Genomic DNA, 57,671 nt, shown 5'->3' on the forward strand with positions numbered 1-57,671 from the left:
CTCATCCACCACCAAAAGGACTTGCCTTCTGCTTTGCAGAATCAAGTGGCTTTTGGTCCCCCGCCTTGGCAAGGCGGAACGGCTTTCGCCGTCTCCAAGGCGAAAACACGAAGAGGAAAACATAGAGGCAAACGATTGGAACGCAAAAGATTGGAAGACAAAAAAACATAAGAGAAGCCCAAAACCGGACGTAGACGTAGGTTCGGTTTTGGGCTCTTATCTTATATTCGGTTTTTGTAAGAGGCTGATCCTTTGAAATAGAAAGCACAATGGCGCTTAGAACGATCCACTTCCGGTCTTTTCCCTTAAAACTCGATGCGCAGCATCAATCCGCCTTGGTAAGGCGGATCGGCTTTTGCCGTCTCCATGGCGAAAGCACGGTGGCAAAAGACCGTAAGAAAAATCGGCAAGGTAAGCCCTAACCCGGACGCAGTCGTAGGCTCGGTTTTGGGCTATTAGCTTTTTATAGCCATTGTAAGAGGCGGGTCTTTTTGAAACGTAGAAATCACGATAACAGCTGGAACATCCTGTGTACAGCCATTTGCCTTAGGACTCGATGCGCGGCATCGATCCGCCTTACCATGGCGAAAGCACGGTGGCAAAAGACCGTAAGAAAAATCGGCAAGGTAAGCCCTAACCCGGACGCAGTCGTAGGCTCGGTTTTGGGCTATTAGCTTTTTATAGCCATTGTAAGAGGCGGGTCTTTTTGAAACGTAGAAATCACGATAGCGGCTGGAACATCCTGTGTACAGCCATTTGCCTTAGGACTCGATGCGCGGCATCAATCCGCCTTGGTAAGGCGGGGGACCGAAAGCCGCATGTTGCCTCATTCTAATGAGGCAAGCATGCCCTTTCGGTGGTGGATGAGGAAGGCCAGTGACGTTTCCTTGCGAGCGGTTAGCGAGGCAGATTCGCCCGGAGTTCTGAGGCTGCTTTGGAGCGCAGCGGAAAGCCAAAGAACATGTTTGAGGGCGAATTAAGTTCGGACCCGTTCCCCCGTCAGGGGGCGGTTTGGGTCCGAGCGTCATCCCCTATTGACTCCGGATAAAAAAGACGGCAGAAAGCACCCATGCGTTACCTATCGTAAATCGTGAAACAATCCTTCAGACGACAGGTCATGCCCCATTGTTTCCATAGATTTTTCTATCGAACAGCCAGTGGAGGCCCCTCGTGCAGAAAATCGACGCAATCTGGGCCCCGATTGTCCTCTGTGCAATGAACCCAGATTCGTCCTCATCGTTAATATCGATAAAGAATTAGCAGCCATAGTCTTGGGTCATCTTGTATGCATCGCATTCAGCGGTAACTGCGCCAGTAGGATGCCCAATCTTTCTATATTCCCTTAAGTATGGAGAATGAAATTTTTTTGTGCAATAGCTGATTTACTCAAAATAGGTTACACTCCTCGAAATTGATTTATATCCACGTGACAAAGGCTATTGCAACGGAAACGGCAGTCCGTTTTGACGCACTCCTGAATAAGGTCCTTCAAACAAAAAATACCCCGTGATTGACTCACGGGGATATTTTGTGCACTTTTCAACAGGGTTTTCAGCAAACGCCGCATAAACTGTTGCTACTTTTTCCAAAATCATTTCACGTCATACATCCCACTCACCCCTTCACGCAGGTTGATGAGAATGTTCTTCAACTGACTGTAATGTTCCAAGAGGACTTTGTGGGTTTCCCGGCCAATCCCGGATTTTTTGTAGCCGCCAAAAGGTGCGCCGGCGGGCAGGTCGTTATAGGTGTTGACCCACATCCGTCCCGTGCGGACGGAACGGGCCACTTTGAGGGCCGTATCGATGTTCTTTGTGAAGACGGCACCGCCTAGACCGTATTCACTGGCGTTTGCAAGGTCAATCACTTCGTCAAGGGTCTTGAATTTCTGGATGACCACAACGGGGCCAAAGATTTCTTCCTGGCAGACGCGGCAGTCATTGGTATGGCTGATGAGGATGGTTGGTTTCATGAAAAAGCCTTTATCACAGCCATTTTCGGTGTAGCGTTCGCCGCCTGTCACAAGTTCTGCCCCTTCTTCCACGCCGATTTTGACATAGTTCAGGACTTTTTCCTGCTGGGAACGATAAATCTGGGCGCCCAGCTGGGTATTCGGGTCTGTCGGATCCCCGATCCGGACATGTTCAAAGGTGTCTTTCAGGTGGCTGACAAATTCATCAAAGATGCCTTCCTGGACAAAGAGACGGGAACCGGCACAGCAGACCTGGCCCTGATTGAAGAGGATGCCCTTGCAGGTACCGTCAATGGCTTGCTTAAGGTCAGCGTCATCAAAAACGATATTCGCCGATTTACCGCCAAGTTCCAAGGTCACAGGAATCAGTTTGTCACAAGCGGCCTGATAGACGCCGTGACCGACTTCTGTGGAACCGGTAAAGGCCAGCTTATCAAGGTCCGGATGATCCAGGAGCCACTGACCGCTGCGGGAACCTTTGCCGGTAATGAGGTTCACGACCCCTTTGGGCAGGACGCCGTCAATGAGGCGAAGCAGTTCCAGCAGGGACAAAGAGGTATGGGAAGACGGCTTAATGACAACCGTATTGCCTGCAGCAAGAGCCGGTGCAAGCTTCCAGCAGGCCATGGTAAAGGGGAAGTTCCAAGGGATGACCTGACCGACGACACCTACAGGTTCATGGAGAACAAGGGACATGGTGTTGTCGTCAAGCATGGTGGCAGAGCCTTCCCATGCGCGCAGGCAGCCCGCAAAATAACGGAAGTGATCCGAGCCTAAAGGAATATCAGCGGCCATGGTCTCACGGATGGGTTTGCCGTTGTCGAGGGTCTCCACAAGGGCCAGCCGTTCCTTATTCTCATCGATGATGTCCGCAATCTTAAGGAGCAGGTTCTGACGCTCAATGGGAGAGGTTTTGGACCAGCTGGGGAGTGCCTCACGGGCCGCCTTGACGGCGCGGTCCACGTCTTGTTTGGTGGCTTCGGCGCACAGAGCCAAAGCTTCCCCATTGGCTGGATTATGGGCGGCAAACGTAGTTCCGTCTGAGGCGGGTACAAATTCACCGTTGATGTACAGACCATATTCTTTTAAAAGATCGACTTTTTGCATCGTTCATGCTCCTTTCAAGTTTGCATCACTATCATAAAAACTACTTTTGATCATTGGATTTGTTAGGTTATCCATCCACCGTTTAACTTGTGTGGATGGATGAACATATTATACTATACCTTTTTGAGTTACAGTTCATTTTTCACAGAAAACCCAACATTTTGTTTTTTAATGCTTTTATAATTTTAAGAATCATTATTATCTATGTTTCCCCAGTTCCTTCCCTTATCAAAAAAACACTGCCTCCGAAGAAGCAGTGTTCGTTCAGTCATGTTCAGTTACTTGCTTTCAAAAAAGACTTTGTAGCCCAGGTAGGTTTCGTACGCATCAGCTTTTGACAGGAGATCGTAGGGAGAATGCATGCTCAGCATGGCGGTTCCGCAGTCAACGACTTCGCAGCCCCAATCAGCCATCATGAAGGCAATGGTTCCGCCGCCGCCCTGGTCCACCTTGCCTAGTTCGCCAATCTGCCAAGCTACACCGCCATCATTAAAGATTTGACGGACTTTTTGGATGAATTCGCTGTTGGCGTCATTGCTGCCGGCTTTACCGCGAGCCCCCGTGTATTTGGTCAAGGCAAGGCCATAGCCGCAGAGAGAAGAATTATCTTTCTCCGTTACTTCAGGGAACATGGGATCAAGGCAGCTATTGACGTCGCCAGAGAGCATTTCGCTCTTTTCCATGGTTTCGTAAAAGTCCAGCAGGGCCCCGCTGCCCTGGAGGGCCAGCATCTTCATGACAAACTTCACAAAATAGGAGCTCATCATACCTGTGTTCCCGTAGGACCCGATCTCTTCTTTATCCGTAAAGAGGGCCACTTGGGTCTTGGTCCCCGGTTTGGCGGCAAGCAGGGCTTCCAGGTTGGCGTAGGAGCAGACACGGTCGTCCTGGCCATAGGCCGCTATGAGGGAACGATCAAAGCCGACATCACGGCTTTTCATGGCCGGTACCAATTCGAGTTCAGCCGTCGTGAAATCTTCTTCCGTTATGCCATAGGTCTTTTTGAGGAGATTCAAGATGGCGTCCTTGACTTTCTCCTCTTTTCCAGCATGGGAGCCGATGATGGCCTGAAGCTGTTCCCCAGTCACGCCTTCGGCCATGGTCTTTTTCATCTGGTCCTGGGCCATGTGGATCAACAGGTCCGTAATGTAAAAGACGGGATCATTTTCGTCCATGCCGATATTGACCTCGATCTTCTTGCCTTTTTGCGTATAGATGACGCCGCACAGGGCCAGGGGAATGCAGGGCCACTGATACTTCTTGATGCCGCCGTAGTAATGGGTACGGAAGTAGACAAGGCCATCCTGCTCATGGACGGGGTTACCTTTAAGGTCAAGGCGCGGTGCGTCAATATGGGAGCCCACAATCTTCAGCCCTTCCTTGACGGGTTCTTTGCCGATCACGGCAAGGATGACTGATTTGCCTTTTTGGTTCCAATAGACCTTATCTCCCTCATGAAGGGCCTTCAGGTCGTAGAGGGGCTTGAATCCCTTTTTTTCGGCCGCTTCTATGATGAAATTGACGGACTGCCGTTCCGTGCGGGCTTTGTCAAGAAAAGCTTTATATTTCTCGCCATAGGCCATTACGGCTTTTTTCTCGCTGTTATTCATGCGCTGCCATACGGATTCGGTTCTGCTGTATGTTGTTTTCATGATGTTCCTCCTCACAATATGATGAGAAAAGTATAACACAGGTTAAGGATGAAGGGAAAGGGATTTGATCTTTGATGGCGCGCTGCTTTCTCAGCCAGGTTGATGCCTGACGCGCAGCTAGTGGCTGATTCCCACCGAAAAGCCTGTTCAATCGGCCTTACCGAAAAGTAGGATTCCTTTTCCTCGCTACGCAAAACGGGTTGCCCTCTCATACAAAAAGACCATGAAGCACCACGCTTCACGGTCTTTTTATCATCGCTTGCGCGATGTTTGTTACCGGTTGGTAAAGACAGGTTTTCTCTTTTCGAGGAAGGCTGCCATGCCTTCTTTTTGGTCGCGCGTAGCAAAGCAGGATCCGAAGACCTGTGCTTCGTAAGCAAGACCGCTGCGCAGGTCCATGTTCATGCCCGTATTGATGGCATTTTTTGCAGATGCAATGGCCATCGGAGCTTTGCTCATGATCTTGCGGAGAATGGCTTCGCATTCTGGGATGAGGTTTTCCTGAGTCGTAATGCGGTTGATGAGACCAATCCGCAGGGCTTCTTCAGCGTCAATCATGGACCCGGTATAAATCATCTCTTTTGCTTCGCCCGTCCCGATAAGGCGGGCCAGACGCTGGGAGCCACCGAATCCCGGAATGATGCCGTAGTTGACTTCCGGCTGACCAAATTTGGCGTTGTCGGAAGCAAAACGGAAATCACAGGCAAGGGCCAGTTCGCAGCCGCCGCCCAGGGCAAATCCGTTGATGGCTGCTACGACAGCAACAGGGATGCGTTCAATGGCGTTAAAGACAGCATGACCAAGGACGGAGAAGCAGCGGGCTTCCGTTACGGTCATTTTGCTCATGGCGCCAAGGTCAGCACCAGCAACAAAGGATTTGGGGCCGGCACCGGTAATGAGGACGGATTTTGTCGCAACGTCAGAAGCCAGGCGATTGAAACAGTCCTTCATTTCTTCCAGGGTCAGCGTGTCCAGGGCATTCAAGGCTTTCGGACGGTTGATGGTTACCGTCGTGATGCCGTCTTCTGCTGTATTAACAAGCAGGTTCTTGTATTCATACATCCTGTTCACCGCCCATCATTTCTTGTAATCGTAGAATCCTTTGCCGGTCTTGCGTCCCAGATAACCAGCTTCGACCATCTTGCGGAGCAGCGGGCACGGACGGTATTTCGGATCACCAAATTCCTTGTAGAGGACTTCCATGATGGCAAGGACCGTATCGTTGCCGATAAGGTCAGCAAGGGCGAGAGGTCCCATCGGATGGTTGAAGCCGAGTTTGGCAACGGCATCGATGTCTTCCGCGCTGGCAACGCCTTCCATCAGGGTAAAGATGGCTTCGTTCAGCATAGGGATCATGATCCGGTTGCCGACAAATCCAGCAGAATCCTTGACGGCTACAGGGGTCTTATCAAGGGCTGCAGCCAGGTCATACACTTTTTTGAAGGTATCGTCGCTCGTAGCAAGGCCGCGGGTGACTTCTACCAATTTCATGACAGGAGCCGGGTTAAAGAAGTGCATGCCGATGAATTTATCAGCTCTCTTCGTGAACCCGCCAAGCATGGTGATGGAAACGGAAGACGTGTTGCTGGCAATGATGGCATCTTCCGGGCAGAGTTCATCAAGGGTCTGGAAAATGTCTTTTTTGATCTTGACGTTTTCCGTAGCTGCTTCAATAGCCAGATGAACGTTGCAGGTTTCCTTCGTCATCTCAACAACACCGGTGATACGGCCCAGGGTCGCTTTTTTCTCATCTTCGGTGATGCGGCCTTTTTCTACGCTGCGCGTAAGGTTCTTTTCAATATTTTTGATCCCGCGGTCAACAAATTCTTGTTTGATATCGCGGAGTACAACCTCTACACCATGAGCAGCCATGACTTGTGCAATGCCGCTGCCCATTTGACCAGCGCCGATAACCATAACTTTCTTTAATTCCATAACTGAATATCTCCTTTTAAGGTAAATTCATGCAGTGGATAGCTGCATGGGAAACAGTGCCGCGAAAGGTTTTGGAAGCAAGCGCAGCTTCCGGGTCCTGTCAGTATACCCGCAGCGATCCCTCTGCACCCTCTAATGTGCAGAAAGATATTTACAACTTTTCAGAGAACGATTGATACTTTATATCCCCCGTCCCCATAGGGGGCGAGGGATCAAAGTGTCATCAATCAGCAGGAATGCCGAGCGAGATTATTTCTTCTTTTTGTCGCTCAAGAGATCACGGGAGATGACCATACGCTGAACTTCGTTGGTGCCTTCGTAGATCTGGGTGATCTTAGCGTTACGCATATAGCGTTCAGCCGGATAGTCAACGGTGTAGCCGTAACCACCAAAGATCTGGACAGCATCAGTCGTAACTTCCATGGCAACGTCGGAAGCAAAGCACTTAGCCATAGCAGCGGCTGCAGAGTACGGTTTGCCTTCGTTCTTCAGGTTAGCTGCACGATAAACGAGCAGACGGGCAGCTTCGATCTTCATGGCCATATCAGCCATCTTGAAGCTCAGGGCCTGGAATTTGCAAATGCTGCGGCCGAACTGTTCACGTTCCTTGGAGTATTTCACAGCAGCGTCGAGGGCGCCCTGTGCGATACCCAGAGCCTGCGCGGCAACGCCGATACGGCCGCCGTCCAGGGTCTGCATAGCAATCTTGAAGCCTTCGCCTTCTTTGCCGAGCAGATTTTCTTTAGGAACTTCGCAGTCTTCAAAAATCAATTCAGCTGTCAGGGAGGTGTGACCGCCCATCTTGTCTTCGATCTTGCCGAAGCGGAAGCCAGGCATGCCTTTTTCTACGATGAAAGCGGAAATGCCGTGTACGCCAGCGCTCTTATCGGTCATAGCAAAGATGACATAGGTTTCAGCTTCGCTGCCGTTGGTGATGAAGATCTTGGAGCCGTTCAGGATGTATTTGTCACCCTTCAGAACAGCCGTGGTCTGCTGAGCGGAAGCATCCGTACCAGCGGACGGTTCGGTCAGGCCGAAAGCACCAATGGTGCGGCCTTCGCAGATCGGGGTCAGGTATTTTTGTTTCTGTTCTTCCGTACCGAACATGTAGATCGGCGTTGCGCACAGGGAAACGGAAGCGGAAAGGGTGATACCCGTACCATCATCGACTTTGGACATTTCTTCAACAGCCAGGATGTAGCTGAGAACGTCCATGCCAGCTCCGCCGTATTCTTCAGGGAAGCAGATGCCTTGGAAGCCATTTTCGATCATTTCGTTGATGATCTTGCGGTCCCAAACGTGGTTCTTGTCTCTTTCTTCAATGGTCGGAGCCAGGAATCTTTCTGCAAAGTCAGCAGCCTGCTCCTTAATCATTTGTTGGTCTTCAGTCAGATTAAAATCCATGAATCATTCCCTCTTTCTCCACTTTTTTTAAGTGATTGATGATTATAACATTTCCACAACAGCAGACGTACCCATACCGCCGCCGATGCAGAGCGTTGCCAGGCCAAGCTTCTTGTCGCGGTTTTTCAGTGCGTACAGAAGCGTTACAAGAATGCGGGCGCCGGAAGCCCCAATCGGGTGACCGAGGGCAATGGCACCGCCATTGACGTTGACTTTATCAGGATCGAAGTTCAGCTCACGGCCGACTTCTACGAACTGAGCAGCAAACGCTTCGTTGGCTTCGATGAGGTCAAGGTCCTTGACTTCCAGACCTGCCTTGGAGAGGGCTTTGCGGCTTGCAGGGATAGGCCCAATGCCCATGATGGCAGGATCGACACCGGCAGAAGCATAGGACAGGATCTTCGCCATCGGTTTGATGCCGAGTTCCTGTGCTTTTTCCGCGCTCATGATGACAAGGGCGGCAGCCCCGTCGTTCAGACCGGAAGCGTTGCCAGCCGTGACCGTGCCGCCTTGTTTAAAGGCAGGACGCAGTTTGGCCAGGATTTCCGTCGTGGTTCCTTCACGCGGGAATTCATCCGTATCAAATACGGTTTCGCCCTTTTTGGTTTTGATGGTAACAGGAACGATTTCGTCCTTGAAAGCACCGCTCTTGATGGCCGCAATGGCTCTTTGCTGGGAACGGGCAGAAACTTCGTCCTGGTCTTCACGGGTTACGCCGAATTTTTCAGCGACGTTTTCGGAAGTGATGCCCATGTGATAGTTATTGAACGCATCCCACAGACCATCCTTGATCATGACATCGACGAGTTTGCTGTCGCCCATACGCAGACCCCAACGAGCTTTGCCGCTGGTAACAAAAGGAGCGTTGGACATGCTTTCCATACCGCCGGCAACGACGATGTCGTTATCGCCAGCCAGGATGGACTGAGCAGCCAGTTCCACACATTTCAGGCCGGAACCGCAGACTTTATTGACAGTAAAAGCAGGAACTTCAATAGGCAGGCCAGCTTTGATGGATGCCTGACGAGCAGGGTTTTGGCCCAGTCCAGCTTGGAGGACGTTACCAAAAATGACTTCGTCAACTTTTTCACCAGGGACATTAGCTCTTTTCAGGGCTTCCTTGATGACAATTGCACCGAGTTCAGGGGCAGACAGGGGAAGCAGGCTGCCACCAAATTTGCCGATAGCCGTTCTTACAGCACTTGCAATTACAACTTCGCGCATAACTAAATCATCCCTTCTTCAACAAGTTGTCGGTGACCTTTTCACCGATAAGTGAAGGCCGCCTTAACAGGTAAGGACATATATGAACCAAGGCTCATATTTTCAGGTTTCACTTATGTATTTAATTATACACTAATTATGATTTGAATGGAACGGGAAAACCAAAAATTGTGAAAATTACGAGGAAATCGAAGAAAAAACCTTGAATAGGGCGAAAAAAACAGGCCCCCTCCCCTTCCTTTCCCTGTCTTTTTCCTGCAGGGACTTCTCTTTTTGTCCTTAGTGCAACGTCGTTCCAAGGTGTCTAAAAGGGGCTGTGACGAAATGAGAAGTGCTCATTTTTCACAGTCCCTTTTGGGGATAGGTGTTCAATTGCAATGAGGGGGGGATTCTAGCCATTGCTCCTTCATAAAGGACCTACTTATTTTTCGGCAATGGCCTCAATTTCACAGGCCGCGCCCTTTGGCAGATCCTTCACGGCCACACAGCTTCTCGCTGGATAGGACGTGAAATACGCGGCGTACACTTCATTAAAGGCGGCAAAATCCTTCATATCCGCCAAAAAGCAGGTGATCTTGACGACTTTTTCCAGGCTCGTGCCAGCCGCTTCCAAAATGGCTGCCACGTTTTTGCAGCTCTGATGGGCCTGTTTTTCGATGCCATCAGGAACCAGTCCCGTTTGAGGGTCGACGGGAATCTGCCCGCTTGTAATGACAAATCCATTGGTTTCAAAGGCCTGTGAATAAGGGCCAATGGCACCGGGAGCTTTTTTCGTTTCAATTTTACGCATTGGGGTTCTCCTCTCAAATTACTTATTATACAGCGAGACGATCTTCCACAAGGGTTTTGAAGAACTTGACCCCCGTGAGGATGACATCATCGTTGTAATCGAATTGAGCATTGTGAAGCATGTAGTTTTGTCTGTCTTTCTTGCCGCTGCCAAGGAAGACAAAACAGCCCGGTACTTTGGTGAGGAATTTACCAAAGTCCTCGGAAATCATGACAGGCTGGCAGTTTTCCTTGACCTTGTCGGCACCTACCGCCTTACGGGCTGCTGCAGCTGCATGGGCGGCGCATTCAGGCCAGTTGACCGTCGGTGCAAATTCATGGGTATAGCTGAATTCACTGGCTGCCCCGGCCATAGCGCAGGCATGCTCCACAATGGTCCGCATGCGGATTTCAATGAGGGCCTGCATCTCAGGCGACGTGCTGCGCGTATCACCGGTCATGACGATGTTCGACGGAATGGCATTATGAGCGCCATCCGTATGAAGTTCTGTCACGGACACGACGGCCGGTTCCAAGGGATTGGCATTTCTTGAGACAATGGTCTGGAGGCCCAAGATGATCTGGGCCGCCGGAATGAGGGGATCGATGCCCACATGGGGGCTTGAGGCATGACCGCCGCGGCCATGGATCTTGATGGTAAAGTTATCCTCGCTTGCCATGATCCCGCCGGGACGGGTATGGATCTCGCCTTCGGGTAGGAAAGGAATATTATGAAGGCCATAGATTTCATCGACGGGATACTTTTCAAAAAGGCCATCATCAATCATGGCCTTGGCCCCTTTTCCAGGTTCTTCGGCAGGCTGGAAGATGGCCCGGACCGTGCCATTAAAATTCTTTGACTCGGCAAGTAGGGTCATAGCACCCAAAAGGATCGTCATGTGGCCGTCGTGGCCGCAGGCATGCATTTTTCCAGGATTCTGGGATTGATAAGTGGGGGTTCCCACTTCTTTGACGTTAATGGCATCCATGTCAGCTCGCAAGCCAATCACTTTTTTCCCGTCGCCCACGGTAAGATCTGCAACAACGCCCGTACCGCCAATACCTTCATGGACAGTGCAGCCCATAGCGCGCAACTTATCGGCAACAAAACGAGCCGTTTCGACTTCTTCAAAGGCCGTTTCTGGGTGGGCATGAAGAGTATGCCGCCACGAAATAAGAGTTTCCTTTACTTTTTGTTCATCCATTAGACTTCCTCCTTACCTAGGTTGACTGCCTTCTGCTTCCCAGCTTGGGATCTTTCCTTCCTTTAATTTTTCCAAATAATCCTTAAGAACATGGACCACGTCCCCCTTCATCTTGAGCAAGGCGTAAACATTAAATAAAACAAGGAAGGCCACACCAAAGTCCACAAAGTCCCACAAATCATCAAGCTGCATCATGGAACCCACGATGATGAGGAGTAAAACCAAGATTTTAAACATCTTGACATACCTTTCCACTTTTTCCGGAGTCTCCTTAAATAGATAGCGAACACTCACCTCTCCATAGAAGACATCGGCAATGATGGTTGTAAAGCAGAAAAGAAAGGTCATGAGCATGACAAAGTAATTGCCAAAACTGCCAAGGTTTGCAGAAAAGGCCGCTTGAACAAGATTGACCCCGATGGCTCCAGAGTGAAGGACACCAGATAACAGAATGGCAAAGCCTGTGCAGCTGCAGATGACGATGGTCGTCATAAAGGTCCCGAACATGGCGGCAAAGCCCTGCATGGCAGGATGTTCGACTTTCGCAGACGCATGCATGGCAGCGGCGCAGCCATTTCCCGCATCGTTGGAAAAAAGGCCGCGGGCTACGCCGTTACGAACAGCTTCTTTGATGGTATAGCCTACAGCACCGCCAGCGGCAGCTTCTGTTGTAAAGGCCGACGACATGATTTGCGCAAAAAGCGCAGGAATCTGGGCGAAATGAGTGATGACGATATAGATGACGCCCAGTAAATAGATGACAGCCATGAATGGAACTACAAGAGAAGCCGTCTCTGTAATCCGTTTAACTCCGCCCAGCACAACGAGGGCGGTCAACAGGGCGACGCCAATACCAAGGACCCAGATAGGAAGAGGATAAATGACGGTCACAGCCGAAGCAATAGAATGGGTCTGGAGCATAACAATGGCAATCCCCATGGTAAAGACCGTAAAGGCTGCATAGAGGCAAGCCAATGTTTTGTTGTGAAGTCCCTTCGTCATGTAGTAAGGTGCACCGCCGTAAAAGTTCCCATCGGGACTTTTTTCATGGTAAAGCTGCCCCAGAACGGCTTCAGCAAAGGAGATGACCATACCAAAAAGGGCTGTGATCCACATCCAAAAGAGAGCTCCAGGGCCGCCCGCTAAAAGGGCACTTGCCACCCCCACAAGGGACCCGGTCCCAACCTGACCGCCAACGGTAGCACAAAGGGCACTGAAGCCGGAAATCCCACCTTCGCCGTTCATATTGGCCTTGAGGGAGTCCCAGATCTTGCCAAATTGGGTGAGCTGGGGAAATCCTGTAGCTATGCTGTAGACAAGCCCCGTTCCTAAAAGGATGATGGAAAGGACATATCCCCACATAAGAGAGTTGAATTCACTGATGAAGGCCATTTTTATTCACCACTTTCCTAAGTCTATAAGGGGAATTCTTCTTACTAGGTAAAGCAAAGGGTGCAGTCAGCCTGTCATGCTATGCTGCACCGCATTGTGCGTCATCAGGAATGGTTCATGCCATCCCAGACGACCTTCCGATAATTCTCTTGGTCCGTATCTCCTTCCGTACTGATGCACAGGACAATGGACTGAGCCGTGAGCCCCAATGCATGCTTCATACCCGTAAGCTCGGGATCGACCATGAGGCGGTACACAAGCCCCATTGTCACGGCGCCGCTTTCACCTGAAATAATGGCAGGATCTCCTTTTGCGGGGTTTCCCAAAAGCCGCATGCCGAAAGCCGCTACACTGTCGTCAACAGAAAAGAAGTGGGAAGCATGATGCTTGATAACATCCCAGCCCAAGGTACAGACTTCGCCGCAGCAGAGCCCCGCCATCATGGACGCAAGATTACCGGTTACAGCGTGGAGCTTGCCATCATTGGCCGCAGCCGTTTTATACAGGCAGCTCGCCGCTTTGGGCTCGACAATAGAAAGCCGGGGCATGTTCTTTCCATAATAGCGGGCCAAAAAGCCCGTAATGGACCCTGCCATAGCTCCGACGCCGGCTTGCAGAAAGACGTGGGTAGGAACGACGTCCTTTAGGTCCTCCACAGCTTCATGGGCCATGGTCATATAGCCCTGCATGATCCAACGGGGAATCGTTTCATACCCTTCCCATGCCGTATCCTGGACCAGGATCCAGCCTTTTTCTTCTGCCATACGACTTGCCAGGCGGACCGTGTCGTCATAGTTGACACTCGTGATTTCCGCTTCGGCACCTAGTTTCCGAATGTTTTCCAGGCGTTCCCTGCGGGAGCCCTTCGGCATGTAGATGACGGCCTTTTGTCCCAAGTGCTGGGCGGCCCAGGCAACGCCCCGTCCATGATTGCCGTCTGTCGCGGTTACAAAGGTAAAGGTGCCGCGGGCAATGGAAGTCAGATCATCCATGGCTTTTCCCGTCTTTTCCGCAAGGACTTTAGCAAGGGCATAGCTTCCGCCAAGTCCCTTGAAGGCATTGAGGCCGAAACGGTAACTTTCATCCTTGACGTAAAGCCCTTTAAGTCCCAAGATTTTTGCCGTTTTTGCGAGGTTTCTCAGCGGGGTCTTCGCATACCCGTCCAAAGTCTTATGGAAGGTACGGACCTTTTCTGCCTCTTCCGTGGAAAAAGGCGCATCCCAGGTCCCGCATTTTCCATCGCTGGAATAAGAAGTCATGGTAATTGTCATAATCTTCATCCTCTCTTTCATACTTTCTTTTCTTGCAAAGTAAGGGTGATATCGCTGTTTTTCCTTACGATTCCTAAAAATTTTCGTTTTTGTTAAATTCAGTATATTTCCAATTCTTCCTTAATTCTATGTAAATCATCCTCATTTATATCTAAATCTTCCCAAATTTCTTTTTTCCCTTGGAATTTTTGTAGTATACTGTCAGTAAAGAAGCCAAGCAAAAAGAAAAGGAGGTGCCCTCTTATGGGAAAACCATCCATCCCGCAGATTCGCTTGGGCGGCTCCCAATACACCATTGAGCCAACGGCTGACGCCGAGGAGCGGATTCCTTATCCTTATAAGGAACTGCCTATTGCCATGTTCAAGCAGATGTATCGGCCCCTTTTGGGCGATCAGATTCCTATCCACTGGCATGAGGGAATGCAGCTTTTATGGGTCTATGAAGGCACCCTCTCCTATCGCGCCAACGGAACGGAATTTCCTTTGGACCGCAACAAACTCCTTTTCATCAACCATGGCATCCTGCATAGTTCCCGTCCTGTCGGCACAAAGGTCAGGACCCTGTGCATTGACTTTGGAAAAGAACTTTTTCCTCCCGCCCTTTGGCAGCGCTTCCTGGAGCCCTTTGTGGAAAATCCGCATTGTACTTATGAACTGCTCCCCCTTGATGCGGCAGAAGTGGAAAACCTAATCGGCTACATCAATCAGACGGATGACGAGTTGATTCTTTTTTCCGTCACGGCCTTCATCCTCACCATCATGGAGCGGGTCATGAAGACCTTTACAGGTACGGGAGAATCGAGAAATACGGAAGAAACCATGCTATTTGACGGGCTTCTTTCCTATATCAAGGAGCATTTTACCGAATCCATCAGTCTCGCTCAGCTCTCCGGTGTCTCCCACCTCAATAAGAACAAACTGACCGAACTCTTTCAAAAGTACACGGGCATGCCGCCCATCCTCTTTCTCAATACGTATCGCCTTGATGAAGCGCGGACCCGGCTCCTGCAATCAGACCGCAGCGTATCGGAAATCAGTGAAGATATCGGCTATGACCAGGTCAGCCATTTCATCCAACAGTTCAAGAAACGCTATGGCCTGACGCCGCTCCAGTATCGGAGGGCCTATGGCGAAAAGAAAGAGAAGAAAGCAAGGAACAATTTACTATAGAAAAATACTCCCCGTTTCCCCAATAGGAAACGGGGAGTATTTCTTATGGATTCACTAGTGTGTTAGATAAGCATGCAAAACAATTTCGCTTCTCTGCTCTATTTTTCCCTTAAGCAAGAAGCAGTTCAGCAACAATATCAAGGAACACATTGGCGCCACCGACGAGGTCCTCATCACGGGTATATTCCTTCGGATTATGGCTGATTCCCTTCACGCTCGGCACAAAAATCATGGCAGTCGGGCAGATGCGGGCCATCATTTGGGCATCCTGACCGGCGCCGCTTGTCATCCGGCAATGGCTGAGGCCTCTTTTTTCTGCCATTTTCTCCGTAATCTTGCAGATGCCGTTATCAAATTCAACCGGTTCGAACCGAACCAAGCGTTCCGTATGGATTTTCACGTGGTCCGTTTCTTCCAGTTTCTTTAGATAAGCAGCAAGTGCCATTTCTTCTTCCTTTAGTTTTTCTTCATTCGGGTTCCGCACATCCACCGTAAAAACAGCCTTGGAAGGAATGACGTTAACCGCGTTCGGTTCAAGGGCCATGGTCCCCACGGTGCAGACGGTCTTACCGCTGGAAGCAAGGCAGCGTTCCCGCATAAAGACATTGACTTTGGAAGCGGCAAGGCCTGCGTCAATGCGCATATCCGTTGGCGTCGTTCCTGCATGGTTGGCCGCTCCCTCGATGCTAATGCGCTGCCAGGAAATGCCTTGGAGGTTTTCAACGGCGCCAATAGAAATGCCTTTGGCATCCATGATGGGACCCTGCTCAATGTGCAGTTCGATGAATGCATAGGGTTTGATGAAACCGGGATCAACCGTTCCGCCGTACCCAATACGAGTCAATTCATCCCGCAGGATGGTTCCATCGGTTCCTACGCTGTCAAGGGCTTCGTCAAGGGATAGGTCGCCGGCATAGACCAAGGAACCCATCATGTCCGGCTGGTAACGAACGCCCTCTTCATTTGTAAACGCACCGACAACAAGCGGCCGTTTGAGCGCAGCCTTTTGTTCCTTCAAGGTGCGGACGATTTCGATGCCAGTCAAAACACCGTAGCAGCCATCATATTGTCCGGCATTGATGACCGTATCAATATGGGAGCCAATCATGAGAGGCGCTTCCTTCCTATTTTCTTCCGTTTGCCAAATGCCAAAGATATTCCCGATACGATCCACAACAACATCAAGACCGGCTTCCCTCATTTGCTTTACAACAAAATCACGGCCTTCTTTTTCCGCGTCCGATGCTGCAAGCCTCGTCCGTTCTCCAGATGCATCAATGCCAATTTTTCCCAGCATAAAGATTGAATCCAGCAGTCTTTCCTTATTGATGTCCATAATTGCCACTCCTTTTCTTTTCTAGGGCATTCGAATTTTTACTAAATTCAGTATATTTCCATTTAACCATAGTTTCTATGTCAATCATCCCCATTTTTATCAAATTCTTCCCAAATTACAGGGACACCTCGCGAGATTATGCTATACTGGTAAAAAGCAGTAAAGGAGAGTGAATCCCATGGCTCAATCGTCATTTCCCCAATGCCGACGTGAAGGCGTCCAGTATCGGATTTCGACAACCGAAAATGCACAGGAAGAAATTTGGTATTCCCAGAATGAAATTCCCATTGCCATGTTCACACAGCGTTACCAGCCCCATCTAGGGGACCATATTCCGATTCACTGGCACCAGGAAATGCAGTTGCTTTGGGTCTATGACGGCACACTTTCCTACCGCGTCAACGGCATGGAGTTTCCCCTTGACCGCAGCCAGCTTCTTTTCATCAATGATTCCATCCTGCATAGCTCCCATCCGATTACGACGGAAGTCAAGACATTATGCATCAATTTTAGAAAGGACATCTTTCCCTCTGCCCTTTGGAACCAGTTCTTGCGCCCCCTTACGGAAAATCCTTACTGCACGTATGAACTCATCAATCTAAATGCCCAATCCCTTGAGAAACTCGGCCGCTTTATCCACCATGTCGATGATTCTACAGGTCTTTTTTCCGTCACAACCTTTATTATGGAAGTCATGGAAGAAATCATGGAGACTTTTGAAGAAAGCGGTGAAGCAAAAAATACGGAAGAACGCGTGCTTTTTGATGGGATTCTCTCCTTCATCAAGGACCATTTCAGCGAATCCCTCACCATTTCACAACTGTCAACAGCCGCCCATCTCAATAAAAACAAACTGACGGCACTCTTCCAGAAATATACAGGCATGCCGCCCATCCATTTTCTTAACACCTATCGTCTTGATGAAGCACGGACCCAGCTCCTTAAGTCAGCTCGGAGCGTATCCGAGATCAGCGAGGATGTTGGCTATGGGCAGATCAGTCATTTTATCCAGCAGTTCAGGAAACGGTATGGCATGACGCCTCTGCAGTATCGGCGAACCTACAGTGGCAGAGATGAGCGCTATGAAATCACGTCACTGCTGTAGTGTGAGGTGTAGAGTTTACTTTTTCCCGCGTATGGATTGCGCTGGTTTGTGGCTGCGGCGATTCCTTACAGCTAAAGATTAATCTGTTGGTAACGGAAACAGGTTACTGGCAGGTCTTTTCGCCAGCCAAAAAGGCGCGGATCCATCCTAACAGATGTCGCTTATGCCGCACTTCCTATTTTTCAGCATAGACGCAAAAAGAGCCCTGAAGAAATGACACGTTCATTTCTTCAGGGCTCCTTTTTATAAGGGCTGCTTTACCGCAGTCCAATCAGCCGCAAGACAAAAAAAATGGCGGCAATGATGATGAAGTACCCCACAAAAGGAAGCATAAGGGAAAGAAAGACGGGGATAAGAAGGACCAAAAAGACGATGATGCCCACGGCAACAAGTCCCAGATGGCCCAAAAGGAAGTTCAGGACCCGCAAGCGGAAAGGTTTTGCTTCTTCCTGGGCCTGTTTCAGGTCATCCTGGTCCATCACGCGATATGTATCCGAATCGGGAACCTGATCGATGGTCACGCCTTCAAAAGCGTCCCGTTCATCTTCCGTCAGGACTTCAGCGGCAATATCGTCATTGGGCGTATGGCAATTGGGACATTCCGCCAAATGATCGGGATATTCCAAACCGCAATGAGAACAGATCATGGTTTCCTCCTACGATAAATTGCTGAACATCATCATATATCCCACTTCCGTCAGATAGCGGGGATCGGATGGTTCCAGGGAAAGGGCGCTGCGGATGGTCTGGTAGGCTTCGGCAATATGATGCTGCGGAAGGCCCAGGGATTCAGAGAAGAAAGGTTTCTTCTGGGCAGCCCGTTTTTCATTGATTTCAAGGAAGTTTTCAAAAATACCGGCGGCCCAGCGTTCCGGCCCAAGGGCAGAAAGGTTGGGATCCGTCTTCAAAAAATCATGCCACAGCCGGCGAGCAAAATAAAACTCCGTAATGCCAAAACCCGCAGCGGCCATGATTTCCTTGACGGCCTGTTCCGACCGGTCCAGCGCGGGGGTCATGCGGGGCGGTTTATAGTCCTTGATGGCCGTCTTATAGGGAAACGCCACAGCGGCAGGATTATTTGACACAAGGGAAACAATCCTGCGGACAAAAAGAGGATTGGCCGCCATGAAGTCACTCCACGTAAGATCAGGGCCCTGAATCAGGAACCAATCCAGACATTGCTGCAGGATGGTATGAAGCTTATTTCTTGAAAGGGGGGACAGGCGGAAACTCTTTTCATAGTTCATGCACAAACTTTGGTTCTGGAAGATATTGCCCAAAATGACGTCCCCCAAGTCATGATGACTTGCCATTTCCGGGGTCATATTGACATAAAAGTGATCCCCCGTCATCAGGTCTTCTGCCAGGCAGCGCGTTTCATCAAGGACCTCACCGAGGACAAATAGACGCAGGCGGGCACGGCTCAGTTCATAGGCAAGGGTTTCGTAATGTGTGCCGCTGTGTTCGGCAAAAAATGAAATGGGGGTATCGGCCGTATCCATGGTCCGATAATTAAAAAGAAAGTAATCCCAGAAGCCTTTCCAGAAGTCCGTTTCTTCCGGTCCTTCAAGGTCCAGGCGGCCTTCGGCATGCCGGTAGAGCCGCATGGCGCGGTCAAGGTCCGGCGTAAAGCGGCTTGTCTGGAAGAACATGTTGATTTCTCCCATGATTTCCTCAAGTCCCACACCGGCATGCAGGAAGATGTTGCCTTCCGGGGGTGGGCCAACCCACGTTTCCCATTCCTCCTCCCCTTTTTGCAGCTGTCCGTGGCATGTCACAATGGCCACGGTCCCATCTTCATTTAAAAGGGTTTTCGCTGCAAGGTGCGGCGCCAGGACGCTCATGAGAACGCCGCGTTCCTTCATAAGGACAAAGAAACGCTCCAGTGTGTCAAGGAACGCCTTGATTGCGTCGTACGTCCCCATGAATTCAACAATATAGCGGCAGGCCCAAATCACGCAGCCTACAAGGATTTCCTCCGTTACATCCTGCATCTCCAACATATCATTTTCCAGATAGATGCAGAAGATGCTGAGATTGTCCCACTCTTTTTGAAGGGCCTTGTCATCCATGCCCTGCCAAGCACATTTGCGGATATAGGTTTCAACGTCATCCCGGGGTATGACCATGTTCCAGCCGTCGTCGTTCGTATAAAAATCGTTGATGTAATCGTAGACGTTATCCATTTGGGATTTCCTAACTGAAATTGATTATTCCATCACCCGTGAAGGACAAAGATCCAAAACGGGGCACTCGCTGCAGCGGGGGTTAGGGGCCTTGCAGACCTTACGGCCATGCCAGATGAGCCAGTGATGGGCCTCGCCCCACTTTTCCTTGGGAATCTGCTTTTGCAGGTCATGCTCAGTCTCCAGGGGATCTTTTCCAGCGGAAAGACCCAACCGATGGGAGACACGGAAAACATGAGTATCAACGGCAATGGCCGGTTTTCCAAAGGCCACACTCAGCATGACATCGGCAGTCTTGCGTCCTACACCGGGAAGACTCAAGAGGGCCTTCATCTCCTGAGGAATCTCGGAATGGAAGTCATCAATAAGTTTTCGGCACGTAGCAAGGATATTGCGTGCTTTGGAATGATAAAGGCCGCAGTCATGGATGAGGGCTTCCATTTGTTCAAGGGTCAGGGCGCCCAGCTTCTCCGGCGTATTGTACTTTGGAAAAAGGCGCTTTGTAACAATATTGACCCGTTCATCCGTGCACTGAGCAGAAAGGATGACCGCCACCAAGAGTTCAAAAGGGGTGGTATAATGCAGGGCCGTTCCCTGTCCTTTATAGGTTTCTTCAAGACGTTCCAAGATGAGCTTATTGCGTTCTTTCTTGCGCATCAGTTTGTCAGGCTCCTAACTGGGGCTGGAATGCGCCCACCGCGATGGATAAAGGTATCGGGCTTAAAGGTATTGACGGCAATGATAGGCGCATATCCTAACAGGCCGCCAAATTCAACTTTATCGCCCACGCTCTTGCCCGGTACGGGAATGACGCGAACAGCCGTGGTTTTATTATTGATCATGCCAATGGCCGATTCATCTGCAATGATGGCGGAAATGGTTTCTGCCGTCGTATCGCCAGGAATGGCAATCATGTCAAGACCGACGGAGCAGACACAGGTCATAGCTTCAAGTTTTTCAATAGTGAGGCACCCTTGTTCCACAGCATGGATCATGCCAGCATCTTCACTTACAGGAATGAAGGCACCGGACAGGCCGCCGACATAACTGGAAGCCATGAGACCGCCTTTTTTGACCGCATCGTTCAGCATGGCAAGGGCCGCTGTCGTACCGGGCGCGCCGCAGCATTCCAGACCAATTTCCTCAAGGATGTGGGCCACGCTGTCACCTACAGCCGGCGTTGGGGCAAGGGACAGGTCAATGATCCCGAATTGGGTTCCCAGCCGTTTGGCCGCTTCTTGGGCCACGAGCTGTCCGACGCGGGTAATCTTGAAAGCTGTTTTCTTGATGGTCTCGGCCACGACACCAATATCGGCCCCACGGCAGCCTTCGAGAGCGTGCTTGACAACACCAGGGCCGGAGACACCGACATTGATGACTGTCTCCGGTTCCGTAACGCCGTGGAAAGCGCCTGCCATAAAGGGATTGTCTTGGACAGGGTTGCAGAAAACAACGAGTTTGGCGCAGCCTAAAGCATCCTGATCACGGGTCAAATCGGCCGTTTTTTTGACAACTTCCCCCATGCGGCGCACGGCATTCATGTTGATGCCGGCCTTGGTGGAGCCAACAGCCACGGAAGAACAGACAATATCCGTTGTGGCCAAGGCTTCTGGAATGGAATCGATCAGGATGGAGTCACCATGGGTGCAGCCTTTTTCCACAAGGGCGCTGAAGCCGCCAATGAAGTTGACGCCAACGGCTTTGGCCGCGTCGTCAAGGGCTTTGGCCAGCGGCACGTAGGTATCGGTCTGGCAGGCTTCACCTACAAGGGAAATAGGCGTTACAGAAATGCGTTTATGGATGATGGGCACACCGAGCTCCGCTTCAAGGTTGGTCCCCACCTTGACCAGGTCCTTGGCGCAGCGTGTAATCTTATCATAGATCTTACGGGCGCAGACAGTTACATCAGGGTCGGCGCAGTCGCGCAGGCTGATGCCCATCGTAATGGTTCGGACGTCCAGGTTATTTTCCGTGATCATCCGGGTTGTTTCAAGGATATCGTTTGTGTTGTACAGCATGGAAACCTCCTCAGCAATCAGATCCGGTGCATAGCCGTAAAGATTTCTTCACTCTGGACGCGGATCTCAAGGCCCAGTTCTTTTCCTAAGGCAGCCGCTTTATCCTTTAGGTCTTCAACACAGATGGTGGCTTTGCTCATGTCACCGATCAGCACCATGTTGAAAAAATCATCCGTAATATTTTGATTGATATTGAGGATATTCACTTGATGTTTAGCCAACAGGTCACTGGCCCGAGCAATGATTCCCACTTTATCAATTCCCACAATCGTCATGACAATGCGCATGGTCTCCCATCCTTCCTTAACTAGAACTAAAATAGAGTTGTTCTTTTATTATACGATAGGAATGAAAACTCTTCAACGGATTCAGAACAATGTTTGAAATTCCTTCATACTTTTTCCCCCATCCCAGAAATCATCCAAAAGGGAAAAAGACAAGAAAATGTGTAAGGTCATACAAGCACTTACCTGTTTCATTCTTTACAAACATTTTATAAGAAAATAGAGATATCATTCGACAAATAAAGTTCCTTGTGCTATGATAAGGATACCAAAATACAAGGAGGATGTATCATGCAGGAATATAAACCCTTTAAGTCTGGTAAAGTCCGCGAAATCTACGACATTGGTGACAGCCTTATCATGGTGGCTTCCGATCGCATTTCCGCTTTCGACCACATCCTGAAAAACACCATCACCGATAAAGGGGCCGTCCTGACCCGCCTTTCCAAATTCTGGTTTGAATTCACCAAAGATGTCATTCCGAACCATATGCTTTCCGTAGATCCTGCTGATATGCCGGAATTCTTCCGCACACCGGAATTTGCCGGCAAGAGCATGAAATGCCAGAAGCTCGACATGATTCCTGTAGAATGCATCGTCCGTGGGTATATTACCGGCTCCGGCTGGGAATCCTATCAAAAAAATGGAACCGTCTGCGGCATCACCCTGCCGGCAGGTCTGAAAGAATCCCAGAAACTGGCTGAACCCATCTTCACGCCGAGCACCAAGGCAGAACTGGGTGATCATGATGAAAACATCTCCGAAGCCCAGTGTGTGGAATACCTTGAAAAACGCTTCCCCGGCAAAGGGGCTGAATACACAAAAGCCATCAAAGAGGCGACCATTGCCCTTTATAAAAAATGTGCTGATTATGCCTACACGAAGGGCATCATCATTGCCGATACCAAATTTGAATTTGGTCTTGATGAAAATGGTCAGATCGTCCTTGGCGATGAGATGCTGACGCCGGACAGTTCCCGCTTCTGGCCGCTTGCTGGCTACGAAGTTGGAAAGAGCCAGCCCAGCTACGACAAACAGTATGTCCGTGACTGGCTGAAAGCCAATCCTGACAGCAACTATCTCCTGCCCCAGGATGTCATTGATAAGACCATTGAAAAGTATAAAGAAGCCTACGAAAAGATTACGGGTGAAACATTCTAATAAGAAAACTAACGGCACCGCTTGGCGGTGCCGTTTTTTTTAGGAAAAAGCAGCGAAAGCTGTTCCTGAATAAGCTGAATGGATCCTGATTATGGCAAAAAGGATGAGGGGCCTGGAAGAACCCTAAAAACGGTCCCTTTCCCACCTGTATGGCGCTTCGGCAGTCCTTTTTTTCATCTTGACAAGGCGGATTCTTTCGTTTATCCTATATTTAGTTGAAAGTTCAACTATTAAGGAGGAACCATGAACCTGACCAATGAACTGCTTCGCCATTTGGGCACCATCAGCCGCGTCATCCATTCCCTGATGGATATGAAGTTCCAATCCTATGGACTCAAACGCGGCCAATTTATCTTTTTGACCCGCATCTGTGAAACGCCTGGCCTCTGTCAGACAGACCTGACTGAGCTCGTCAGCGTAGACAAGGGGACAACGGCCAAGGCGGTAAAAAAGCTTGAGGACGCACATCTCATCAGCCGCCGAAAGATAAAGACGGACAAACGGATGTGGCATCTTTATCCAACGGATATCGGAAAGAAACTTTATGAAAAATTGATTGAAGAGGAAAATCGCCAGATTGCAGTGGGTCTTGCGGGGTTTTCCCAGGAAGAGGTCCGGACCCTGCTGGATCTCATGCAGAAACTGAGGACCAATATCCAGATTGATTGGAAAAATCATGAATAAGGAGGCTGGCAGCATGAAACTGGTAAAAGCAGAAAGAACAGATGCCATTCGCATCATGGAAATCATCAACGAGGCCAAGGCTTTTCTAAGGAGTCAGGGCGTCAATCAATGGCAGACGGGATATCCGGCCATGGCGGATATCAACAAGGATTTATCAGACGGCATCGGCTATGTGCTCAAGGATCAGGGACGGATTGTCGGCTATGCCGGCATCGATGCCCGCGGCGAGGCTGCCTATGACACGCTTCAGGGTCACTGGCTCAATGACGAGCCTTATCTTGTCATCCATCGGATGGCTGTCGACTGCACCATCCGCGGCAAGGGCCTTTCCCAGGAAATGTTCAAGGCCTGTGAAAACTTAGCCAGGCGTGAAGGGATTCAAAACATCCGTGTCGATACGGATGAGGACAACAAAATCATGCGCCACATCCTCGAAAAGATGGGGTTCGTCTATACGGGAACAATTTGGTTTGATAATAGCACAAAGATTGCCTTCCAAAAGGTTCTCTGATCATTTAGAGGAATCTTTTCATCCAAGTTTTCCCCTTTATCCTATCTGACTGCGTCTAAACGGAGGTTTTCTATGCAGGCACCCAGTCACCCCGCTTCGGGGCCCTCTCTATTTTTCTGCGGGTTATCCGCCGTCCTCCTTTATGGCATCAGCGGCGGCATCCGCAGCGATATTGGAATCCTTCTGGAGCCACTCAGGGAAGCTACAGGCCTTTCTTATGGGGGCCTGAGTTTTGCCATTGCGGTCCTGCAGCTTTCCTTTGGTCTTTCGCAGCCTTTTTGGGGGCTCCTTGCAGCTAGGCGTTCCCACCGTTTCGTCCTTCTTAGCGGCGTGGGGCTTTTCCTTCTAGGGTTACTGGGGCTGTCCCTCTTCCGCTCCCTTTAGGGCCTTGTGCTCACCCTTGGTCTATGTCTAGGCTGCGGCGCTGGAGCAATCTCATTTGGTCTGCTTCTTGAAACCGTCATTTTCGCCGTAGGACCTCAAAAAGGGGCCCTCATTTCGGGCTTTATCAATGCTGCAGCCGGCCTGGGCTCAACCTTTTTTTCCCCGCTTCTTTCCAGGCTTTCCCTTGTAGGCGGAATCCCGACGGTCTCTGTTGTGCTCAGTCTGATCATGATTGGAACCCTTCCCTTTCTTTTTTATTTGACGCAGCCCCTAAAAAGAATGGTTCTTCAGGAAAAAGGTCCTGTTCCCGAAGCTTCTTTTGGCCTCCTCCTTCAAGGAGCCCTAAAGCGGCCGGAATTTCGATATCTATTGGGAGCATTTACTACTTGCGGCTTTCATATGGCGCTGATTGAAGCCCATCTTTTCTCACAGCTGCTCTCCTATGGTCTTCAAAGGCCACGCGCCGCCCACGCCTTTGCAGCCTATGGTCTGTCAACAGTCATTGGTGCGCTGATTTCCGGATATTTGTCCGGCCATGTTTCCAAAAACCGTCTTCTGACCATTTACTATGGCTTCCGTGCGGGTTTGACAGCCATATATCTCTTTTTCCTGCCAAAAACTTTCCTGTCGGCCCTTTTCTTTTGCATAGGTCTCGGCATGTCCGGCGGGGCCACAGTTACGCCGACGTCAGGAATCGTCACGGAGCGTTTTCCTCTTGCCCAATCGGCAGCACTTGTGGGACTCCTTTTTTTAGGGCATCAGCTAGGCGCCTTTCTCAGTGCATTTTTGGGCGGCATGACCGTGGCTGCAACAGGAAGCTATCAAGGCATCTGGGGAATCGATATCGTGTTTTGTCTTCTGGCGTCCTATCTAAGTGCCAAGATTTTGCCTCATCAACAAGGGAAATAGATTGGATCCAATTGTAAATCATAAATCAAAAAGGTCCCATATGGGGCCTCTTTTTTATGCACTCCCAAATAGAGCATTTCTCATAGAATAAAATAGAAGTTTTCCCGTCCCCTACGCGCCCAAAATCTTGACAAGCTCTTTCCATGCAGTACAATAAGACAGGATTACAACGTATTTTCTGATTCATAAGGAGGATTTCATTTGTCAAAAGATCGTTTATGGACACCTCAATTCATGACTATGGGGGGAGGGAATTTCTTTTATTTTCTATCCCAATATCTGCTGGTTGCGGCCATGCCGTTATACATCCTGGAAGAACTTCATGGAAACGAAAGGGACGCGGGCCTTGCCATGACGTATTTTCAGCTGGGGACCGTTTTATGCCGTCCGTTTGCAGGAAAGATCATTGATTCCTTGAACAAACACAGGCTGCTCGTGGCGGGATCATGTGCGTTCCTTCTCATCATGACGGCCTTTTTCTTTTTACGAACCTTGCCGGCCGTCTTTGGACTGCGCTTCCTACACGGTGCTATTTTTGGCGTCACATCGACGGCGGCTGCTGCCGTAGCAGCTCTTGTCCTGCCGCTTTCACGCAAAGGGGAAGGCATCGGTTACTTTGCCCTTTCAACCAATCTTGCCATGGTTGTAGGCCCCCTCGTTGGACTTCTTCTCATGCAGTATTGGGGACCATCCGCGGTCTTTTTCTTTTTGATCCTCGGGGCTCTCTTTACGCTGATTGCTATGATCTGCAACGCGCTGCCGTCCTCTGTGACCCGTCCCAGTGCCTCCTTCCGCTCTTTTTCAGTAACAGATCTCATTGAACCCCGCTCCGTCATCCCTTCTTTATTTGGGGGCTTGGTCTTTTTTTCCTATGGCGGTATGCTCACCTTTATCCCGCTTTATGCCAGAAGCCTTGGACTGGCTTCTGTAACAAGTCTCTTTTTTGTTGTCTTTGCCCTCATCATCATCGTCACACGGCCGGTCATTGGACATCTTTTTGATACAAAGGGCCCGGATTATATCGTTTATCCGGGGTTCATCGTCTTTCTTCTGGGATTCATCCTTTTTGCATCCATTTCAAGTCTCACGGGGCTGCTGCTTTCAGGAGCCGTGCTGGGACTTGGTTTTGGGGCCCTCTCACCGGCTTTTCAGACCCTTGCCGTGACCATGGCACCGCCCTCCCGGGCCGGGGTCGCCACAGCCACTTATTTTTGGGCTCTTGACATCAGTGTCGGCCTAGCGGCCTATTTACTGGGACTTGCGGCGGCTGAATGGGGCTATGCCATGATGTATGGTGTCATTTGTCCTGCCGTACTTGTCGGGGCTGCTGTCTTGTATCTTGTCTGGAGACGCAGGGAAAACTGATGAAAGAACCCGAAATAAGCTCATTTTTCCACCTTTATGCATCGCTTTCTACCCTATCATGAATCTATGACAAAGGCCCAACAGCCAATATTGGCTGTTGGGCCTTTGCTCAAAAGAAAGAAAAACCATGACGAAACTTTTCCAAATTGCCTTGCCAAGGCGGGATGGCTTCTGCCGTCTGGAAGCAGAAAATCTTAACTGGCAGACAGGGATTCACGGGCCTGACGCAGACCCGCTTCCCCATAGCAGATAAAGATGGCGTCAAGCTGGGCAATCATCTTATCCTTTTATTCAGGAATCCTCCCATAGATAGGGGTGATGATGGAGGCATTTGTTGCGTCAATCAGCGTCGGATTCTTAAGACGTGTCAGGAATTCCTTCAGTTCCAAAACGCGTTCTTCTTCTGTTGCCTCCTTGAATACACCGCTTCTCACGTCCTTCATGAGCGGCGTATCGGGGAATAGGGTGAGTCCTGCAATAAGGATCCTGTCAGGGTGCAGCTGATTGAGGATGTCAGCACTCTTTTGGGCGTGTCCGAGACCGTAGCCGCGCCCCCCAATCCGCTGAAGAAAATCACTTCATATGGAAGGCCCGCTTCGATGATTTCTTCCGATGTGCAGCCCTTATTGACAAAGGAAAGGACTTCATCGTCCCCGCTCTCGATACCGATCATGATTTCATCAAGTCCATGGGCCTTGATTTTGCAAATCTCTTCGACGCTTTTGTGCTTAAAATCAGAAATGATGGCATACGTGGAAATCCGTGCCTTCGGGTAATAGGTCCGCATGAGATCCCAGACAGCAATCTGCTTTTCCGTGCTGAGAGCAAAGGAATCACCGCCGGACGCCCAGATTTTTCTTGCATCAGGCCATTTCTCCTTTGCTTCTTTGAGATCGGCCTCAATTTGGGATAAAGGCGCCACCATAAAGGGTGTATCGTGATAGAAATTGCAAAACGTACGGGCATTATGCGTTGAGCCTGCTGTGACTTCGATAAAAGGACTGTCCGCATCTATTGGCGGGCGAATGACAGGGCCATGAAAATGCCTAAAAGTGTCTCCTTTTAAATCTATATATCGCTTATTTTCGATATATTAGGGTAAAAAATAAACTGCCTGCGAGGACAGTTTACATGGTCTTGCTCTTTTCCCTCCTTTATAGTTCTGTCTTGATAAACTCGGCTAAGGCTTGGATATTCGCTTCATTTCTTCGGTAATAGGTCCACTTTCCAAAACGGGCAGACTCCAAAAGGCCTGAACGCTGCATCAGATCGAGGTAATGGGAAACAGTCGATTGGGAAATGCCCAGCTTTTCTTGGATGCTTCCAACACAGACAGCGTTCTCGAAGCTGTCCCCTTCGGGGATATGAAGACCCTGAGGAGGAAAATAGGCAGAGGGGTCTTTCAGCCAGGTGAGGATCTGGAGCCGTATGGGATTGGAAAGGGCTTTAAAAAGTTCTACCTGATTCATGGTTTTATGATATCTATAATTTTCGATTTATCAATACATTTTTGACACAAGAATCAGGTCGGGCCTTTGATCCTTTCTCCTTTCTAAAAAAGCAGTTCCCCTAAAGCCATAAGGACTTCGTGGAAACTGCTTTGCTCTTTCTTTAGATGTACTTTCCTGTTTTACTTTCCTTGCATTGGGCCACTTCTCCCGGCGTACCGCACGTAACGATGGTGCCGCCTTCTGCCCCACCGCCGGGACCCATGTCAATGAGATAGTCGGCATTGCGGATGACGTCGAGGTCATGCTCAATAACAACAACGGTCGCTCCTTGCGAAACAAGCTCATCAAAGACGTGAAGGAGTGTCTCCGTATCAAGGGGATGAAGGCCGATGGTCGGTTCATCAAAGACAAAGATTGTATCTTCCTGCCCCTTCCCCATGTCGCTGGCAAGTTTCAGCCGCTGCGCTTCACCGCCGGAAAGGCGGGGCGTTGCTTCTTTCAGCGTCAGATACCCCAGGCCCAAGTCTTTCAGGATGCGCAGTTTTTCCGAGACCTTCTTGAGCCCCTTGGCAGCCTCAAGGGCATCATCGATATCCATAGCCATGAGTTCCGGCAAGGAATATGCCGCGTTGCTTTTCTGCATCTTCTTTTTCACAAGGTCCGCTTCTTTTCGGTACCTCGTTCCATGACACTCCGGACAGGTAATGATCACATCAGGCAGGAACTGGACGTCAAGGTTGATTTCCCCCGTGCCATCGCAGAGCGGGCAGCGCAGGCTCCCCGTATTATAGGAAAAGTCCCCTGCTTTAAGGCCCTGTGCCTTTGCCTCCGGCAGGCGGCCGTAGACTTTGCGCAGTTCATCATGGACATCGGCGTACGTTGCCACCGTAGAGCGGACATTGATTCCTATGGGCGATGCGTCGATGAGTTTAATCCCGTGAATGCCTGACGCGTCAAGACGTGTCACATGGGGCGGAAGTGCCTCCCCTTTCGTTTGGGCAAGGACGGCCGGGATAAGACTTTCAAGAACCATGGTTGTCTTGCCTGAGCCGGAAACACCGGTGACCACCGTAAGACGGCCTTTGGGAAAGGTCACACTGAGGGGTTTTACGGTATGGATTCCACTTGTTTCCATATGGATGGTGCCCTTTTCAAAAAGTGCTTTTTTCCCGCAGGCATCACGGACTAAGTGGTGACCGCCTTTTTGAAGGAAAGGGCCGATCTTTGAAGTGTGACGCTTTGCCGTATCAGCCACAGTCCCCGTTCCGATGACGCGACCTCCTTTGGAGCCGGCGCCGGGCCCCATTTCAATGAGCCAATCACACGTAGACAGGACCTGCGTATCATGGTCTACAAGAACGATGGAGTTTCCGTCGCGGATAAGGTCCTGCATGACACCCATGAGGCCTTTGAGATTCTCCGGATGAAGACCAATGGATGGCTCATCAAGGATATAGAGGACACCCGTCGTTCGGTTCCGTACAGCCCGAGCCAGCTGCATCCGCTGCCTCTCTCCGTTTGATAAGGTCGCAGCTTCCCGGTCCAAGGTCAAATAAGAAAGGCCCAGATCCATAAGACGCTTGGCGTTTTCGAGAAAAGCATCGCAAATGCTTTGGGCCATGGGGCGCATGGTTTCAGGAAGACTTTCGGGAACTCCTTTGACCCACAAGACGAGGTCCTTCAAGGTCATATGCGTCGCGTCGGCAAGGGAGATCCCGCGCACTTTCGGGGCCCGCGCCTTTTCGGAAAGACGGGTGCCATGGCACTCCGGGCAGGTTTCCTGGGTCAGGAAGCGTTCGACTTTCTTCATGCCCTTTTCGTCCTTTACTTTGGCAAGCGCATTTTCGACGGTATAGATGGCATTATAGTACGTGAAGTCAAGTTCACCGGCAACGTTCGTACTTTTAGCCTTGTAAAAGATATGTTTCTTCACGGCAGGACCATGATAGACGATGTCCTTTTCCTTTGCTGTAAGATCCTTAAAAGGAACATCGGTCCGCACGCCCATGGCGCGGGCAACCTCCTTCATCAGGGACCACATCAGGGTCTGCCAAGGAAGGACGGCCCCTTCATCAATGGTTAAGGTCTCGTCAGGGACGAGGGCATCCACATTGACGGTCTTGACCTTTCCCGTCCCCTCACAGCGCGGGCAGGCGCCTTGGCTGTTGAAAGACAGTTCTTCTGCAGAGGGAGCGTAAAAATGGGCTCCGCAGGTCGGGCAGATAAGTTCTTTTTCCGCCGCGACGGCAAGGGACGGTGGGACCTCATGACCGTTTGGGCAGCGGTGCACCGCAAGACGGGAAAAAAGGAGACGCAGACTACTAAGAAGCTCCGTTCCTGTCCCAAAGGTACTGCGCATGCCAGGAACACTGGGACGCTGGTGCATGGCAAGGGCAGCCGGAACGTAAAGGACTTCATCCACGTCCGCCTTGGGGGAAAAGCTCATGCGCCGCCTTGTGTACGTCGACAGGGAATCGAGGTAGCGCCGGGACCCTTCCGCATAGAGGACGCCTAAGGCAAGGGATGATTTGCCCGATCCCGACACACCGGCAATGCCGACAATTTTTCCAAGAGGAATATCGACATCAATATTTTTAAGATTATGGACCCGCGCACCGCGGACCTTGATGGCTTCTTTCATGATTCCATCCCTTTTCTTTCCAGTCTCATTTTCTGCTCTGTTTCCTAAAGGCCAAACGCCCTGTCGTAGACAATGGTCCCTGCAAGCGGAGCCGCATCAGGAATGAGCTTTATGGCCATAAAATATTCTTTAGGAAAAGCTGCTGGCGGCGTAATTCCCCATTTTTCTGCCGCTTCATAACCCAACCGGCCATAAAATGCAGGATCCCCCAAAACGGCTGCATAAGCAAATCCCGCCTTTGCGGCAAGCGTATGACCTTTTTTTACAAGAGCGGTCCCAATCCCGCTTTTTTGAAAACAAGGCTTCACAGCAAGGGGCGCCAAGGCAAGGATGGTTTCTTGGGATACCCTTGCTTTTGTAAAAAGGATAAACCCTGCGGGCTTAGCTTCCCGTTCAGCCATAAGGGCTAAGTCTGGGAGAAAGGCAGGCCCTTGCCGCAGCCGGGCCACAAGCGCGGCTTCCGTCCCATCCGAATAAGAAGCCGTGGCAAAAGCCTGCTTTACTAGGTCCTCAATAGCAGTCCAGTCTTGTTCCTGTACCTTTCGAATCAGATCCATCATCAATCCTCCCTACCTTGTTGGAGTATCTTTCTGCTCCCTGCCTTTTATTTCATTAGGAAGGAAGCCTAGTCGGCTCAAAAAAGGCGTCGAGATCCCTCACGATGGCGCCGTCAATTTTTCCTTTACAGGCTAGTTCCCTCATGATGGCAATGGTCTTTTCATGTGAGAATCCCTCTTTATACGGCCTTTTTTCCGTCAGGGCCTGATAAATATCGAGACAGGCCATGAGGCGGTCTTCAAAGGAAAGTTCCTTGCTGCAAAGGCCCTTTACGTAACCGCTTCCATCCAGTTTCTCATGATGGAAAGAGGCCCAGTCCCGGATATCTTCAAACCCAGGGATTTCATCAAGGACTTCATAGGTCCAGCGGACATGGTTCTTCATGATTTGGAACTCTTCTGCAGTCAACGGCCCTGCTTTTTCAAGGATGGAAGAAGGCACCTGCAATTTTCCATAATCATGGAGGCTCGCCGCCAGAAGAAAACGTTCCTGCTTTTCTTCATTCCATCCATATTTTTGGGCCATGGCAAGGGCCTTCATGGCAATTCCGTGAGAATGGTCCTTCGTAAAGGAGGACTTATTATCGACAATCCGCTCAAAAAACCGGGTGATGGTAAGCATATCTTTTAGGCTGTACTCACAGGCATGGCTTGGTACGACCGATTTGAGGAGCCTATTTAGAGGAATCTCCTGGAGTTTTTGTACAGCCTCATAGGTCAGGTTCTTTTCAAGAAGGACCAAGGCATCATGGGAAAATTCGATATGTTCGAGCCCAAGCAGATCACGGACCATCTCCCTAAATCCGCTTTCCGACAGGGACAATAAATCGTAACGGATATCCATGCGGTCAGCAAGGTAGAGCACTTGGGCTCGCTTGTCAATGGCATCTTCCCTAAGCCCCATGGGGCCTGTTCCATTGGCCCATTCGTGGTGCATCATGACAACCCCTTTGATTTGGGAATAAAAAGGCATATCCTGCAAAAGGTCCTTCCCTTTTTGGGCATGGATACTGGCGTCATCTACAACCCGACCATTGGAAAAAGTGCCGCTGAAGGGTTTCCTATTTCGGGCAGCATCCCGCATTTCCCGAATGGTCTCTACAGACCCGCAGTCATGGAGCAAAGCAGCAAGGACAAAGGCCAGCCGCTCATCAGGGGACCACGGAAGGCTGCGCGTCATCAGGTAGGACAGATAGGCAACTCGCTTACCATGCCCGACCGTGGCGCCGACAAGGTCATGTTCCTCCCGGTCAAGGGCCTCAATCATGGGTAGGAAAAAATAGAGAGGATCAAGTTTCACAATAAGTCCTTTCTGTCAGCTGAGAGGGCATTTTTTTGAAGAAATGACCAAAGAGCCCTGCAGCCAGCCACAATATCACGATAGCTTGCTTCAAAGTCCCGGGTATACCAAGGATCGGCTACATCCCGGGGATGATCCGTATAATCAAGGAGCAGCGATAGTTTATGGTCCCTATCCCCACCACAGATGCGCCGCATGTCATGGAGGTTTTCCGCGTCCATGCCGATGAGATGATCATAGAAAGCATAATCAGCCCGCGTCAACAGGACTGCCCGCTTTCCTACAGGGTCAATGCCATGACGCAGAAGTGTCTCCCGAGCCGGCGGATAGACAGGATTTCCTACACCGCCAGCAATTTCGTCCGTTGTCGTTGCCGCGGAAGCAATGAGGAAATCTGCCTCCTGACCGGCCTTTTTGGCTATATCCCTAAAAACAAACTCCGCAACGGGGCTTCTACAAATATTGCCATGGCACACAAATAGGATTTTTACAGCCATTTTGAAAGTCCTCCTGCTGTTCGAGTCAAAAGTGACACCTCCTGTCTGCTACCGCTAAAAGGTTTAATACGCTGTTCAGCCGACTGTCTTATATGGCCTCCATCACGTCGAGCAGGTGCTGATACGTGTCGACGTCGTGGTAGACGACGTCCTTGTTGGATAGGGTCTTGAACAGTTGCTTTGCGCAGCTGATTTTTGCCTGCTCGATGGGCTTCAGGTTCAGGCTTTCCATCGTGCCCTTGGTCTCCGCGATGAAGAAGATGTGCTTCACGCTTCCCTTGCTGAAGGCGATTGCCCAGTCAGGCGCATAGTTGCCGACGGGCGTCGGTATCTGGAAGCCGCGCGGCAGCTTGGCGTAGACCACGACCTTCTCGTCCAGTTCCAGCTCTCCGGCAAAGGCCTTCTCGCCATCCGAGTCCGGGAACACGTAGTCTTGCACGTTCTTCTTGGCCTCGATTGCGCGGGCGAAGTCCGTGTTCTTCTCGGCCGTGAAGATGGCGCTGTCGTAGGTGCCTTCCGTCTGGTTGTACTGGATCTGCTCCACGATCATCGTGGCCTTCTCCTCGTCGATCAGACGGATGGCTTTGGCGATGAACTCCTCCGGGTTGTTCTGGTACATGGCGAAGGTCTGGGGCTTGATGCCCTTGAGGATTCGGGCGGTTGTCCGGCGCGTGAGCTTGGCTCCTTGGGCCACCTTGCCGACCAGATCGTAGCGAACGGAGCTGCCCTCCGCTCGGTCGAGGTTGTAGGTCACGCTGGTTTCCGCCACGAAGCCGATCCCGGCTTTGACCTTCTCGGTGCTCCAGTCCTGTCCCTGCTCGCCTTGGGTCACGGTGTATTGCAGCTTGGCGACGAACATCTTCTCGTCGATGTGCCGGATTGCCTTGGCGATGAGCTCCTCGCCGTCGAACGAGACGGTGTACGCGTACTTGTGGTTGATGTAACCCCAGAGGGTCTGGAACTCCTTCTTGTAGAAGTTGTCGTTGAGCGCGTTCTCACGGACCTTGGTCTCGTGGCCGTCGCTTACCATGCCGTCGAGCGCGTGCTCATCGAACACGCTTTGGATCAGCGCGTGCACGCCGTCCGCAATCTCCCTGCAGCTATCGGGAAGCGGGGCGAGTGCGTTGTTCGCAAGGTCCGTCCGGTACTGGTCCGAGACGTGGTCATCGTCGTCGATGTAGTCGTTCTTGATGAGGTAGCGGTAGATGTCGTGCGCCTGCCTGTCGCTGACCGTTTTCTCGACACCGTCCAGAACGATGGTCTTTCCAGCGAAGTAATCCTCGGTCGCCTTGGTCGGGCGGTCATAGAGGTCCTCGCGTATGCCGCGCTGAAGGTCGGCAACGAAGTCCTTGTAGCCGTCGCTTGCGATGACGGTCAGTTGGTTGACCTGCTGCACCGCGTCTCCCAGCATGGCCGTATCCATCCGGTCGCCATTCTGGTTCACGCAGAGCCTGAGTCCCCGTCCGACCTCCTGCCGCTTCTGCGTCGGCGAGTTGCCGCCGTGCTTGAGCGTGCAGATCTGGAAGACGTTCGGGTTGTCCCATCCTTCCCTCAGGGCCGAGTGCGAGAAGATGAAGCGCACGGGATTGTCGAAGGAGAGCAGCCGCTCCTTGTCCTTCAATATCAGGTCGTAGGCGGACGTGTCGTCGCTCTCGTCGCTGCCGCGCTTGAGCTTGCTGTCGACCTTGCGGCCCTTCTTGTCGATGCTGAAGTAGCCCGCATGCGTGCTGTGCACGTCGATGGACCTGAGGTAGCGCTCGTAGGGCGTGTCGAACAGCGTCAGGTACTCGTTCAGGATGTCCGTGTACTCCTGCTCAAAGATGTCGCCGTACTCGGAGTTCGTCTCGTTGCCGTCCTCGTCGTACTTGCGGTACTTCGCCACCTCGTCGATGAAGAACAGGGACAGGCACTTGACGCCCCGGTCGAAGAGCGCCTTCTCCTTCTCGAAGTGCGAGCGGATTGTCTCACGGATCTCAACGCGTCGCATGTCCGCCTCCGACACGTCGCCGGTGACCTCGCCCGCGTGAATCGTCACGCCGTTGGTGAAGCTCACCTCGCCCCGGATCGGGTCGATTGCGCTGACGTGGTAGCCGCGATACTGCTCCATGCCCTTTGACAGCGCGTACAGGTCGTCGTCCACGCCTACCTGCCGGGTCTCCCGGTTGATGGACTTCTGGTAGGCGATCTCGAACTCCAGCCGTGCCATCGGCGGCTTTCTCGGCGAGATCACGATTCTCTCCAGATACAGGTAGCTGTCCGTGCCGCGCAGGTTCTTGATGTCAAAGCCCTTGACCTCGATTCGCTTGACCAGTCGCTTGTTGTAGGCGTCCAGCGCGTCCAGCACGTACACGAGGTCGTGATGCTCCTTGTGCGTGGCCGAATAGTTCAGGCAGAACAGCGGGTTGAACGCCTCAAGCGCCTTCTGGGTCGCCTTGCCGCCCATCTTCTGCGGCTCGTCCATGATCACGATGGGACGGTTGGCAGCGATCACGTCTATTGGGCGGCGGCTTCCGAACGAGTCGCGCCGGGAGAAGATGATCCTCGCCGCGTCGTTGCCCTTACGCCCCTCCACGTTCTTGTCCTTGTTGAAGGACGTGTTGAACGCCTGCGTGTTGATGATCATGACCTGAACGTCGGCACTCTGGCTGAAGGAATCGATGTCGGAGAGGCGCTTGGAGTCGTAGATGAAGACGCGCGCCTTCTTGCCGTACTGCTCCATGAAATGGTCCGACATGGTGTCAAAGCTCTTGCGCACGCCCTCGCGGATGGCGATGGACGGCACCACGACGATGAACTTGCTCCAGCCGTAGCGCTTGTTCAGCTCGAACATCGTCTTGATGTAGACGTAGGTCTTGCCCGTGCCCGTCTCCATCTCCACGTCGAGCGAACACGCGCCAAGATTGGTCTGTGTCAGAGCGTCGGACACGTGAATGTTGTTCCTCATCTGAATCCGCCGGACGTTCGCGAGGATCTGCGCTTCGCCTATCTGCACCCTGGCGTTGGCGAAGCCCATGGTCAGCTCCTCGTCGGACTTCGACCAGTTCATGATGTCGCGGTGGACCTCCACGTCCCTGCGGTAGGTGAACCGGTCGTTGTACGGCTGCCCCGCGAACACGTCCGCCACGCTCTCCACGGCATCCGTCTGGAAGGGCTGTATGGAAAATTTAAATCTCATCCGTCGGCCCTCCTTCCTTGTCCGCGTGCTGCAGATAGAACAGCTCCTTTTGCGTCTCGATCTCCGTGCGCAGTTCCTCCTCCGTCGGCAGGTACAGCTTGTACTTCGACGCGAAGAGCTGATCGCTCTCGTTCATGATCGAGTAGCGAGCGATGTCGGAATCCGTGTCCGCGCACAGGATGATGCCGATGGTCGGATGGTCGTCCGGCTGCTTTTTCCGCTCGTCGTACATGCGGATGTACATGTCCATCTGGCCGACGTCCTGATGCGTGATCTTTTTCGTCTTCAGGTCAATCAGGACGAAGCACTTCAGGATGTAGTTGTAGAACACCAAGTCGATGAAGTAGTCTTCTTTCTCGGTGTGGATGCGCTGCTGTCTGGCGACGAATGCGTACCCCTTGCCGAGCTCCATGAGGAACTTCTGCAGGTTGTTGATAATGCTCTGCTCGAGGTCCGACTCCAGATACGACGTGTCCTCCTGCATGCCAAGAAACTCGGCGATGACCGGGCTCTTGATGAACTCGAGCTTTTTCTGGTACTCCGCCGTCAGCTCCTGCATCTCACGTTTGACGGCATCCTGACTCTGCGTCTTCAGCATCCGGTAGTAGTACTGCGACGAGATGTTGCGCTGCAGGGTACGGGTGCTCCAGTTCTCAGTTGCCGCCTCCTGCGCGTACCACTGCCGCGCCTTCTCGTCGTTCACCTGGAGAAGCGTCCGATAATGCGTCCACGACAAAAGCGGCGCGGAAGATTTTCCACGCAGTGAGTGGAAAATCTCCGGGAAGGCACGATAGAACGAAAAATAATAGTACAGATTCGTCATCGTGAACCCTCTGCCGTACTTCGCGGTCAGCGCACGCGCCAGCTTCTTCATGACCTCGGACCCATATTCCGTGCGCCCATCCCCGTTAGCGATCTCCTCGGAGATGCGCTTACCGAGAAGCCAGTTCCGCTCCACAAGAAGCAGATTGACAGCCTGATAAGCATTCCCTTGAGCCGTCTCTATGATTCGTTCCGAATCCGCCACCAGATTGTCCGATCTATGATAGGCGATCCGCATGAGTTCTTCCGCCATCACAGCACCTTCCTTTGCGTCTGGGGACTATACGTCTCGAAAATCTGCTCGAAGTTGGCCATTACACTGTCATTTGCCATGCCGCTGTCGCGGAAGACGGCGTAGAAGGGATGGCGCTTGGCGATGGCCTTGACCGTCTCATCCGTAACGTCCTTATCGAAGCAGGCGATGAGATATCCGTCGGCGACCGAGAACACCTTCCGGCCGTCGAGCATCTCCTCATCAACCGATGAGGACAGCGTGATACCAAGATCCAGCATCACCTGAAAGAGCAGATCCTCCGGCGTGCGGTCCGGCTTGATGTTGTCCGCAAATAGGTCCAGCTGCGCCTGCTTCACGTCGGCGGGACGATAGTAGACATCCTCCATGTTCGAGCTGTCCACTTTGAAGACACGAAAACCAATGTCCAATTTCGTCGTTGTCAGAGGAGACTCTTCCTTAATCTTCTTACCCGCACGACGAATGCGCTCTTCGCCAATTTCGCAGATGGTACGGTAGCCAGCCTTGTAGACCTCGCTCTTTTCATCACAAACTTCTGGAAGCTGAACGAGTATGAACTTGCGGTTGCTACCATCCTCAGAGTTCATTTGCATTACAGCATGGGCAGTCGTAGCTGAACCGGAAAAGAAATCTAGAACGATATCATTTTCTCCGAGATTCGCGAGTGTCAGTAATCTTCTTAATAAACGCACCGGTTTGGGACCGCTGAAATAGCCGCCTTCCAAAAGTTCGGCTACTTCTTTCGCGCCCTCCTGGTTATGCCCGACATCTTTAAAAAACATGATCGAGGTGGGTGCCATGCCATCAAATTTGAGTTCAGACAAAAACCTTTTTAGTCTCGGTACTCCGTTACCATCTGCGCCAAACCAGATTCTATTATCTCGGAGTCTCTCCAAAAATGCATTTTTGGAGAGACTCCAGCAGCGCCCTGCTGGAGGCTCAACTACACGCCCCGAAGGGGTCGTGATAGGGTAGTCTCCAGAAGGACTGTACGTTTTCACCGATAAGTCACCCGATTGCCAGACCCCGCGCGGATCATTATCTGGATTGGAATATCTTTCGTTTGCCTCTTCTGTTCTCGGTAGTCTTCCTATTTTAAAATTGTCTATCTTCTTTGCAAACATCAAAACATAGTCATGACTGTTTGAGACATATTTCGCATCATTTTTAGGAGCAAATGCTCTTTCCCAAACTAATTGAGCAATAAAGTTCTCTGCGCCGAATATCTCGCTGCATATTTTTTTGAGGTTTTCCTGTTCATAATCATCAATTGAGATGAAGATCACACCGTCGTCACTCAACAGATCCTTTGCAATCCGAAGCCTCGGATACAGCATGTTGAGCCAGTCCGTGTGGAACCTGCCGTTTGACTCGTTGTTGGTTCGCATGTCGAACAGCAGGTTGCCATCATCATCCCGCTGCCCGCTGCGCTCGGCGAACTCCTCGCCGCTGATGGAGCTGTCGTCGTCGTACACAAACGCATCCGACCCCGTGTTGTACGGTGGATCGATGTATATCATTTTGACCTTACCGAGGTAGGTCTCCTGCAGGAGCTTGAGGGCGTCCAGGTTGTCGCCCTCGATGTAGATGTTCTCAGTGTCGATGCTGCCGGGCGTGCCGTCGCGTCCCACGGATTTCTCCCGGTCGAGGCGCAGCGTCTTTGCAATCGGCTGGTTGGCCAGCACGACGGACTTTCGCTTGTCCGGCCACGTGAACTGGTAGCGTTCCTGCGTGCCTTCAACGACAGTGGCGGCGATCTCTGACCTAAGCACATCCGCGTCGATCGCACGGACGGTCTCGCCGTTCTCGTCCTTCGTTTCCGTCACCGCGTTCGGGAAGAGCGCAGCTAGCTTCTCGTAGTTTTCCTTCGCCAAGTCAGGCGTGTGCATGTTCATCTTCTCCATGAGTCAACTCCTCCAGTTCCTTCTGATATTCTCGCAGGCGCGTGTAGGTCTCAAACTGCTTCTTGGGCTGCTGCTGTCGCCATGTTGCCGCCTCCGTCCTGCTGATCAGCATCTTTAGCTTCTCGATCCTGTCCTGCCTGTCCAGCCGCTCATCGATGGACAGATTTTCGTTCTGCCCTGAGGCGTCCTCCTCCAGCAGCGCGATCTGCTCGACCATGGAGTTCCAGATCTCGTCCAAGGTGAAGCCGTGCAGGCTCAGATGGACATCCGACGCCTCCATCCATGGCGTGCGGTAGAGCTTGCCGTAATAGAGCGCCAGCTGCCGCCTGCTCTCAAAGCACAGCAAGAAGACGAGCCGGTGCTTGTTCTGCCGGGCGATCGCCTCGGTGACCTTGCCGTCGAACTCCTGCTTCTTCAGCCTGACGGACAGCAGGAGGATCTCCTTGGTCTCGGCGCTTGCCGTCAGGTTCAGCGTCTGTTTGGTGAAGCTGTTCTCCACCATGATCCGGTCCACGTCGGATACGAATTTTTCCTTGAGTGCGTTTGTCAGCGCGAGGTGACGGTAGAACGCCTCCTTGGGCAGGCGTTTCCTCACCGTCGTCGCGGTTGGAAAGTTCATCATGTCAGAGCACCACCATGAAGCAAATCAGTTCGAAGTCGTCGAGTCCCGAGAATCCACTGGAGAGGAAGGTGGTCTGTCCGCAGCCGAAGAAGCTGTCGATGTCACCTTCGTCCTTGGCGTCGATGACGGACATGATCGCATCCTCCAGCAGCTTCGATATGCGGCCCATGTTCCGGCCGTCGTCCGTCGCCTTGTTGAACCTTCCGCAGAGCGCCTTGTCCGGCACGGATTTTCCCCGTGCGAGATGGCGCATCATGTCCAGCGTGTCCTTCGGCTGTAGGTGGTTGGTGACCACCTCGCCGTCCATGCCGACGTAGACCATGTAGAAGGGGTGAAGACTGTTCTGGTTCTGGATGTTGACCTGCTTGTTGACGTTCTTCAGGACGAAGATCACGCCGGGCTTGTCGCCCTTCACGACCGTGTGGATGCCGAACGGCATGTGGTCGATGTCCCCGTGCTCCTTCCTGTAGGCGATTAGATCCATGCGGAACTCGTTCAGTCCCAGGTCCATGATGGACACGCCGTTCGTCATATCCTCCAGGTCGACGACCTCCTCCTGCAGCTTTTTCAGCTGGCTGCGGCGGTATTCGAGGTCTCCCTTCTCCTCTTGGTCGATTGGGTTGTCGTCGCCCGTCGAGGTCATGACGGAGATACGCATCCTTTCCTCGACGCGTGACTTGAGCTGGATATATTCGTCCAAGTCGAGGTCGGGCCAGAAGTTGACGAGCTGGATCGCCTCGTTGCGGCTGCCGATGCGGTCGATTCGTCCGAAGCGCTGGATGATGCGCACGGGGTTCCAGTGGATGTCGTAGTTGATGCAGTAGTCGCAGTCCTGCAGGTTCTGCCCCTCGGAGATGCAGTCCGTCGCGATCAGGATGTCGATGTCCTCCGTGTCCTTGGGGTACAGCACGTCCCTGTCCTTGGACTTCGGGGAGAAGCAGGTCAGGACGTGGTTCATCTCGGCCTTGAACCCCGGAATCGTCGTCTTGCCGTCGACCGCCCCCGTGATGAGGGCCGTGTTGAGTCCCAGCTGCGTTTTCGCCATGCCGCTCACGTGCTCGTACAGGTATTCCGCCGTGTCCGAAAAGGCGGTGAAGATCAGGACCTTCTTGTTGCCGGGGTTGATCGGCTTTTCGACCTTCTCGCGGATTACGCGGAGCAGCTCGCTCAGCTTGTAGTCGTACTGCGGGGTGATGTCCTCCACCATGCCGATCAGCAGGGACAGAGTGCCGATGTCCTCGTCGATGTCCCGCTTCCATGAGAGGTAGTCCATGTCCCGAAGGTCGATGCGCACCTTCTTGCCGACGCCGAAGAAGTCCGTGTTCTGGTCGTCGTCGTCAAAGTCCGCCGCCTCGCCGGACAGGTCCGTCATCTCGTCAAGGTTGCCCGAGCCGCCATTCCGGAACGCCTCGATGGTCTGCGAGGTGTCATACAGGTAGTCGCAGATCCTCTTTACCGTCAGCAGGAAGGAGTGGACGGAACTTTCCATGCGCTTGAGGAGGTTGATGCTCATGAGGCGCTGGATGCCGATCTCACGGCCCATGCGGAACTTCTCCGTCTCCTTCTCGTCGAGATACTTGTGCAGCTTGCTCGGCTGGATGTAGACGGTCGGCGTGTAGATGGTCAGGTGCAGCGCGGTCAGGAGCTCGATCACCTCCTTGTAGTTGATCGCGGCCTTGCGATTGGTCAGCTTGGGCCGCAGGGATACGGGCTTCAGCCGCTTCGGGAAGGACCCGATGTCCGTCACGTCGTAATAGGTTTGGATGTGCTTCCGGGACCGGGCGATGGTCACGCTGTCGAGGACTTCAAAGAAGTCGTAGTCCAGGCTCGCAAGCAGATGATCCGTCGTGCGCTGCGCCTCGGGCAGCTTGCACCATGTGTTATAGACGGCCTGCGCCTGCCTGAAGATCGTGTCGATGTCCGATTTCGTCTTCAGCTTCCCGTTGATTTCCTCCGGGTCGCCGCCGTAGGCGAGCGCCAGCTGGTTGCGCAGGTCGTAGAAACGGTTGTTGACAGGGGTAGCCGACAGCATCAGGACCTTTGTTTTCACGCCGGGTTTGATGACGCGGTTCATCAGCCGCATGTAGCGGTTTTCCTTCTCGCCGCCTTGGCTGTCCGTTCCGTTTCCGTTGCGGAAGTTGTGGCTCTCGTCGATGACGACAAGATCGTAGTTGCCCCAGTTGATCCTGTCGATGGGCAGGCCGACGGCCGTGTTGCCGCTGTTGCGGGACAGGTCGGTGTGATAGAGGACGTCGTAGCGGAACCGGTCTTTTGCGAGCGGGTTGTTGATCAGGTTGCCCCGGTAGGTCATCCAGTTCTCGGAGAGCTTCTTCGGGCACAGGACGAGCACGTTCTTGTTCCTGCCCTCGTAGTATTTGATGACTGCAAGCGCGGTGAAGGTCTTGCCGAGTCCGACGCTGTCGGCAAGGATGCAGCCGTTATATTGTTCGAGCTTGTTGATGATGCCAAGCGCCGCGTCCTTCTGGAAGTTGAAGAGCTTGTTCCAGATGACGCTGTCCTTAAAGCCGGTCGCCTCGTTGGGGAGGACGTCCTCGGAGATGTCCTCCAGAAACTCGCTGAAGATGTTGTAGAGCGTCATGTAGTAGATGATCTCCGGGGGGTTCTCCTGATAGACCGTGGAGATCATGTCTATGACCTCGCCGGTGACGTCCTTGAGCTTTTCCTTGTCGTTCCACACCTGATTGAAGGTCTGCAGGAACTGGGTGCTTTCTGGGGATTCGACGCGCACGACGATGTTCGTCATGTTGTTGCCCCGCTCGCAGCCGAGGTCGACCGTGGTGAAGCTGTTCATGGGACTGTAGGCGTAGGTCTCGTCGCCGTCGGAGACGAGCATGAAGTTGTTCATGGAGTCCCGGGTGGTGTTCGACCTGAACTTCGCCTTGCGGCGCATCCATTGGGCGCATTCCCTCGCGACGGCCTTCTGTTTGAGCTCGTTGCGCAGGCGCACCTCGAACTCCGTGCCGTACAGGCTCTTCTCGCGCTGAAGCCGAGGAATGTAGAACTCGCGGCGTTCCTTCGGCGTCTTCTCCGCGACGAAGGTCGGAGACGTGAAGAGGAAGCGCAGCTCCTCGCAGGACTCCAGCTGCTCCTTGAGCTCCTGAAAGGCGTAGATGGAAAAGCATGCGGCGGCGATGGACACTTTGCTGCCGGAGCGGATCGTCTTTTGCAGGTCGTCTTTGACGACGTTTGTGGTGTTGTTGAATATTTCCATGCGTGCGTTCCTCGTAAGAAGACTTTTTGTGGCGGAGGTTCGTCATCCGCTGAAGCGGGCTTATTCCTCCGTTGTCTTGTCCTTTCGTTCCATGATGTCCTCGGGGCCGCAGTCGAGTGCCTCGCAGATTCTCAGCAGGACGTCGGTCGTGACGTTTTCGCAGCGTCCCATCTTCGCGATGGATGCGGCGCTGACGTCACTCATTTCCTGTAGGTCCTTTTTCTTGATGTTGCGATCGATCAGCAGCTTCCAGAGCCGGTTGTAGGAGAACTCGGAATGTAGTTCCTTCTTAGCTTGTTTCGTCTGCGTCATTCTTTTCCTCCTTGTTCCATGCCCAGCCGAACAGCTCGTTGCCAGCGGGCGAAAGTCTCAATACGGCGTTTTTCTCTAGTATCCGCTGCGCTCCGGCATCATAGGATGCGAGCGTATCGTAGACCAGGAACACCTGCTTGCCGTGTTCCTTCTGCTTCTCGTAGACGCGGACGATCTCGGAGAAGACGGGTTTGTCTATGTTTTTGAGAAGGATGGAGTCGTGGACGACGAACGGGATCGGGGCGGCCAGCATGTTGGCGAGATCGAAGTTGATGAGGCCACGGTACTGTGCGCCGGTTCCTCCGTCGTTCGGGGTGTTGAAGGTGTACTTGTTCAGCTTCTCGAGCCTCAGGATGGGTGGCAGATGCGTGGCGTCCCTCAGTATGTCGAGGCTTATCTCCCGCATGTTCTGGTTGATCGCGCTCTCGATGGTGAGCAGCTGCTCTTGGGTGACCGTATCCCTCGTTTTCGCGTAGTCCGCCGCCATGGCCTTCAGCCGTTCGAGCTCGTCGTAGTTATGGTTCGCTTCGCGGAAGTTGTTGAGTTCCGTGGAGAGTTGGGCGAACTCTTTCAGGATTGCCTGCGAGACGTTCGGGACGTTCTTGATCTCGGTGATCTGGTTCTTGATCCGGGCGATCTCGTCGCCCAGCAGCATGTAGGTGGTGGCGAGGTCGCCTTCCGTTTCCTTGAATTCGGAATCCAGTATCCTTGACAGCTTGTGGTGGAAGCCTTCGATCTCCTCGAGGGTGCGGAATTCCTCGTTGGGGAAGAATCGTTCAAGGTCGCTGAACGTCCTTTTGAAGCTGCGTTTCTGTCCCGTCATGTCCCTGCGAACGTCGTTCAGCTGGGTCTGCACGGCCGCTCTCTGCCGTCTGAGGCCGATCAGCTGCTCCCTGAGTTCGGAGCGTCCCGTCAACGACCTCCTGCCTCATCGACGCCTGCATGAGGTTGTCCGGCACAGGGTCTTTCTGGTTGACAAGGCGGCTGATTTTCTTTGAGTCCAGGCTATTCGTCCGATACCCGTTTTGAGCTACCTAGTCCTGATCATTGATGGCGCTGAGCAGGAACCGCGCGGCCGCTTCCTGCTTGTTGTCCTTGAATCCCGGCTGCATGGCCCGGATGTAGGACAAGATGTTCAGTTCGCTCATCGGTCCGCTCCTCCTTTGATGCTCCCGGAAAAACACTGGCAAACCAGTGGCAAAACGAAGGCAAAGACTTTCAAGCTCTCGCTTTTTAAGCTGAATACAGAAAGCGAGGGCAGTCAAGTGCATCCATAGTCAAGTATCAGTCTAACACATTATCGGGAATATTACTACGCATATTAACTGATAATTGCTTTATCGCTTAATTTTCTCTCAGCTTTCGAAGTCCCGAACATGACCTGAAACCGTTCTCCCGAATCCGGCTCGCCTTCTTCGCGGCCGCGAGGTGCGTTCGTAACCGGATGACGGACTAGCAAAGTTAACAGCGTGCCAGCTAGACGAACGGCTGGTCACCGACATGAGGCGGAGCCATCCGCATTGAGGTGACCGACTATGACCAATTTCACCGGCAGTCATTTGAGCGGTCTCCGCCTCGGCCTTAGCGCCGAAAGGAGCTGAGGCTCGAGGACGTGCGCGCGGTGCTTGCCGACAAGGCGCGCATCGGTCACACGGACCAGATCCGCGAGTTGCTCCGGAAGTATGGCGCGGACAGGCTTTCAGCAGTCGATCCGAAGCATTATGAGGCGCTGCTCAGGGATGTGGAGGGACTCGACGATGGCCGCTAGTTCCCATGCGATTCTCTCCGCGTCGAGCGCGGACCGTACGTGCTCGAACATGTGGGGGCTGCCAAACAGTCCTGCCCTGATCCGGCCGTGATGGTCGAGCAGCGCGTGGACTTCTCCCGCTGGGTGCGGCAGGGCTTCGGCACGGCCGATGCGCTCATCATCGCGGACGGGACGCTGCACATCATCGACTTGAAGTATGGATCCGGGATCGAGGTGTCCGCCGAAGACAACCCGCAGCTCAAATGCTACGGCTTAGGTGCCCTGGACCAGTTCGGCGATCTCTACGACATCGACGAGGTCAGGCTCACCATCTACCAGCCGCGTCGTCAGAACGTGAGCGAGTGGCGGCTGCCTGCGTCGGACCTGCTCGCTTGGGCGGACACACTGCTGAAGCCTGCGGCGGACCTCACGTGGGACGGCAAGGGCGACTTCGCCTGCCGCCCGTGTTCTCGAATCGAGGTGAGATCGGTAGGCAAATTTCATATTTCCAAACTTCTGGAAAATCAACAAACTACTTTTGCCTTTCAGATAGCCTACAAAAGACGAAACGCTAATTTTGGGCGGGATACTTACCAACAGATGTAGATGATCAGGGCAAATTTCACCTTCAAAAATTTCTACGCCCTTCCATTCACAAAGCTGTCGCTAGATGTCTCTTATTGCTAACCTTTTTTCCTCATAGAAAACTTTTCCACGATACTTTGGTGCAAACACAATATGATACTTACAATTCCACTTTGTGTGTGTTAAACTATGAACGACATGACTCTGCCCACTTGGCATGGCAGTGCACCTCCTAATCTTTTACTTTGCTTGACTGACAGGTCGACTGCATTGTACTTCATTAGGAGGTTTTTTATAGCTATAAGCTTTCCGGAACCACGCCACTATGGCGTGGTTTTCAAAAAATACAAAAAGACCTTGCTGGGACTATTACCCATCAAGGTCCACGGAACGATATGGCTTCCACTTCATCAGGATATACCGCGCACCCGTTTCACACTTTTCCAACGACCGTCTGTTACCACCGGCATGAATCCCATGAAATGATGCTGCAGCGGGCATCTTCCAGTATGGTTCAAGATGCCCCATATCAGGCAAGAATCATATCGATAAGCGTGCGGATTTTGTAATAGATAAGGGTTGATTCAGGACCTGTTCCCCCAATAAGGCCTAATTTCTTCATGTTCTGATTCCTTTTCATTGATATTTGTTAGACGCATCAATCATTCATGGAGTAAAAGTAAGCAAAAGGGCCCATGGGATGCCTGCTTTTTAGATGATAGCCAGTCCAAGGCAATCATAGGGCCCCTTTTTTCTCAATGAAGGGACAGATCCAGTTCCTTGATCCATTTTTTAAGGTCTTCTTCACTTACCGTCTTTTCAAATCGTCTGCCTTTCTTCCATTTGGCACCAGGAATCAGGGAGGCAAGGTTTTCCTCACTTTTTTCGATACCACTGGAACCGCTTGTGCAGAAGGGAATGATGGTCTTTCCTGTAAAGTCGAGACTTTCACTGAAAGTATCGATGCTGCGCGGCTCAATCCCCCACCAAATTGGATACCCTAGGAAAATGACTTTCACATCTTGGAAATGCTCAGGCGTTCCCCGCAGTTTAGGTCTGGCGGAGGCATCGTTTTGTTCCCGATTGGCCCGACTGTCCTTGACATTGTAGTCAAGGTCATCTTTGCTGTAGGGAATTTCCGGCGTAATTTCGTAAAGGGTGCCGCCCGTTAGGGCCGCAATTTTTTGGGCCACGGTCCGCGTATTTCCCGTCTGGGAAAAATAGGCAACAAGAACGTCCGGACGCCCTTTGGGTGAAGCTGCCTGCTCTGCGCCTGCCTTCTTGGAGGCCGCCTTTTCTTCGCCGCCGGCTGAAGCACAGCCGCCCATGTAGGCCAGAATAAAGCCCATTAAGAGGATGCCTGCTAGTTTCATGATTCGGTTCATGATGATCCGTCCTTTCTTATACAGAAGCTGCCAGAAGCTTTTTCAGTGTGCCCTCACCGACACGGCCATTAAGGATCCGTCCTTCCATAAGGTCTGCATGCGGCCCTGCGGCAGGCTTCAACTTTTCCAACGTCTTTCCAAAACCACTGCCGCCGCTTGTGGCAAATAGGATGATTTTCTTATCGCTGAAATCGTACGCCTTGAGGAAACTCGTGATGATTTTTGGAGCTTCATACCACCAAATCGGGAAACCCAAAAAAATGACATCATAGGACGCGGGCGCAGCATTGTGGTCCAAAAGTTCCGGTAAAGGCGCCCCGGCCTTTTTTTCCAAAGATGACCGTGAACGAGGATCCATCCAGTCAAGGTCCTTGGCCGTGTAGGGCACTTTGGGGCGGATTTCGTAAAGATCCGCGTCAGCAGCCTCAGCAAGGGCTTTGGCAGCCTTTCGTGTCGTTCCAGTTGCACTGAAATAGGCAACGAGGATTTTTTTCATGGAAAGCACCTTCCTTCTCACAAAACCCTAACAGTTTCTACAAGAGGTTTTCTTGATGTATGATTCAAAAGAGGTCCGCCGCCTTCCCCTCTATAGCCTAAATCAAGAAGGAGCACAAGGTCTTCGTTTTCCGGAAGGGTCAAGGCCTTTTTGAGTTTTTCTGGATCAAAGAAATTGACCCAGCAGCTGTCGACTCCCACATTTTTTGCCGCAAGCATCATATGGACGCCCACAATCGAGGCATCTTCGGCCCCGGAATCGCGGGTATCTCCCGGATAATGGAAGACACTGTTCCGATCATAGGCTACGGCAAGGACAACAGGAGCCCCATAACGGCAAGGCGTTATGCTGTCAAGGGCCGCAAGGGCCTTGGGGGAAGTAAGGACGTAAACGCGCTGAGCCTGGGCATTTTTTGCCGTTGGGGCTAGGCGCCCCGCCTCAAGGATGGCTGTAAGGACACTCTCATCGATGGGACGGCCATCAAACTTTTTGCAGGAATATCGCTCTTTTATGAGATTCAAGAATTCCATGGCTATCGCACTCCTTTGGAATCAATCCTGACGCACTGTTAGCAAATACAGTATGTCACGCTTTTTAGGCAGGGTCAAGATGCCGCGCCATACCTTTTGAGCTCAGTCTTTCATGCTCAAAACGCAAAAAAAATCACCCTGCCAAAGAGGCAGGGTGATTTCTTGATCAAAAGCTCCAGCGCAGTCCCACATCCCAGCTCCAGTTCTCATCGTAGCTGGAACCATCGCCCCGTTCAAGGTCGAAATAGGCCTGCAGACCGTCATTGATCTTATAGGCGCCGCCCAATCCATAGGAGAACCAGGTATCGCCATAATCTTCATGGACGCGCAGCCGGTCCGTATCCACGGACATGACCGTCACATGGTTGCCGCCAAAGTCATGGTACCAGTTGGCTTTTGCATAGACCGCAAAACGCGGACTTTCATACCCAGCCCGGGCTCCAATCCGTCCCAGGGCGGTGTTCAGGCTTTCGCCTTCCACGTGCACCCCGTTCGAATCGGTGAAGGCATCATTCCGGAAGTGTCCCAGGACAACCTGGGCCTGCGGCTCCACAAACCAGCCCTTTTCGTCCTTTTTCTTGTAGCCATATTCGGCCCCGAAGGAAAAGCCCGTACTGTTCGACTGACCGTCAATGAATCGGCCAAGACCGGTATAACCAAATTCATTTTCATACCGTGACCCTTTGAGGCTGAGGTCAAGGTACTGCCCGTTTTTCCAGACTTGCGTATCGTAAAGGCCTAGGGTATAGCCCTTGAGGTCCCCTTTCCCCGACACGTAGGTTGCATCGCCATCAAGGTAGGCAAAGCCCACACCGATGACGTGCTCCTTCGTGTCCGTCTTCTTATGGAGCCAGTCGTAGCCCACTTCGTACTCATTATACTTGGAGTCAACAAGAAAATCGCTCTCGCGGCTGAATTTCTTGCCCTTGCCCCGAGCCCAGATCCCGTTATCCGTATTGTCCGTAAGGGACCCATCCGCTTCGCCCATGCGGCGGAAGAGCGTATCCATGTCGCTTCTCCAAAGAAGGTAGTTGCCTCCCGTAATGCCGCCAAGGTTCCGGACCACCGTCGTGTGGTGCCCTTCGTCATTTGTCGGAGCCTTCGTAAAGCCTTTGAGGTACCAATCGGTGCTGTAGCCATCGGTTACGTTATCTGTCTTACTGTCCAGCTTCAGGTCGTAGTAGTGGAGAGCCGCTTCCGTCTCTGCGTCGCTCACAAAGGCGCCTTCTTCATCCCCTACGCTGGCCAATACGGTGCCCAGAGCCCCTTCCCAGGTATTGGACGTGCTGCGAAGATGCAGGGCCGTCGTTCCCGTATGGCTTCCCGTGACATAGAGATGGTCGTTGCCCGTATTGGTCGACCCATCAGCGTCAAGATAGAGCGTTGCGCCGTCACCAGCAAAGGAACCTGCCGTCAGCGTCTCACCCAGCGTGCCGTCCATGAGGCTAATAGCCCCCCCTCCGCGTTCAGGGTACTGACGGTAGAAGAATCTGTCAGGTTCCACGTAGCACCGCTGCTAAGGGTAAGTGTCATCGTATCGGCATCGTCTGTCGTCTTACCTGTAAAGGTATGGCTGACAGTTGCCGCAAGAGTACCGCTATCGGAAGTCGTAAGGTCACCCGTAAGGGAGCCTGTAGTTAAGGTCAAATTGCCGCTTTCCGCAGCCGAAGCATCTCCCACGGCAGCACCTGAAACCGTTGCCGTAAGGGTGCTGCCGGAACCTGTGGAAGTCAGGTTGCCCTCAGCAGCTCCTGCCCTAAGGCTTAGCGTACCAGCATCACTAGCCACAGCATCTCCCGTATAAGTTCCGGAGAGCGTCGCCGTAACAACGCCTTTATCCGTGGCCGTAAGGTCACCTGTAAGGGTCTTTGTCACCCCGGCGCTGCCAATCGTAAGTGCAGCCCCATTTCCCGTAGCAACAGCGCCGTTCTGCAAGGTAATCGCCGAGCCATCAAGGGATACTTCTGTATCGGTCCCATCCACTAATGAAACAGAAGCAACCGTACCAGCAAGGGTAAGGGACTCGGTCCTGCTGCTTCCTAGGGCAATGGCACTTCCATAGAGTGCTGAAATTGGATACGGAGACACTTCTAGAATAGGCGTATCTCTCGTCAACAAAATTGTTGTTCCATCTACTACGAGGGAAGATCCTATCCCATATGTGCTCACAATTCCACTGAACGTCACCGTATCTCCCGTGACAGTCGTCAAGTTGCTTTTTTGGTGGTTTCGTGTTGTCTGCATAAGCAGCGCAGTATTTATGACGACTGATTCGGTATTCTCATCGCCAATGGTAACGGTTCCGCCATAATCGTGATAAATCGCAAAATGCTGATCATCATTTAGTCCAATGACAATCTCATTTCCCTTTAGGGTGAGGTCAGCATCCTGCACATCAATATCAGCCCCAACATCACCCCCAATGGTAACAGTTGCTGTAGTATCGTCACCAATCGTGACAATACTTCCATCGTATATATCAATAGATGGACTACTGTACAACATTCCGTCTAAATAGTAGCTTCTATTGCCAATCGTGATGTCATTGCCGAGTATCGTTGTCTTTGTATTGACAGAATCAAAAAGAGTATCCACATAGACAGATTCTGTGCTTTTAGAACCAATCGTCAAGGCCCCACCCCTATAGGTACCGATGCGAGATTGTACAGCGATGGAAGATCCCAAAAGCTTCGTGCTAGCGTCACTGCCTACAGTCTGGATTGGGCCGTTTACGATTAAGGAATCCGTACTGCCGAACCAATCACTAAGCTGCCGCCTTCATATTCAGTATCAAAGGTTTCTCCTGTTAATTTACCATTATGAATACCGTCTTCTGCCGTGACGGAAATGGTCTTTCCATAAAGCTCCAGCTTGGAGGCACCCCCACTAACAACAATGGACGAATCATCGCTGCTATTTTCCACATCGATTGCAAGGGACGTTGTACTATCGCTGCCGATTCGAACGGAAGCTCCCTCTTCCACATGAATCCCCCGCGTTTCGAGGTCATAATTATAAGTGACGCCATCTTCTCCAACTGTATTATGGGTCAGGGAAATCGTGGAACCATCGACAGTGATGCTGCTGCCGGAATCAACAGCTCCAATCGGGCCTTTTATGGTAACCGTACCCGATGCATTTACAGCAAGGCTGCTGCCACCGTCCGCATAGAGCGTGTGATCCTCATCTCCCCCGCTTCCCGAATCAGCAGAAGGATTTGGGCTATAGTTCAAGGTCACATCGCCTGCAGTTAGGGTAACGGAAGACGCCGCACCGTTATCTCCATCCGTTGACAGCACTTCTCCCGTTGTCGTAAGGGAAGTTGTATTTGCAGTCCCTATGGTAATGGTCGCTCCGTTGGCTGCTGTTACCGCTGCATAATCGTCCCCCTTATTGATGGTGATTTCTTTTGCATAAAGATTCACCGTACTCTTGTCCTCGGCAAGGATTTCCCCATTTGCCGTCAACCTGTCATAAGGTAAAGAGCTTGACCCAATCGTCACGACAGATCCTCCGCTGGCGTCGATGGCTCCCTCACCATCGGCGGTTCCTGATGGGGTAAAAGTAATCGTACCGCTCCCTGTCACGGTGACCTTAGCCTTATTTGTTGCATAAAGTTCGTCCAGTGTTTCATTGGACGAAGTCACGTCCGATGTTCCGCCATGATAGGAACTTGCAAAAGCTTCTCCCGACGCTAACGCGAAGAGGACAGCCGCCGATAAAAGTACTTTTTTCTTATGGGATAAATACATCATCATTCCTCCTTGAATGTTTCTGCCAAAGTGAGAAAAAATATGTCCTCAAATCAATGCCATAGGGCGTCATGCCATCTGTTGTCATACTGTGCCCATGTCCCCCAAGGAAAAAGGGGACCGAATGAAAATGGGGTTTTGCGCACCACCTTTCCAACTCATATCTGTTTCTACAGGAAAAAGCCTTTTTTACCAAAAAACCAGAAAAAATGCCTGCTCCTCTTCCGGACATCCCAAAGAACGATTCCATAAGAAGACATGGCAAGTTTGATTCGTTATAAATTATTTGATCTATCTTTCTATTCTTCCCATTCATTCCTATATTTAGCATTATTTTATCAGATAATGATTATTTTTCCCTATTGAAAATAAGATTTCTTTGTAAACAAGATGACTTTTTTTAATTTATGTAACAATTGTTACATAAATTGCGATTTTTAGTTCCTAAAAGGATGATTTCCTAGCCACAGCAAATATAGGCGAAGGGGACAGAAACTCCAGCGCAGTCCCACATCCTGGCTCCATTTCTCATCGTAGTTGGAACCGTGCCTCTTTCAAGGTCGAAATAGGCCTGTAGGATGCATTTTACCTCATAGGGGCCGCCCAGCCCACATAATAAAAACAGCCTCTCCCGATTCGAAGGGAAAAGGCTGTCGATTAGGTAACCATTGATTACATGAGAAAATTCTTCAATAAGCGATATAACGCCTCACAAACGGAGGGGTCAAAGGATAGGCCCCGTTCGTTATTATTGGAGATGATGCGGACAAACGCGCAGGGAACACGGAAACGTTTAGCAGTCATCCAAACTGCAGCGGCTTCCATTTCCTCGCAGAGGGCCCCCGTTTTTTCCCGTATGCGCCTGATCTGTTCAGACGCCTCGTTCCATTGATCACTTGAGGCGATGATGCCCGTGCGGTAGGAAGCGCCGCTTTTTTTGAGAAAAGCCTCCAGTATATATCGGAGCCTTTCATCCGTCTCAAGAAGCGGCGGCACATCGGGGAAGTCCATGGCAGCCACGGACTCGTGTTCAAGGCTGCCAAGCTCCATGAAACGCAGGCCATCACGCCCCAGATAGCGGGCGTTGGCATTATAAAGGGCACTTGCCAGCACCACGTCACCTACAGCAAGGTCGCCGTAACCGCCGGCCGTACCTTGGTTCACGATAAGGGAGGGCTGATAAAGAGCGCAGGCAAGAGCCGTTGCTGCACCAGCCGCGGCCGTGCCGATGCCGGTCTGCGAAATGATCAGGGGACGCGTGCCAAAGGTTCCTCGCCAAAAGAAAAAATCCCCATACACTTCAAGTTCAGCCCCTTTGAGGCGCTTGATGAAAGGAGCCACTTCCATTTCCATGGCGCCTTGGAGGACGATAGGTCCCTTCCCTTCTCCCAAAGATGTAAGCCTGGCATCAGACATGGGTTACTCCAAGGTCATGGCAAAGACCGTATTGACCGTAACGCTCACTTCATAAGGTTGGGGCGCAATGTTCGTTTCCGGTGCGGTGCTGTCGCTTGCAGTTTTTGCCATCATGAGAAGACGGGGAGAAGCGCCGAGGGTAAAGTTCGATTCACTGACACTGGCCTGACGCAGGACGCCAAGTCCCCGTCCACCCGCATTGGCAATGGTCTGGGCACTCTGGCGGGCATTTGTGACCGCTTCCGTCATGAGCTGACGGCGATAGACGGACTCATTCTGGAGACCATAGGAAAGGGATTCCACCCGGTTCACACCAGTTGAAAGCACACCGTCAACAACGGTTCCCAAGTCATTAAGATTCTTGACCTTGGCAGACCAAGAGGAATAGAGGCGATAGCCCGTCAGTTTCTGGCGTCCATTTTTTTCATAGGTATAAGTCGGTGCAACGGTGTAGCGCGTCGTTGCCCTATCAGCACTGGAAATCCCCAGGGCCGTAAGTTTGGCTAGGACCTTTGTTGACATTTGAGCGCCGCTGGCGCGGACGGCTTCAACCGTATCTCCCGTAGTTTCATAGGAAAACGTGACCGTTGCCATATCGGGTGCCACCATTTTGCGGGCCGTTCCCGTCACGGCAACCGTATCAAGAGGCTGCTCGGCATGAACCGTGGGAAGGCCAGTACTGAAAACACAGAGAAGAAGTGCGGCAGATGCTAAGAATTTTTTCACTTTGATTCACCTCATTACATTTGATGGCCTTATTATACCATGAGGGAGTGAAAAGAGGGTGAACTCTTTAACCAACGTGGTTGAAACAAAAGGGCAAAATTCCTGAGCATGGATTTTTCCTTTTGAATCTCTTGGGATCTGCCAGCTTTTTCCAAAAAGCAAAAGCCCCCACAAACGATTCCATATCGTTCATAGGGGCGTTTTGACGGATTCAATTCGATTGCCTTGGATCAGGATCTGGAACGGTTTCGTTCATATCGATCCCACGCAGGGCAATCATGACAGCGCTCGCCATGGCATTTTTCCATACGGGCTCGCTGACGTTCAACAACTTCTTGGGCAATGGATTCGAGGGTGATGTGCTTCAATTCTTCCCGACAGGCGCGGTTCATCTCTTCATAAAGCCGGTCAAAGACAAGGGACATCCCGCTTGATATGAAGCAGTCCATATCTTCCGTCCCGCTCCGCCATTTGGTATCGACAAAGGAAATGCCGAGACCATCCGCAATGGTAAGAAGCGTCGCCTTTTCAGTGCCCGATACAGCAGCATAACCGCCGACATGACCTTCCTTGGTTTCAACAAGGCCCAATTTCTTTAATTTTCCCATGATCTTACGGACCCTGACGGGATTCGTACAGATATTGCGTGCCAGTTCATCACTGGAGACCAAAGTGCCCAAATGGGTCAGATAAACCAAGGCATGAACAGCCACAATGAAATCACTTTTCACTCACATGACTCCTTTTATACAAAAAGGAAATGGACACTCCATCCCCTCAGGCAGCCGCTTGGGCCGCTTTTTTAACCAGAACGGAAATACCTTAGAGAACTCCTTTTTCCTTCAGCCAGTCAGCGACAGCTTCTTTCGTCGGCGGGTTGACGAGGAGTTCACTATAGGTCCCCTTGCTGACGAGCATCAGGCTCGGAATGACTTCAATGTGGAACTGACGGGCCAGGGCTTCGTCATCATCGATGTTGACACCTGCAAAATCGACTTTATCATCGATTTCCATGGCAAGCTCACCCAGAGCGGGTTTCAATTTTGCACAGTATTTGCACCAAGGAGCAGAAAATCCTACGACTACAGGTTTCTTGCTCTTTACCACTTCGTTTTCAAAAGTTTCACCAGTAATCATTTTAAATGCCATATTAAACACTCCTTTATGACAAGAGATCCATAAGGACCGATGGAGAATGATTTCTTTGATTACTGTAATTTTATCTACTACAGTTTGGTTTGTCAAGATTGCATTTTTGGGGCATCAGAAAAGAGACTGAAGCCACTTGCCGCAATCAGAGTGAACGCGGCCGCTTCGATGCAGCAGGAAGTCCAGCTTGCCGTTTCCAGTTTTGCCGCTTACCTACATCAAGCAAGCAGAAAGAAAGGAAGAAGCGAAAATAGACAAGCGTCCGTTATTCCCTAAAGCGAAGCCTTCCATTGGATAATAAGGTCAAGAGCCCATTGCTTTAACAAGTACTTGTCTAAAGCAATGGGCTCACATCCTGCATCAAATCCGGTTTCTTGTGCTGGCTCGGCTCACGGTCCTCATCACCGATCAAAAAGTGCATCCACAAAGACTTTCGGATCAAAGGGCCGGAAGTCCATCATACCTTCTCCGATACCAATCCATTTGACGTCAAGGCCCAGTTCTTCCTTGATGGCAACAACGACACCGCCTTTGGCCGTACCGTCGAGTTTTGTCAGGACAACCCCCGTAACATGAGCGGTCTCCAAGAAAATCTTGGCCTGGGTGATGGCGTTCTGCCCAGTCGTTGCATCTAGGACAAGGAGCGTTTCATGGGGTCCATCGGGCACTTCCTTGCGGATGACGCGGTACATCTTGTCAAGTTCTTTCATGAGGTTCGTCTTGTTATGGAGACGGCCTGCCGTATCGACAAAAAGGACATCTATATGGCGGGCCATGGCTGCTTTTACCCCATCATAGACGACGGCAGCCGGGTCTGCCCCGATGTCCCCATGGCTGATGACAGGGACCTGCGCCTTTTCGCCCCAAATCTTAAGCTGCTCCACTGCACCGGCACGGAACGTGTCAGCAGCCGCACACATGACTTTATAGCCCATGAGGCGATAATAGTTGGCAAGCTTTCCAATGGTCGTTGTCTTTCCCACGCCATTTACTCCTACAACAAGGACGATGGTGGGATGGCCCTTGAAATTCATGCGCGGACCTTTGACGGTGAGCATGTCAGCGATGTACTGTTTGATAAAAGGCAGGGCTTCAGCGGGCGACTTGATTTCCCGCGTTGCTGCCGCTTTTCTCAGGGCCTGCATGATCTTTTCCGTCGTCTTGATGCCTACGTCGCCTGCAACGAGGATCATTTCGAGCTCATCCATGAAGTCCTCGTCCAGATCAACACTGATCCCGACCAGGTCTTCCATGCGCTCTGTAAAATTCTTGCGGGTCTTTTCAAGGCCCTGACGTAACTCTTCAACAAAACTCATGAAGCGGCCACCTCCGATAGTTTAACGGATAGGACACGGGAGACGCCGGATTCACTCATGGTGACGCCGTGCAGCGTGTCCGCAGCTTCCATCGTGCCTTTACGATGGGTGATGATGATAAATTGGGTCCGTTTTCCATAGTCCCGAAGGAACTCAGCAAAACGATCGATATTGGTTTCGTCAAGAGGCGCGTCGATTTCATCAAGGATGACAAAAGGCGCCGGATGATAGGAAAGAAGAGCAAAAAGCAAGGCAATGACGGTAAGGGCCCGCTCCCCGCCAGAAAAAAGGGATAGGTTCCGCATCTTTTTCCCTGGCGGCTGGGCTTCAATGTCGATGCCCGTTTCGAGAAGGTTTTCTTCATTTTGGATGACAAGACGTGCCTTCCCACCGCCGAAGAGCTTCTCATAGCACTTGCCAAAATACTCGTTGATTTTGTCAAAGGCTTCTCGGAATCGTTTGGTCATATCTGAATTGATTCCACTGATGACAAGTTCAAGCTGCTTTTTCGCAGTCACCATATCATCGTACTGTTTGGTGAGGAATTCATACCGTTCCTTTGCCGCTTGGTAATCCTCTTCAGCCGCAAGGTTCACAGGCCCCAGGTCCTCAATCTTTTGAGCAAGGAGAATTTCTTCTTTCTTGAGGGCTCCTTCCCCGATATCAGTCAGGGCTTTTTCCCGGGCTTCCTCCACGGACAGCTTGAAATTATCAGCTAAGATTCCTGCCGTGCTTTCCATTTCAGAGGTTTTTCTTACGC

Annotated in this window: 53 protein-coding genes and 1 pseudogene (1 of these 54 running past the window's edge); 11 read left to right on the forward strand and 43 right to left on the reverse strand. The window is 51.7% G+C overall.

The window, feature by feature from the left end:
• Nucleotides 1-1,591: 1,591 nt before the first annotated feature.
• From H503_RS0102990 to dpaL, 10 genes are all read right to left on the reverse strand, one after another.
• Nucleotides 1,592-3,079 (reverse strand): aldehyde dehydrogenase family protein, encoded by a 1,488-nt coding sequence (locus H503_RS0102990; RefSeq protein ID WP_009016126.1) that lies wholly within the window; start codon nt 3,077-3,079, stop codon nt 1,592-1,594.
• Nucleotides 3,080-3,357: 278 nt separating this feature from the next.
• Nucleotides 3,358-4,731, reverse strand: coding sequence for an aminopeptidase (locus H503_RS0102995; protein WP_016459663.1), 1,374 nt, complete (start codon nt 4,729-4,731; stop codon nt 3,358-3,360).
• 273 nt (nt 4,732-5,004) lie between these two features.
• Nucleotides 5,005-5,793, reverse strand: coding sequence for an enoyl-CoA hydratase-related protein (locus tag H503_RS0103000; protein WP_009016124.1), 789 nt, complete (start codon nt 5,791-5,793; stop codon nt 5,005-5,007).
• A 15-nt stretch (nt 5,794-5,808) separates the two neighbouring features.
• Nucleotides 5,809-6,666 (reverse strand): 3-hydroxybutyryl-CoA dehydrogenase, encoded by an 858-nt coding sequence (locus tag H503_RS0103005; RefSeq protein WP_009016123.1) that lies wholly within the window; start codon nt 6,664-6,666, stop codon nt 5,809-5,811.
• A gap of 249 nt (nt 6,667-6,915) precedes the next feature.
• Nucleotides 6,916-8,070: an acyl-CoA dehydrogenase gene (locus tag H503_RS0103010; protein ID WP_009016122.1), complete on the reverse strand. Its 1,155-nt coding sequence runs from the start codon at nt 8,068-8,070 to the stop codon at nt 6,916-6,918.
• A 42-nt stretch (nt 8,071-8,112) separates the two neighbouring features.
• Complete coding sequence (locus H503_RS0103015; protein ID WP_009016121.1) at nt 8,113-9,294, reverse strand: acetyl-CoA C-acetyltransferase; 1,182 nt, start codon at nt 9,292-9,294, stop codon at nt 8,113-8,115.
• Nucleotides 9,295-9,715: 421 nt separating this feature from the next.
• Nucleotides 9,716-10,084 carry a RidA family protein gene (locus tag H503_RS0103020; RefSeq protein ID WP_026385426.1) on the reverse strand — a complete coding sequence of 123 codons (369 nt, stop codon included), beginning with the start codon at nt 10,082-10,084 and terminating at the stop codon, nt 9,716-9,718.
• 25 nt (nt 10,085-10,109) lie between these two features.
• Nucleotides 10,110-11,267, reverse strand: coding sequence for a M20 aminoacylase family protein (locus tag H503_RS0103025; protein WP_009016119.1), 1,158 nt, complete (start codon nt 11,265-11,267; stop codon nt 10,110-10,112).
• A gap of 12 nt (nt 11,268-11,279) precedes the next feature.
• Nucleotides 11,280-12,659, reverse strand: a complete 1,380-nt coding sequence (locus tag H503_RS0103030) for an alanine/glycine:cation symporter family protein (RefSeq protein ID WP_009016118.1) — start codon at nt 12,657-12,659, stop codon at nt 11,280-11,282.
• 104 nt (nt 12,660-12,763) lie between these two features.
• Nucleotides 12,764-13,951 (reverse strand): diaminopropionate ammonia-lyase, encoded by a 1,188-nt coding sequence (dpaL, locus tag H503_RS0103035; protein WP_026385427.1) that lies wholly within the window; start codon nt 13,949-13,951, stop codon nt 12,764-12,766.
• Nucleotides 13,952-14,173: 222 nt separating this feature from the next.
• Between dpaL and H503_RS0103045 the strand changes: the two genes are divergently transcribed.
• The gene (locus tag H503_RS0103045; protein ID WP_009016116.1) at nt 14,174-15,100 is read left to right on the forward strand and encodes an AraC family transcriptional regulator; all 927 of its coding nucleotides are present in this window, start codon (nt 14,174-14,176) and stop codon (nt 15,098-15,100) included.
• 109 nt (nt 15,101-15,209) lie between these two features.
• On the opposite strand, the gene H503_RS0103050 is transcribed toward H503_RS0103045, so the two are convergent.
• Nucleotides 15,210-16,436 carry a Zn-dependent hydrolase gene (locus H503_RS0103050; protein ID WP_014128275.1) on the reverse strand — a complete coding sequence of 409 codons (1,227 nt, stop codon included), beginning with the start codon at nt 16,434-16,436 and terminating at the stop codon, nt 15,210-15,212.
• 178 nt (nt 16,437-16,614) lie between these two features.
• Between H503_RS0103050 and H503_RS0103055 the strand changes: the two genes are divergently transcribed.
• Nucleotides 16,615-17,541: an AraC family transcriptional regulator gene (locus tag H503_RS0103055; RefSeq protein WP_022227274.1), complete on the forward strand. Its 927-nt coding sequence runs from the start codon at nt 16,615-16,617 to the stop codon at nt 17,539-17,541.
• A 257-nt stretch (nt 17,542-17,798) separates the two neighbouring features.
• Here the strand turns inward: H503_RS0103055 and H503_RS0103060 are convergent, their stop codons facing one another.
• From H503_RS0103060 to H503_RS0103080, 5 genes are read right to left on the reverse strand one after another with little or no spacing between them, the layout of a single operon-like run.
• Nucleotides 17,799-18,188: a hypothetical protein gene (locus H503_RS0103060; RefSeq protein ID WP_009016113.1), complete on the reverse strand. Its 390-nt coding sequence runs from the start codon at nt 18,186-18,188 to the stop codon at nt 17,799-17,801.
• A 9-nt stretch (nt 18,189-18,197) separates the two neighbouring features.
• Entirely contained in the window at nt 18,198-19,727 is a 1,530-nt protein-coding gene (locus tag H503_RS0103065) for a hypothetical protein (protein WP_009016112.1), read from the reverse strand.
• 24 nt (nt 19,728-19,751) lie between these two features.
• On the reverse strand, nt 19,752-20,384 hold the full coding sequence (gene nth / locus H503_RS0103070) for an endonuclease III (RefSeq protein WP_014128273.1): 633 nt from the start codon (nt 20,382-20,384) through the stop codon (nt 19,752-19,754).
• Nucleotides 20,384-21,745 carry a PFL family protein gene (locus tag H503_RS0103075; RefSeq protein ID WP_021736770.1) on the reverse strand — a complete coding sequence of 454 codons (1,362 nt, stop codon included), beginning with the start codon at nt 21,743-21,745 and terminating at the stop codon, nt 20,384-20,386. The genes nth and H503_RS0103075 overlap by 1 nt, the downstream gene beginning before the upstream one ends.
• A 17-nt stretch (nt 21,746-21,762) precedes the next feature.
• On the reverse strand, nt 21,763-22,032 hold the full coding sequence (locus H503_RS0103080; protein WP_009016109.1) for an ACT domain-containing protein: 270 nt from the start codon (nt 22,030-22,032) through the stop codon (nt 21,763-21,765).
• Nucleotides 22,033-22,320: 288 nt separating this feature from the next.
• Here H503_RS0103080 and H503_RS0103085 point away from each other — a divergent pair, with 288 nt between their 5' ends.
• The 7 genes from H503_RS0103085 to H503_RS12810 all read left to right on the forward strand — a co-directional run bounded on the left by H503_RS0103085 (nt 22,321) and on the right by H503_RS12810 (nt 27,296).
• Nucleotides 22,321-23,190: a phosphoribosylaminoimidazolesuccinocarboxamide synthase gene (locus tag H503_RS0103085; protein WP_009015501.1), complete on the forward strand. Its 870-nt coding sequence runs from the start codon at nt 22,321-22,323 to the stop codon at nt 23,188-23,190.
• 243 nt (nt 23,191-23,433) lie between these two features.
• The gene (locus H503_RS0103090; RefSeq protein WP_009015502.1) at nt 23,434-23,874 is read left to right on the forward strand and encodes a MarR family winged helix-turn-helix transcriptional regulator; all 441 of its coding nucleotides are present in this window, start codon (nt 23,434-23,436) and stop codon (nt 23,872-23,874) included.
• A 13-nt stretch (nt 23,875-23,887) separates the two neighbouring features.
• Nucleotides 23,888-24,385 carry a GNAT family N-acetyltransferase gene (locus tag H503_RS0103095; RefSeq protein WP_016459668.1) on the forward strand — a complete coding sequence of 166 codons (498 nt, stop codon included), beginning with the start codon at nt 23,888-23,890 and terminating at the stop codon, nt 24,383-24,385.
• A gap of 72 nt (nt 24,386-24,457) precedes the next feature.
• Nucleotides 24,458-24,769, forward strand: a complete 312-nt coding sequence (locus tag H503_RS12680) for a hypothetical protein (protein WP_248604828.1) — start codon at nt 24,458-24,460, stop codon at nt 24,767-24,769.
• Between the two features lie 6 nt (nt 24,770-24,775).
• Complete coding sequence (locus H503_RS11745; protein ID WP_248604829.1) at nt 24,776-25,678, forward strand: MFS transporter; 903 nt, start codon at nt 24,776-24,778, stop codon at nt 25,676-25,678.
• Nucleotides 25,679-25,879: 201 nt separating this feature from the next.
• A complete protein-coding gene (locus H503_RS0103105; RefSeq protein ID WP_016459669.1) occupies nt 25,880-27,043 on the forward strand; it encodes an MFS transporter in 1,164 nt (387 codons plus the stop codon).
• A 127-nt stretch (nt 27,044-27,170) separates the two neighbouring features.
• A complete protein-coding gene (locus H503_RS12810; RefSeq protein WP_255345169.1) occupies nt 27,171-27,296 on the forward strand; it encodes a hypothetical protein in 126 nt (41 codons plus the stop codon).
• Nucleotides 27,297-27,330: 34 nt separating this feature from the next.
• Here the strand turns inward: H503_RS12810 and H503_RS12500 are convergent, their stop codons facing one another.
• The 14 genes from H503_RS12500 to H503_RS0103180 form a co-directional block, all read right to left on the reverse strand.
• The gene (locus tag H503_RS12500) at nt 27,331-27,486 is read right to left on the reverse strand and encodes a hypothetical protein (RefSeq protein WP_014128266.1); all 156 of its coding nucleotides are present in this window, start codon (nt 27,484-27,486) and stop codon (nt 27,331-27,333) included.
• Complete coding sequence (locus H503_RS12365) at nt 27,483-28,133, reverse strand: radical SAM protein (protein ID WP_306511564.1); 651 nt, start codon at nt 28,131-28,133, stop codon at nt 27,483-27,485. Before H503_RS12365 ends, H503_RS12500 begins: the two co-directional genes overlap by 4 nt.
• Before the next feature lie 64 nt (nt 28,134-28,197).
• Nucleotides 28,198-28,512, reverse strand: a complete 315-nt coding sequence (locus tag H503_RS0103125; RefSeq protein WP_009015511.1) for an ArsR/SmtB family transcription factor — start codon at nt 28,510-28,512, stop codon at nt 28,198-28,200.
• A 142-nt stretch (nt 28,513-28,654) separates the two neighbouring features.
• Nucleotides 28,655-31,135, reverse strand: a complete 2,481-nt coding sequence (locus tag H503_RS0103130; protein WP_009015512.1) for an excinuclease ABC subunit UvrA — start codon at nt 31,133-31,135, stop codon at nt 28,655-28,657.
• Between the two features lie 44 nt (nt 31,136-31,179).
• Nucleotides 31,180-31,695 carry a GNAT family N-acetyltransferase gene (locus tag H503_RS0103135; RefSeq protein WP_014128265.1) on the reverse strand — a complete coding sequence of 172 codons (516 nt, stop codon included), beginning with the start codon at nt 31,693-31,695 and terminating at the stop codon, nt 31,180-31,182.
• A 52-nt stretch (nt 31,696-31,747) separates the two neighbouring features.
• Complete coding sequence (locus H503_RS0103140; protein WP_014128264.1) at nt 31,748-32,992, reverse strand: HD-GYP domain-containing protein; 1,245 nt, start codon at nt 32,990-32,992, stop codon at nt 31,748-31,750.
• Complete coding sequence (locus H503_RS0103145) at nt 32,989-33,489, reverse strand: low molecular weight protein-tyrosine-phosphatase (RefSeq protein WP_009015515.1); 501 nt, start codon at nt 33,487-33,489, stop codon at nt 32,989-32,991. The genes H503_RS0103140 and H503_RS0103145 overlap by 4 nt, the downstream gene beginning before the upstream one ends.
• Before the next feature lie 88 nt (nt 33,490-33,577).
• Complete coding sequence (locus H503_RS0103150; RefSeq protein WP_009015516.1) at nt 33,578-36,664, reverse strand: type III restriction-modification system endonuclease; 3,087 nt, start codon at nt 36,662-36,664, stop codon at nt 33,578-33,580.
• Nucleotides 36,654-37,739, reverse strand: coding sequence for a PDDEXK nuclease domain-containing protein (locus tag H503_RS0103155; RefSeq protein WP_014128263.1), 1,086 nt, complete (start codon nt 37,737-37,739; stop codon nt 36,654-36,656). Before H503_RS0103155 ends, H503_RS0103150 begins: the two co-directional genes overlap by 11 nt.
• Nucleotides 37,739-39,643 (reverse strand): site-specific DNA-methyltransferase, encoded by a 1,905-nt coding sequence (locus H503_RS0103160; RefSeq protein WP_016459672.1) that lies wholly within the window; start codon nt 39,641-39,643, stop codon nt 37,739-37,741. The genes H503_RS0103155 and H503_RS0103160 overlap by 1 nt, the downstream gene beginning before the upstream one ends.
• A complete protein-coding gene (locus H503_RS0103165) occupies nt 39,615-40,265 on the reverse strand; it encodes a DUF4391 domain-containing protein (RefSeq protein ID WP_009015519.1) in 651 nt (216 codons plus the stop codon). Before H503_RS0103165 ends, H503_RS0103160 begins: the two co-directional genes overlap by 29 nt.
• A gap of 1 nt (nt 40,266) precedes the next feature.
• Nucleotides 40,267-43,497: a helicase-related protein gene (locus H503_RS0103170; protein WP_009015520.1), complete on the reverse strand. Its 3,231-nt coding sequence runs from the start codon at nt 43,495-43,497 to the stop codon at nt 40,267-40,269.
• A 60-nt stretch (nt 43,498-43,557) separates the two neighbouring features.
• Nucleotides 43,558-43,809 carry a helix-turn-helix domain-containing protein gene (locus H503_RS0103175; protein ID WP_009015521.1) on the reverse strand — a complete coding sequence of 84 codons (252 nt, stop codon included), beginning with the start codon at nt 43,807-43,809 and terminating at the stop codon, nt 43,558-43,560.
• Nucleotides 43,787-44,725 (reverse strand): DUF2326 domain-containing protein, encoded by a 939-nt coding sequence (locus tag H503_RS0103180; RefSeq protein WP_016459673.1) that lies wholly within the window; start codon nt 44,723-44,725, stop codon nt 43,787-43,789. The genes H503_RS0103175 and H503_RS0103180 overlap by 23 nt, the downstream gene beginning before the upstream one ends.
• A gap of 705 nt (nt 44,726-45,430) precedes the next feature.
• On the opposite strand from H503_RS0103180, the gene H503_RS12410 reads away from it, so the two are divergent.
• Both H503_RS12410 and H503_RS12685 read left to right on the forward strand, forming a co-directional pair.
• Nucleotides 45,431-45,577 carry a hypothetical protein gene (locus H503_RS12410; RefSeq protein ID WP_014128260.1) on the forward strand — a complete coding sequence of 49 codons (147 nt, stop codon included), beginning with the start codon at nt 45,431-45,433 and terminating at the stop codon, nt 45,575-45,577.
• 39 nt (nt 45,578-45,616) lie between these two features.
• Complete coding sequence (locus H503_RS12685; RefSeq protein WP_009015524.1) at nt 45,617-46,162, forward strand: DUF2800 domain-containing protein; 546 nt, start codon at nt 45,617-45,619, stop codon at nt 46,160-46,162.
• On the opposite strand, the pseudogene tnpA reads toward H503_RS12685, so the two are convergent.
• The 13 genes and pseudogenes from tnpA to smc all read right to left on the reverse strand — a co-directional run.
• Nucleotides 46,046-46,360 (reverse strand): annotated as a pseudogene (gene tnpA, locus H503_RS12370) (IS200/IS605 family transposase); the annotation flags it as partial. The gene H503_RS12685 and the pseudogene tnpA overlap by 117 nt on opposite strands.
• Before the next feature lie 536 nt (nt 46,361-46,896).
• Complete coding sequence (locus H503_RS0103210) at nt 46,897-47,526, reverse strand: flavodoxin (RefSeq protein WP_009015526.1); 630 nt, start codon at nt 47,524-47,526, stop codon at nt 46,897-46,899.
• A 16-nt stretch (nt 47,527-47,542) separates the two neighbouring features.
• Entirely contained in the window at nt 47,543-48,022 is a 480-nt protein-coding gene (locus H503_RS0103215; RefSeq protein ID WP_016459678.1) for a flavodoxin, read from the reverse strand.
• Nucleotides 48,023-48,039: 17 nt separating this feature from the next.
• A complete protein-coding gene (locus H503_RS0103220) occupies nt 48,040-48,552 on the reverse strand; it encodes a nitroreductase family protein (protein WP_009015528.1) in 513 nt (170 codons plus the stop codon).
• A gap of 166 nt (nt 48,553-48,718) precedes the next feature.
• On the reverse strand, nt 48,719-49,993 hold the full coding sequence (locus H503_RS0103225) for an autotransporter family protein (protein ID WP_026385428.1): 1,275 nt from the start codon (nt 49,991-49,993) through the stop codon (nt 48,719-48,721).
• On the reverse strand, nt 49,966-51,183 hold the full coding sequence (locus H503_RS12690; RefSeq protein WP_248604830.1) for a hypothetical protein: 1,218 nt from the start codon (nt 51,181-51,183) through the stop codon (nt 49,966-49,968). Before H503_RS12690 ends, H503_RS0103225 begins: the two co-directional genes overlap by 28 nt.
• Nucleotides 51,184-51,287: 104 nt before the next feature.
• Nucleotides 51,288-52,310, reverse strand: a complete 1,023-nt coding sequence (locus H503_RS12695; RefSeq protein WP_248604831.1) for a hypothetical protein — start codon at nt 52,308-52,310, stop codon at nt 51,288-51,290.
• A 666-nt stretch (nt 52,311-52,976) separates the two neighbouring features.
• Nucleotides 52,977-53,720, reverse strand: coding sequence for a 5'-methylthioadenosine/S-adenosylhomocysteine nucleosidase family protein (locus H503_RS0103235; protein ID WP_009015572.1), 744 nt, complete (start codon nt 53,718-53,720; stop codon nt 52,977-52,979).
• Between the two features lie 3 nt (nt 53,721-53,723).
• The gene (locus H503_RS0103240) at nt 53,724-54,446 is read right to left on the reverse strand and encodes an SIMPL domain-containing protein (protein ID WP_009015573.1); all 723 of its coding nucleotides are present in this window, start codon (nt 54,444-54,446) and stop codon (nt 53,724-53,726) included.
• Between the two features lie 230 nt (nt 54,447-54,676).
• On the reverse strand, nt 54,677-55,177 hold the full coding sequence (locus H503_RS0103245) for an RrF2 family transcriptional regulator (protein ID WP_021736450.1): 501 nt from the start codon (nt 55,175-55,177) through the stop codon (nt 54,677-54,679).
• Between the two features lie 91 nt (nt 55,178-55,268).
• Complete coding sequence (locus H503_RS0103250; RefSeq protein ID WP_009015575.1) at nt 55,269-55,595, reverse strand: thioredoxin family protein; 327 nt, start codon at nt 55,593-55,595, stop codon at nt 55,269-55,271.
• A gap of 401 nt (nt 55,596-55,996) precedes the next feature.
• On the reverse strand, nt 55,997-56,911 hold the full coding sequence (gene ftsY, locus H503_RS0103260; protein WP_009015576.1) for a signal recognition particle-docking protein FtsY: 915 nt from the start codon (nt 56,909-56,911) through the stop codon (nt 55,997-55,999).
• A protein-coding gene (gene smc, locus H503_RS0103265; RefSeq protein WP_026385430.1) for a chromosome segregation protein SMC crosses the window boundary here: on the reverse strand, nt 56,908-57,671 show its 3' end. It continues 2,797 nt past the right edge of the window; 764 of the gene's 3,561 nt are visible here — the last part of the coding sequence; its start codon lies beyond the right edge, outside the window — the gene reads right to left on this strand; the stop codon is at nt 56,908-56,910. Before smc ends, ftsY begins: the two co-directional genes overlap by 4 nt.

The organism is Acidaminococcus intestini DSM 21505, assembly GCF_000425045.1.
GTDB lineage: Bacteria > Bacillota > Negativicutes > Acidaminococcales > Acidaminococcaceae > Acidaminococcus > Acidaminococcus intestini.

What these genes read in the sequence shown, in the direction of transcription:
- H503_RS0103145 (WP_009015515.1), bottom strand. Translation starts at nt 33,489, where the DNA reads ATGGCTGTAAAAATCCTATTTGTGTGCCATGGCAATATTTGTAGAAGC.
- H503_RS12680 (WP_248604828.1), top strand. Translation starts at nt 24,458, where the DNA reads ATGCAGGCACCCAGTCACCCCGCTTCGGGGCCCTCTCTATTTTTCTGC.
- H503_RS0103085 (WP_009015501.1), top strand. Translation starts at nt 22,321, where the DNA reads ATGCAGGAATATAAACCCTTTAAGTCTGGTAAAGTCCGCGAAATCTAC.
- H503_RS0103150 (WP_009015516.1), bottom strand. Translation starts at nt 36,664, where the DNA reads ATGAGATTTAAATTTTCCATACAGCCCTTCCAGACGGATGCCGTGGAG.
- H503_RS12500 (WP_014128266.1), bottom strand. Translation starts at nt 27,486, where the DNA reads ATGAAGGACGTGAGAAGCGGTGTATTCAAGGAGGCAACAGAAGAAGAA.
- H503_RS0103025 (WP_009016119.1), bottom strand. Translation starts at nt 11,267, where the DNA reads ATGGATGAACAAAAAGTAAAGGAAACTCTTATTTCGTGGCGGCATACT.
- dpaL (WP_026385427.1), bottom strand. Translation starts at nt 13,951, where the DNA reads ATGAAAGAGAGGATGAAGATTATGACAATTACCATGACTTCTTATTCC.
- H503_RS0103065 (WP_009016112.1), bottom strand. Translation starts at nt 19,727, where the DNA reads ATGGATAACGTCTACGATTACATCAACGATTTTTATACGAACGACGAC.
- H503_RS0102990 (WP_009016126.1), bottom strand. Translation starts at nt 3,079, where the DNA reads ATGCAAAAAGTCGATCTTTTAAAAGAATATGGTCTGTACATCAACGGT.
- H503_RS0103220 (WP_009015528.1), bottom strand. Translation starts at nt 48,552, where the DNA reads ATGGAATTCTTGAATCTCATAAAAGAGCGATATTCCTGCAAAAAGTTT.
- H503_RS0103050 (WP_014128275.1), bottom strand. Translation starts at nt 16,436, where the DNA reads ATGGACATCAATAAGGAAAGACTGCTGGATTCAATCTTTATGCTGGGA.
- H503_RS12810 (WP_255345169.1), top strand. Translation starts at nt 27,171, where the DNA reads ATGACGAAACTTTTCCAAATTGCCTTGCCAAGGCGGGATGGCTTCTGC.
- H503_RS0103235 (WP_009015572.1), bottom strand. Translation starts at nt 53,720, where the DNA reads ATGTCTGATGCCAGGCTTACATCTTTGGGAGAAGGGAAGGGACCTATC.
- H503_RS0103135 (WP_014128265.1), bottom strand. Translation starts at nt 31,695, where the DNA reads ATGATGGATCTGATTCGAAAGGTACAGGAACAAGACTGGACTGCTATT.
- H503_RS0103215 (WP_016459678.1), bottom strand. Translation starts at nt 48,022, where the DNA reads ATGAAAAAAATCCTCGTTGCCTATTTCAGTGCAACTGGAACGACACGA.
- H503_RS0103125 (WP_009015511.1), bottom strand. Translation starts at nt 28,512, where the DNA reads ATGAATCAGGTAGAACTTTTTAAAGCCCTTTCCAATCCCATACGGCTC.
- H503_RS0103015 (WP_009016121.1), bottom strand. Translation starts at nt 9,294, where the DNA reads ATGCGCGAAGTTGTAATTGCAAGTGCTGTAAGAACGGCTATCGGCAAA.
- H503_RS0103080 (WP_009016109.1), bottom strand. Translation starts at nt 22,032, where the DNA reads ATGCGCATTGTCATGACGATTGTGGGAATTGATAAAGTGGGAATCATT.
- H503_RS0103155 (WP_014128263.1), bottom strand. Translation starts at nt 37,739, where the DNA reads ATGGCGGAAGAACTCATGCGGATCGCCTATCATAGATCGGACAATCTG.
- H503_RS0103010 (WP_009016122.1), bottom strand. Translation starts at nt 8,070, where the DNA reads ATGGATTTTAATCTGACTGAAGACCAACAAATGATTAAGGAGCAGGCT.
- H503_RS0103055 (WP_022227274.1), top strand. Translation starts at nt 16,615, where the DNA reads ATGGCTCAATCGTCATTTCCCCAATGCCGACGTGAAGGCGTCCAGTAT.
- nth (WP_014128273.1), bottom strand. Translation starts at nt 20,384, where the DNA reads ATGCGCAAGAAAGAACGCAATAAGCTCATCTTGGAACGTCTTGAAGAA.
- H503_RS0103030 (WP_009016118.1), bottom strand. Translation starts at nt 12,659, where the DNA reads ATGGCCTTCATCAGTGAATTCAACTCTCTTATGTGGGGATATGTCCTT.
- ftsY (WP_009015576.1), bottom strand. Translation starts at nt 56,911, where the DNA reads ATGAGTTTTGTTGAAGAGTTACGTCAGGGCCTTGAAAAGACCCGCAAG.
- H503_RS0103175 (WP_009015521.1), bottom strand. Translation starts at nt 43,809, where the DNA reads ATGACGCAGACGAAACAAGCTAAGAAGGAACTACATTCCGAGTTCTCC.
- H503_RS0103250 (WP_009015575.1), bottom strand. Translation starts at nt 55,595, where the DNA reads ATGGCATTTAAAATGATTACTGGTGAAACTTTTGAAAACGAAGTGGTA.
- H503_RS0103165 (WP_009015519.1), bottom strand. Translation starts at nt 40,265, where the DNA reads ATGATGAACTTTCCAACCGCGACGACGGTGAGGAAACGCCTGCCCAAG.
- H503_RS0103090 (WP_009015502.1), top strand. Translation starts at nt 23,434, where the DNA reads ATGAACCTGACCAATGAACTGCTTCGCCATTTGGGCACCATCAGCCGC.
- H503_RS12695 (WP_248604831.1), bottom strand. Translation starts at nt 52,310, where the DNA reads ATGATGATGTATTTATCCCATAAGAAAAAAGTACTTTTATCGGCGGCT.
- H503_RS0103060 (WP_009016113.1), bottom strand. Translation starts at nt 18,188, where the DNA reads ATGATCTGTTCTCATTGCGGTTTGGAATATCCCGATCATTTGGCGGAA.
- H503_RS0103170 (WP_009015520.1), bottom strand. Translation starts at nt 43,497, where the DNA reads ATGGAAATATTCAACAACACCACAAACGTCGTCAAAGACGACCTGCAA.
- H503_RS0103000 (WP_009016124.1), bottom strand. Translation starts at nt 5,793, where the DNA reads ATGTATGAATACAAGAACCTGCTTGTTAATACAGCAGAAGACGGCATC.
- H503_RS0103075 (WP_021736770.1), bottom strand. Translation starts at nt 21,745, where the DNA reads ATGCTGTACAACACAAACGATATCCTTGAAACAACCCGGATGATCACG.
- H503_RS0103210 (WP_009015526.1), bottom strand. Translation starts at nt 47,526, where the DNA reads ATGAACCGAATCATGAAACTAGCAGGCATCCTCTTAATGGGCTTTATT.
- H503_RS0103095 (WP_016459668.1), top strand. Translation starts at nt 23,888, where the DNA reads ATGAAACTGGTAAAAGCAGAAAGAACAGATGCCATTCGCATCATGGAA.
- H503_RS0103005 (WP_009016123.1), bottom strand. Translation starts at nt 6,666, where the DNA reads ATGGAATTAAAGAAAGTTATGGTTATCGGCGCTGGTCAAATGGGCAGC.
- H503_RS0103225 (WP_026385428.1), bottom strand. Translation starts at nt 49,993, where the DNA reads ATGGACGGCACGCTGGGTGAGACGCTGACGGCAGGTTCCTTTGCTGGT.
- H503_RS0103045 (WP_009016116.1), top strand. Translation starts at nt 14,174, where the DNA reads ATGGGAAAACCATCCATCCCGCAGATTCGCTTGGGCGGCTCCCAATAC.
- H503_RS0103020 (WP_026385426.1), bottom strand. Translation starts at nt 10,084, where the DNA reads ATGCGTAAAATTGAAACGAAAAAAGCTCCCGGTGCCATTGGCCCTTAT.
- H503_RS0103160 (WP_016459672.1), bottom strand. Translation starts at nt 39,643, where the DNA reads ATGGAGAAGATGAACATGCACACGCCTGACTTGGCGAAGGAAAACTAC.
- H503_RS0103130 (WP_009015512.1), bottom strand. Translation starts at nt 31,135, where the DNA reads ATGAAAGAAGCCATCAAGGTCCGCGGTGCGCGGGTCCATAATCTTAAA.
- H503_RS0102995 (WP_016459663.1), bottom strand. Translation starts at nt 4,731, where the DNA reads ATGAAAACAACATACAGCAGAACCGAATCCGTATGGCAGCGCATGAAT.